Here is a 57,671-nt window from a genome sequence, read left to right as displayed (position 1 = left end):
CGATGAACTAGTCTGGAGATTTTGACAGGATCGACAGGATAAACAGGATTTCAAATCGACCGGTCTTCATCCCTTGTACTAGGCGGAGCTGCGGGTCTTGGCGGTGCATCGGATAAGCCGGATTGCAACTCGACCGGTCTTCATCCCGTCAATCCTGTTGATCCTGCCAAAATCGGCCTTCGTGAACACGAGGCTCGCCCGGGCAGAAATGCGGCCACGGCCTTTCGCTCATTTCTCACCCGTTCCTTGATGCGATGGCGTTTAGCATTTCTGGAAACGAAGCAAGCCGTCCCGTTTGGGACGGCTTGCTTCGTTTCCAGGGAGATGAAACCCTGGAGCAGAAAACACGTGTAGTTTAGCGCTTCGAGAACTGGGTGCCGCGGCGGGCGCCACGCAGGCCGTACTTCTTACGTTCCTTCATGCGGGCGTCGCGGGTGAGGTAGCCCGAGTCGCGGAGCTTCTTGACCATCCCGCCGGCGATGTCGGCCGGGGACGGAGCCGCTGGGGCCGCGCCCGGGATCAGGGGAGTGGCGGCATCGGCGGCGGCCGCCGCGACGGGAGCCGGTGCCTTCGGCGCGATCGCCTTGGCCTTGGCCTGCTCCTTCTTCTGGTCACGCAGCGTCTTGATGACGGTGACGGTGGCGCTCTTGAACGTTTCGCGTTGCTCGTCGGCCGGGCTGAACATGGTCTTCATCGCGCGAGCCAGGCCCTGCATCACCGCCCCGGCCTGGCCGGTGATGCCGCCGCCCTTCGCCGTGACGAACACGTCCACGCGGGTGAGTTGGTCGGTGATCTTGAGCGGCCCGAGGACGGCGGCGCGGTCCTTGTCCTCGTGGAAGTACTCGTCGAACGGCTTGCCGTTGATGAGCACTTGGCCCTTACCCTCGGTCACGCGAACCCGGGCCACGGCGGTCTTGCGCCGGCCGGTGGCGATGTAGTAGGTGCGGTGCGTTTTGTTGGCGGGCTTCGCCGGCTTCTTCTCGGCCATGAGTGGTGCTTGGTGTTTGGTGTTGAGTGTTCAGCGCCCGGGGGTTCGTGCGGTTGGTGCGTCGGGGTCCGGGGGACCGAGCGCGAAACACCAAGCACGAAACGCCGACTTACTTCAGCTTGAGTTCTTGCGGGTTCTGCGCCTGGTGCAGGTGGTTGTTGCCCTTGAAAATCTTGAGCTTCGAGAGCTGCTTGTAGCCGAGCGGGCCGCGGGGCATCATCCGCTTGACGGCGCGGAAGATGATCTCTTCCGGCTTCTTCTCGAGCATCTCCTTGGCGGAGGTGATCTTCTGGCCGCCGGCGTAGTGGGAGTAGTCCTGGTACTCTTTCTGGTTCCACTTGTCGCCGGTGAACTGGACCTTCTCCGCGTTGACGACGATGACGAAATCGCCGGTGTCGCAGTGCGGGGTGAAGGTGACCTTGTTCTTGCCGCGGAGGATGTTCGAGATCGTGACCGCGAGGCGGCCGACCACGAGGTCCGTGGCGTCGATCAGAATCCAGTTCTGCTGGACCGTGGAAGCTTTTGCGAGGGTTGTGGACATTGTGATTTCAATCCGCTGCCGGCGGTCTGTTGCCGGGGTGCCCAAAAACACACTACGCGACGCCGCCGGCGCCGGAAGACTATCATGGTACGCCCCTCGCCGGGGGCGTCAAGGCCGTCACAACGGAAAGGTTCAACGGTCGCGCGCGAATCACTTGGTAGGAAAACGACGTACCGTTCCGTCCCCGCACCACACGCACCACGAGGGTCGATTCATGGCCGCCGAACCCACGCGCCCGCAAGAGTACCCGACGTTCGGGCTGCCGCCCGGCTCCGTCCGCGGGATCATCTCGGTGCTGATCTGCTCGTTCTTCTGGATCGTGCTGCTGTGGCCCGCGACCGCCCCGCTCACCGTGCCGCTGGCGCACTTCTTTTTGCTCACGCTCGTGTTCCTGGCGTTCGCCTCGCCCCCGCCCCACGACCCGGGCGCGTCCGCCCTTTTGCCGTGGGTGCTGCGGGTGCTGTTCGTGGGCGGGAGCGCGGCGGTCGTCGGGCTGGCGCTGTGGAAGGACGCGGCGCTGACGGCGGCCCGCCTGACCCCCGGCCCGGCGCAGGTGGTGCAGTGGCCGCTCCTGCTCGGGTGCCTGGCGGGCGGGTTCGGTGTCGCCCTGGTGCTCCGCACCGTGCTCGGCCGCCACAACCCGCTGTTCCTCACGCTCCGCGCCTGGGTCGGCACGATCGCGATCCTGCTCCTGTTCGCGGAAACGATCCTGCAGTTCCTGGTGCTCCCCGAGATCACCGAAAAGAACCCGGAGGTGCTGAAGATTTGGGAGGGCGTCATCATCGCCGCGGTCGCCGCCTACTTCGGTGCGCGAGCGTAGAAGAAACGCGGAATGCGGAGTGCGGAATGAAAGACGACGAGAGCGACTTCGGAACAGAGGTGGGGTGAGCTTCTGTTTCCCGTTCCGCAATCCGAACGCCGAGTTCCGCATTACCCCGGCGGATTTGCGTCTCACCTGAATCTGTTCTAGGGTTGGGCATAAATCACGCCCGGCCCGGGAGGACGCGCCGGGCGCGTGCCCGCGGTCCGTCCCCGACACGGTGAGCGATGTCTGTACCCTCCTCGGTCGAAGAGCTGCTCCAGTTGATCCGCAAGAGCGGGATGGTGGACGAGACCAAGCTCACCACCTACCTCCAGCGGCGCCAGCTCACCCGCGGGCTGCCCGCCGACCCCCGCGAGTTCGCCGACGAACTGGTCCAGGACGGCATCGTCACCTACTTCCAGTCCGAGCAGTTCATGCTCGGCAAATGGCGCGGGTTCACCGTCGGTAAGTTCAAGCTCCTGGAGCGCGTGGGCGTGGGCGGCATGGGGCAGGTGTTCCTGTGCGAACACATGTTCATGCGCCGCCGGGTGGCGGTCAAGGTGCTGCCGCCGGCGAAGGCCGAGCAGCCGGCCGCCCTCGGGCGGTTCTACCGCGAGGCCCGCGCCGCCGGCAGCCTCGACCACCCGAACATCGTCCGCACCCACGACATCGACCAGGACGGCAACCTCCACTTCATCGTGATGGACTACGTGGACGGGCCGAACCTGCTCGACGTGGTCAAGAAGTTCGGCCCGCTCGACCTGGCCCGCGCCGTCAGCTACGTGCGGCAGGTGGCGAACGGGCTGGAGTACGCGTTCCGCAACAAGCTGATCCACCGCGACATCAAGCCCGGCAACATCCTCGTCGACCGCAAGGGGGTGGCCCGCATCCTCGACATGGGGCTCGCCCGGTTCCTGAACGACCACACCGACCAGCTCACCATCAAGTACGACGACAAGATCGTACTCGGGACCGCCGACTACGTGGCCCCGGAGCAGGTGGCGAACAGCCACTCGGTGGACATCCGGGCCGACATCTACGGGCTGGGGGCGACGCTCTACTTCTTGCTCGCGGGGCACCCGCCGTTCCCGACCGGCACGGTGTCGCAGAAGCTCCTCTGGCACCGGACCAAGGACCCGACCCCGATCCGGCAGATCCGGCCCGAGGTGCCCGAGGGGCTGGCCGTGATCGTCGGCAAGATGATGGCGAAGGACCCGAAGGCGCGGTTCCAGACGCCGGCGCAAGTGGTCGCCGAACTGGACGCGTACCTGCCAGCGTCCGTGCCGCTGCCGTCCCCGGACGAGATGCCGCTGCTGAGCCCGGCTGCGATGGAGGGCGCGAGCCCCGACGACGAGGGCGCCAGCGAGGCGGTAGCGGAAACGCCGCTCAACGCCTCCGCGACCCTCGGCCCGGCTACCCCGGTGAAGGCCGCCGCGGTGCTGTCCGGCAGCACAGTAACGGTCGCGCCGCCGGCGCTGAACCCGTTCGGCACGCCGGCCGCGCCTTGGGGCGGCTCGGTGCGGCCGAAGCCGCCGTCGCGCCCGGCAATGGCCCCGCTCCCGCAACCGCCCCTCCCACGCCCGGGCGACTCCGCCGGCCCCGACGCCATCCCGCCCGCGAAGCGGTCCGGCCCGTTCGCGCCGTCGAACCCGTTCCGCGAGGACGCCGTTTCCGGCCGCGCCGCGCCGCGCCGCGCGGCCCCTTGGGTGCTTCTGGGTGCCGGTGCCGTCGCCGTTGCCGTGCTCGCCGCACTGCTGGCGCTGAAGCTGATGTGATTTCACATTTCTGTTTGGCGGGGCAGGGGGCTTGCCCCGCCAAACAGAACGCTGAGAAAAGCTCAGACCCGTCACAACTCGGCACGTGAGCGCACACAACGCGCGACCCGGGCGTCACGTCGCGAAGGCTTTACGCAGTACCTCAAGGCTCTTCGGCACGCCCGTGCGCGGGTCTTCTTTCCCCTCGAACTCCAGCGAGACGAACCCCGCATACTTGTGCTTGCGGAGCATCCGCGCGATCCGCGCGTTGTCCAGGTCCAGCGAGTACCACAGCCCGCCGCCGAAGTACGTCTTGGCCTGCACCAGCACCGCCTTCGGGGCCAGCTTCTCGAGCTTGTCGTAGGGGTCCTCAAGGAAGTTGCCGGTGTCCATCGTCACCCGCAGCCACGGCGAATCGACGGCGTCCACGATCTTGAGCACCCCCTCCGGCGTGCGCCCCAGCCCCCAGTGGTTCTCGAGCCCCATCACCACGCCGCACTTCTCCGCGCTCTTCAGGCACTCGGTCAGCGCGTCGATCACCCACTTGAACCCCTCGTCGTCGCCGACGTCGGGCAGGTTCGGCTCGATCCCGCGGTTCTTCATGAGCTCGTCGAAGCTCTTGATGGTGCCCCACCGGCCGGTGTTCACGCGCATGGTCGGGATGCCCATCGCGTAGCACATCTCCAAACACTTGATCGTGTGCGCGACGTTCTTCTGCCGCTCCTCCTTGCTCTTGAAAACGAACCCCTGGTGGATCGAGAAGCCGCACAGGCCCATCCCGTTGAGGAACGCCCGGCGCTTGATCTTCTGCATCGCGGCCGCGCTCTCGTCGGTCATCTGGCGGTGCAGCACCTCGACCGCGTCGAACCCCATCTCGCCGGCCAGGTCGATGCACGTCTCGATGTCGCGGAGCTTGTCGTTCTTGAACTGCCAGAACGAGTACGTCGAGACCCCGATCCGGATGGGCCGCGGCTTCGGCCCTTCGGGCTCCCGGGCGGAAACGCTCGTGGCGGCGGCAAGGGCCGCGGGCGCGGCGAGGAACTGGCGACGGTCGGTGAGCATCACTCGCTCCCGTGTTAGTGAGGGTGTGAGTCGCGAACGTGCGGAATTGCGGACCTGCTTTCTGAATTAGCGATTCGGCCGCGCAACGGCGTGGCCCGTGTTGTTCGGCGTGGTTCTGATTCACGGTCCGGTTGCTGGTGCCCGTTTTGGGCTGATGCCTTTGTCGCACAGGCGTTCCTGCCTGTGCAACCTCCGGGTGCCGCACCGACAGAAATGTCTCTGCCACAAAAAATAGACACAACCAGCCGGATCGTGAATCGCGGCCCGCCCGCTCTGCCAACGGCCCGCGCGGTTGTGATGTGTTGCGTGGCTGTTTGTGTGTGGCGCTACCACACGTATCGCTCACTTGCTGCGGCGCTCGCGCAGGTACGCCGCCAGTGCCTCCGTCCACGGGCGCGGCGCGGGGACATCGTGTGCGACCAGCTTCGCGGTGGAAAGCACGCTGTAGGGCGGGCGACGTGCGGCGGCGCCGAACTCCGCGCTCGTGATCGGGGTGAGATCCGGCACCAGACCGGACTGGCGGAAGATCTCGGCCGCGAACTCGTGCCAGGTGCAGTCGCCGCCGTTCACCACGTGGAAGAGCCCGCCCGCCCCGCGCCCGAGAAGTGCCACCGTCGCGTCCGCGACATCTGCGGTGTAACTGGGCGTGCAGCGCTGGTCGGCCACGACACGCAGCGGCTTGCCCTGGCCCGCGACGCGCAGCATCGTCTCGACGAAGTTGCCGCCCTTGCCCCCGCTCCCCCACACGCCGTACAGCCCGCAGGTGCGGATCACGAGGTTGTTCGCCGACGCCGCCAGTGCCGCGTGTTCGCCGCGGAGCTTGCTCTCGCCGTACGCACTCACCGGCCCGGGTTCATCGGTTTCCGTGTAGGGAGCGGAGCGTACCGCGTCGGCTCCGAACACGTAGTCGGTGCTGAAGTGGACGAGTTTGGCCCAAATGCCCGCGCACGCGGCCGCGAGCGCCTCGACGCCCGCATCATTGACCGCGCGGGCGGCTTCGGGGGCGCTTTCGGCCTTGTCCACCAGGTTGTACGCCGCACAGTTCACGAACACGTCCGGCCGGACCGACTCGACCGCCGCCCGGATGCCCTCGGGGCGCTCCAGATCGAGTTCCGCACGCGACAGCGGAACGACCTCACCGAACACCGCGAGCCGCGGGCACAGGTCGCGCCCGAGTTGCCCCGCGGCGCCGAGGACGGCGATTTTCATGAGAATAATCCCGGCTGGGAAGGAGGAGATAAACGATTCGATCCGCGGGCGGCCGCAGGGAAACGGCAGGGCGTAAGGCCGTTGCTTGCCTTACGCCCTGCCGTTTCCCTGCGGCCGCCCGCGGATCAAACGCTTCCGCCGCGTGTTACTTGCCCGGGGGCGTCGGGGTGGTCGGGGTGGTCGGCTTCGCGGTGACGTAGCTCGTGTCCGACGTGGTGATGGTGGTCGTCTGCTGCTGGTCCAGTTCCACCTTGGTGTCGGTGTTGCCGATCACCACCGTCAGCTTGCCGTCGAGCTTGATGTTGATCTCGGCCGACTCGATGCGCTGGGTCTTCGGGTCGTAGATGATGATGCCCTTGCTGCCGGCCGGGACGCTTTCCAGCGTGCTGCCTTCCTTGATGCGGAAGAGGAGCCCGTCCGGGCTGTCCTTCGGGGCGGTGTACTTGATCACGGTCTCGAGCTCGAGCTTGTCCTTCTCCTTCTCGACGGCCGCGTACTTCAACTTGTAGGTGAGGTCGTAGGTGCCAATCGGCCCGAGGTTCAGGGTCGTCTTCTTCTCCCAGGTGTCGCCGACCTTTTTCGCGCCGTCCGGGAACAGCTTGGCGGTCGGGTCCACCATTTCCTTGAGCGCGTCCTCGGTGAGCACCTTCTTGAGCAGCGCGTCCATCTGCTGGCTGCCGGAGCCGAGCTTCTTGATGAACTCTTCCTTGCCCTCGACCTTCTCGACCTTGTAGTTGTTGCCGAGCGTCGCGGTGAACTCGCTGTCCTTCAGGCCCTTGAAGAACTCGACCAGGCCCGGGTTGCTGGAGCTGCTGGCGTTCTCTTCCTTGGAAGAGTAACTGATCGGGTTGCCCGAGATGTCGATGTTCATCTTCAGGCCTTCGATCTTCTGCTTCACGGTCCAGCGGGTGAACTGGTCCTTACCCTCGGTCGCCTTCTCTTCTTTGACCGGGGTCCACTGGTACCAGAACGTGCTGTTCTGCTTCTGGGTCAGGTCCTGGTTCTGCACCTTGATGACCTGGGTGACCTTCGTTTCGACCTGTTGGTAGTACGGTGTGAGCTTGCCGTCCTTCCCCTTGAAGCCGATCTCGAACTTGCGCTCCTGCGCGCCGGCGAAGCTGACCGCCGCCACGCCCAGCAGGACGGCGACGACGAAACGGGTGCGGGCCACGATAGGTATCTCCTGTGAACCTGCAGAAGCTGCCAAAAGTCCTGGCGGGGCCGGGACGGGGTTGACGTTCCGGACTGTTCTACCCGCACCGAACCGGGAAACAAGACTTTTAGGCAAAACCGGACGGCCCGGCCCCGGTGTTACGTGAGGGCGGGCGTTTCGGTTCGAAGTACGGGCGCGAACGACCGGGCCGCGATTACGTGACGCGGCCCGGTCGTTCGCCGTGCGATCGGGGGCGAAGGGTTCGCCGCGCTCGCCTTGACTCGGACCCGCCCCCTGTCGAGAATGCCGGTATCAGTTATTTCGTCGCGCCCGCCCGCATCCGGCCCGACCGCGGGCCGTCTCCGAGAATTCACCTCATGCCAACGCCTAACTTCCGGTTTCGCCCTATGGCGCCGTTCGTACTGGTCGCGTGCCTCGCGGCCGGCGTCCTCGGGTGCGGGGGCGACGGGATCAGCGTGTCCACTGCCCCGAAAGCTAACGGCGGTGGTGGTGGCGGCGGCGCGGTGAGCGAGTACCGCATCCTCGGGGCCATGTACCCCGCCGACTCGCCCGAGTGGTTCTTCAAGCTCCCCGGGCCGGCGGACGACCTCGCCAAGTACGAGGCCGACTTCGACAAGCTCCTCGCCAGCGTGTCTCTGGCCCCGGGCGGGCAGCCCAAGTTCGATGCCCCCGAGGGCTGGAAGGTCGGCCCCGGGCGCGCCGGGATCGTGATCGCCACGATCCGCACCCCGGACGGCAAGTACGAGGTCACCATCACCTCCTCGACCGGCGGGGTGGAGCCGAACCTCAAACGGTGGGCGGTGGACCAACTCGGCCAGAAGAGCTTCGGCCCCGAAGACGTGGCGAAGGTCACCAAGCCGGTCGAGGCGAAGGGCGTGAAGGGGCTGAAGGCCGACCTCCGCGGCCCGAACAACCCCGCCCCGAAGGGCGGCCCCATGATGATGGGCGGCGGCAAGTAGCTTACACCTTTCCCGGGCCACGCGGTCGGGACCGCGAGGAGCACGCACCATGAGCACGACCCTGCCGCACACGCCCGGCGAACACGGCGAGCCCCCGGCCCCCGCGCCCCGCGGGGCGCGCCGGCCCGACCGCTACAGCATTGGTTACTACGCGCTCAAAGGGCTGAAGGCGCTCAGCTCGCTCCAGCTCACGGTCGGGCTGCTGGCCGTCGGCGTGCTCCTCGTGTTCTTCGGGACGCTGGCCCAGATCGACTTCGGCATCTGGACCGTCGTCGACAAGTACTTCTGGTCGTGGACGGTGGACGTTCCGTTCGAGCTGTTCCGCAAGTTCCTCAACGTGTTCTGGGAGGAGGCGTTCCCGAAGACCGGGGCCGAGTGGAAGGGCTCGTTCCCGTTCCCGGCCGGGAAGGCCGTCGGGCTGGCGATGCTCGTCAACCTGCTCGCGGCACACGCCACCCGGTTCCGCCTCACCTGGAAGCGCACCGGCGTGTTCCTGATCCACGGCGGGCTGATCCTGCTGTTCGTCGGCGAGTTCGTGACCCGCGAGTTCGCCGTCGAGCAGCAGATGCGGATCGAGGAGGGCTCGTCCACCGACTTCGCCATCGACACGCGGAACGTCGAACTCGCCTTCGTGGACCCAACGAACCCGGCGTTCGACCGCGTCGCGGCCGTCTCGCAGCAGCGGCTCAAGGCGGCCGCGTCCGGCACGCGGATCAGCCACCCGGACCTTCCCGCCGATGTCGAAGTGCTGCAGTTCATGAAGAACTCGGACCTGCTCGACACCCCCAAGGTCGCGCCCGGTGAGCTGACGGACTCCGTCTTCCTCGACGCCCCGGAGGGCCGCGCACACGAGGCCGGGCCGGCGGCGTACGTCCGCCTGCACATGAAAGCGGGGGCCGAGGCGAAGGGCAAGGGGCCGCTCCCGGCCCTCGGGACGTTCGCGGTGGCCCCGCAGGTGAAGGAACAGCGGTTCGGGGTCGGCACCGCGACCGGGCGGGTCGCCCTCGCGGATGACGGTTTGGTGGTTGTGGACGAGTCGCACCCGGGGTTCGACCGGACCATGAAGGTGTCCCTCGACCGGCTCGCGGACGCCGCGCCCGGTTCGCGGATCAGCCACCCGGACGTGGCGGTCACGGTCGAGGTGCTCAAGTTCATGCCGCGGGCCGAACGGGTGGACGTCGCGCGGGTGACGAAGGCCCAAACCGGCGGGTTGGCCGGTGACCTGGTCGTGATCCCGGCGAGCGAGGAGTCGGGCGTCGCGATGAAGCAGCGCGGCGACGCGACCGCCGCCTACGTGCGGCTCTACAAGAAGGGCACCGACGAGGTGATCGGCACCTACGCGGTCGCACTGTTCACGGCCCTTCAGAACCAGTCGGTCACCATCGACGGCACGCCGTACCAGCTCTCGCTGCGCAACGCCCACTACCCGAAGCCGTACAGCGTCAAGCTCCTCAAGTTCAGCTTCGACCGGTACGAGGGCACCGACAAGCCGAAGAACTTCTCCAGCGACGTGGAGGTGAACGAGCCCGGCAGCTCGAAACCGGTCCGGAAGACGCGGATCGCGATGAACGAGCCGCTCCGCCACGCCGGCGAGACCTTCTACCAGGCCGACTGGGACAAGGACACCGAGAAGGCGACGGTGCTCCAGGTGGTCAAGAACCCGGGACACATTGACGTGTTCGGGCTGTTCCACGCGTCCATCGACTACCTCGCGTGCGCGGTGGTCGGGTTCGGGCTGGTGCTGCACTTCGGCATCTTCCTGACACAGTTCCTCGCGCGGAGCCGGACCCGTCCGGCTGCCGCCGCCGCGCCGGTGGTCGCGCCGGGCGGGCGCACGGTGTCGGGCGTGCTCCACTGGATCGTTCTCGGGATCGCCGTGCTGGCCGTGCTGGCGGCCGTGGGGCGGATGACGCCGCGGTCGCTCCGGGAGCCGTACAACCTCGACGCGTTCGCCCGCATCCCGGTGCTGGAGGGCGGGCGGGTGAAGCCGCTCGAGTCGGTGGCCCGGGTGTACCTGCGGACGGTCTCGCACCGCGAGGTGTTCGTCGACGACAGCGACCGGGAGCAGCCCGCGATCAAGTGGTACGCGGACGTGATCGCGGCGGGCTCGTTCGACGACGAGTCGCCCGCGTGGCACCACAAGGTGTTCCGGGTCGAGAACGACCAGGTGCGGCAGGACCTGAACCTGCCCAAGCGGGAGGGACTGCGGTACTCGCTCGCCGAGATCCGGCCCGGCCTCCCGAGCCTCGAAGAGAAGGCGGCCGCGGCCCGGCGGGCCAACAAGGCGGGCGCCGGCGACCTCGTTGGCGCCAAGTTCATCGAACTGGACGAACACCTGACGCTGGTGCGCGGCCTGAACCGGCTGAAGGCCCTGGACACGCACGGCAAGGACACGCTGCACCACCTGGCCCCGGCCGAGGGCCGGGCCTGGGGGGCGCTGGGCGGGCTGCGCGACGAGGCCGAACTGAACGGGCTGATCGCGGCCCAGGCGGCGCTCAACAAGAACCCCGACCGGCTGTACCAGTTGTCGCGCGAGGAGGCGCGGCAGGTGGTGCTGGCGTTCGCCGGGGTGGACCTGAACCGCGCGGCCGACGAGAAGCGCCAGATGGACGCGCTCATTTTCGTCGTGAAGGCGCTCCAGCAGCCCGCGACCGCGATCCCGCCCGAGGCGCGGCCGCGGTGGAACGCCGCGACCCTCGCCGCGCTGCCCGCGGCCGAGGCGAGCCGCATCCGCGACGGCATTGAAGCGGAGTACCGGGCGCGGCTGGCGACCGCGCCGGCGGCGCAGGGCTGGGAGCGGATGATTTCGACCTACCGCGCGAAGGACCCGACCGCGTTCAACGCGGCCGTCGCCGACTACCGCGCGACGCAACTGGGCGGGGTGTCCCCCGCGGACGCGCGGCGCACCGGGGCGGAGGTGGCGTACAACCGGTTCGCCCCGTTCCTCCAGTGCTCGGCCATGTACATCCTGGCGTTCGTGCTGGCGGCGGTCGGGTTCGTGATGTACGCCGCCGAGCGGCCCCGGTGGGCGGTCGCCCTGCGGAAGGCCGACACGGCGCTGCTGCTCGTGGCCCTCCTGGTCCACACCGCCGCGCTGCTGGCCCGCATGTACATCATGGAGCGGCCCGGGGTGTTCGTGACCAACCTGTACTCGTCGGCCGTGTTCATCGGCTGGGGGTGCGTGGCGCTGTGCCTGGTGCTGGAACGCATCTTCCCGATCGGGGTGGGCAACACGGTCGCGGCGGTGCTGGGGCTGTCCACGTGCATCGTGGCCCACAACCTCGGCACGCAAGACACGCTCGAAATGATGCAGGCGGTGCTGGACACGAACTTCTGGCTGGCGACCCACGTCACCACGGTGACGCTCGGGTACACCGCCACGTTCGTGGCCGGGTTCCTCGGCGCCGTCTACGTGGTGATGATGCTGGCGACGGTGGTCCGCGATTCGTACCGGAGCACCGGCGAGCCGAGCGTCGGGTCGCTGCTCGCGTTCGGCACCGCCGTGCTGGGGCTGGTGGCGGTGCCGGTGTTCTTCATGTGGTTCGCGAAAACGGCCCTGGAGAAGTTCGAGGTGCTCCCCGCGGTGCTGCTGGACTTCGGGTTCTGGGTCGCGGCCGCCGTGGTCGGCGTCTACGGCGCCTTGTTACTGGCCCTGCGGGTGATGGCCGTCGGCGTGGACGCGCACGGCCGGCCGCTCCAGGGGCGTGTGCCGGAACCGGCGCAACCGGTCGTCGCCCTCGCGCTGACGCCCGAGAGCGGGAAGATCATGGGCCAGATGATCTACGGCGTGGTCGCGTTCGCGACGCTGCTCAGCTTCATCGGGACGGTGCTGGGCGGCATCTGGGCGGACCAGTCGTGGGGCCGGTTCTGGGGCTGGGACCCGAAGGAGAACGGCGCGGTCCTCATCGTGCTGTGGAACGCCCTGATCCTGCACGCCCGCTGGTGCGGGCTGGTGAAGGACCGTGGCGTGGCGGTGCTGTCGGTGTTCGGGAACGTGATCACCGCGTGGAGCTGGTTCGGGACCAACCAGCTCGGCATTGGGCTGCACGCCTACGGGTTCGACAGCCGGCTTGCGGACGGGTGCTTCAACTTCTGGCTCTTGCAGTTCGTGATTCTGGCCGTGGGTGGAGCAATCCCGCGGCACTTCTGGGAGAGCGGGTTCCGCCGGGCCGCTCCGGCGCCCGAAGCGCCGGTCCCGGTGACGCCGGTCGCTCCGCCGCCGGTGGAGCCGCTCGCCGCCCCGGCGCTGGCCGTGAGTACGGTTCCGGTCAACGGCTCGCCAAACGGGAACGGTCACTCGCCTCGTGACAAGAAGAAGTCCGGCAAGCGGCGTTGAGCCGCCCGCCCACCGGTCCCGCACCGAGTTTCGGTGCGGGACCGGCGGGAGCGGGTTACGTGTTTTTCACCTCTTTTGGTTTTGCGGCCCGCGGGCGGCTGAGGAGCCACGCGGTCGGGGCGATCACCAGCGCGGTGCCCGCCGCCGCGATCTCGTTCACCCCGCGGCCGAAGGCCCACGCGCACAGCCCCATCACGAACACGATCTGCGTCAGCCCTACCACCGACACCTTCGCGGGCGCGCCGCGGCCGAACGCGAGCGTGAGGAACACCTGTCCCGCGGTGGCTGCGACTCCCATCCCGATGAGGCGAGCCATTACGCCGAACTCCAGTACCCGCGTCACGGGCTGCTGGCGCGGTGTGAGGAAGAACGCGCCGGCACAAAACACCGTCGCGACGACGGAAAAGTGAACGACCACGGACCGCGGGTCGATGTCGCGGAGCCGGTTCAGCCCGAGCATCGCGACCGCGGTAAACACCGCCGCCGCCAGCGCCGCGAACACCGCCAGCCTCCCGGCCTCAAGGTGCGGCTGCTCGACCAGGACCACGCCCGTAATGCCGACCGCGATCGCGATCATCACCCGCCCGCCCGGCGCCTCGCCGTACAGCGGCCAGGAAATGAGCGCCACCCACAACGGGAACGTGTTGGTGAGCGTGACCACGTCGTTCGCTGGCAGGTTCCCGAAGGCGTAGAACGTGCCGACCATGCTGCAACTGCCCGCGACGCTCCGCACCCACAGCCGCCCCGGCCGGAACCACACCAGCTTGGCCCCGGCGTGTTTCGCGAGCGCCGCCGCGAACAGCGCGACCAGGGCGGCGCGGAACACGGCCATCGTTTGCCAGTCGCACAGCGGGGCGCCGCCCGGGCGGGTGCGGGTCAGGTCTTCGGCGAGCACCGCCATCACCGAGAACGCGAACGCGCCGCACAGCATCCACAGGTACGGCCGGGGGTCGGACTGACTCATTCAGCAACCTTAGAGCGCCGGGCCGCACCGGGTAGGCAACGCGGGCGGCACCGGAGTACAATCGAGGACGCCCGCCCCGCGCCCGCGGGCCGATCCGCCGTGCAACAGCTTCGCGGGGCACACCTTGGGAGGGACCGATGTACCCATCGGGCCGCTGGGACGGGTTCTGGGTTCAGAGGCACATGGGCCGCCAGGCGATGACACCGTTCACGCTGCACTTTACCGACGGTACGGTGACCGGCGAGGGGCGCGACGTGGTGGGGCCGTTCACGTTCGCCGGCACCTGCGATGAAACGACCGGCGCCGTGCGGCTTGTGAAGCAGTACGTCACGACCGACGGGCGCCGGCGGCATCAAGTGCTCTACGTCGGCCGCCCCGACGGCGAGGGGAGCATTTCGGGGACGTGGTCCCTCGGTCCCCACGACGCCGGGCCGTTCCTGTTACGTCCGCGGGTGCAAAAACCGACCGGCGACGAACCCATTCACGAGATCGGCTGATGTCCGTGCCGACCGACCCGCGTGCGGCGCTGGCCCGCCTCGTGGTGCAGTTGCGCGGGGCCGCGCCCGCCGCCCGCGCGCCGCTCGTGCGCCGGATGCTTCCCCTACTCGCCCAGCCCGGCATCCCGCTGGCCGTGCGGTACGCCGCGGCGGCGCGCGCGATCGACGCGCTGCCGGACCACCCCGGCGCGGTCCGGAACGTGGTCCGGGCCCTGACCGGTCGCGTCCCGCCGGCGCGGGCGCTGCGCCGGCTCCGGCACCTCCAGCACCTCACGGAGCGCTCCGGCGCCCTCGATGCGCTGGTGGAGCGGCGCGAGCGCAAGGTGAAGCTTACGTGCCCGCGGTGCAACACCAAGCTCCCCCGCGCAGAGATGGCGAAGCACCTCTGGCACGAGCACCGCCTCGAACTGGTCGAAGGGAAGGTGTACTCGAACGCGCAAATAGCAGAGGTGCTCCGGGCCGAACACACGGCCACCGGCGACCCGGCGCTCATCGACCGGGCCGCGTTCCGCACCGGCGCGCGCCAGGCGGGCGTGTGGGCGGCCGGCACGGCCACGCCGGAAGAAACCGTGCCGCTGTGCTCGGCCGCTCGTGAGCGCGGGGTGAGTCTGTGCCCGGGGTGCTTCAGCGACATCCCGCCTCAAGTGCCCGACCTGCCGCCGGAACTCACCCTCGCGAACGGGCGGCTCGCCGGCGACGGCTTCGTCGCCACCGCCCCGGTCCTATCCCCCCCCCGGGTGCGGGCGACGCTGCTGGGCGCGGGTGTGATGCTGGCCGGCGCGCTGGTGATACCGGTCGCGCGGGCTCTCGTGCTGTCCGCCCTCGCCTATCTGCTCGGCCGAGCCCTCTTCCGGTCCAAAGGCGCGCCGGACGATCTGGCTCTCAACGCCGCCTGGCGGACGCTGGCGCGGAAGCTCACGGACCGGCGCGACGCCGCCCGCTTCCTCACGCGACTCTGCGTCACCAGCGTGGGCCGCGGCGACCCGTTCGATCGTGCGAACCCGCTAAACGCGCTGGTGGCCCGGGCGAACGCGAACCGGGGCGAGGGGCAGTTGCTCGCAACCGCGCTCGCGCTACGTGTGGGCGACAGCGCCCGCTTCGGACGTGACTATCCGGCCGGATTGGCGGATCTGATCGCGCCGGTGTTCCGGGGCGAGCGGTCCGCCGATTTCGCCGAGCACGTTCTGGCGGTGTACTTCCGCACCCCGCGCCACACGGGCGAACTCGCCCGCCTGCGGGCGCTGCTCCTGGCGTCCGCGTTCGAAGCCGAATGTACCCCGCGCGAGGTGCTCGCCCTTTGCGATGCCGCCCCCCACTTCGCGCGGGCCGCGCGGCTCTCGGCGAATCACGTCGCCATCCTCTACGGCGTCTGGGCCAACCGGACGGCGCGCCCGTGGGAAGCGGTGGGGAAAGCGCGAACGGTGTTCGAGCTGGCGGCCGACGCGCCGAGCACCGCGACCCGGCTACTGGCGGCGGACCCGGGGCTCGTTTTGTTGTGCCACCCGCGGGGGGCCGAAGACGAACTGGGGCCGGTGCGCGTGCTGGCCGGGGGGGTATCGATCGGCCGGGGCGAGAGCCCGCTCACCGTCGCCGACCCTGACGCCGACGTGCGGCTGGTGTCGCGGCGCCGAGAACTCGTGTTCGGGGAGCGCACGTTGCGCGTTCGCTCACCCCTGCCCGAAGGTCTGGTGCGCGAACTGAAGGGGTGGTTACTGTTCCGCGCCGAGGTGCTGGCGGAGTTCCCGGCCGCGTTCCTGAGCGGCACGATGCCAATCCCGACGCGCTTGCTGAAGCCGTTCGTCGCGCGGTGTGCCGCGTGCGGGGCCGAGTGCCTGCCCGCGGTCGGTGCGGTCGCCCGTCCGTTCGCCACGTGACGCCGCGACTACGCCGCCGGCCGATTGCGCCGGTGGTGCGGGCTCGCGCGGCACGCGTTCCCGCGGCCCGCTCCGGGATCGGAAATCGTTCGCGCGTGGGTACGGTCTTGTGGTCAAACTGGATGCGTCGGGCTTCACTCTGAGAGGACGCACCATGAAGCGCTTCGGACTCGCGGCCGTTCTGGTCGCGGCGCTCGGCCACTTGGCCGGCGCACAACCCGCGCCTACCCCGGCGCCGACCGTCGTTCAGCCGCCACCCGTTTATCCACCGAGTACGCCCCCGCCGCCGGCGCCGCCGGTCGGCGTCAACCCGACGCTGGAGGCCCCTCCGGTTGGGGCGCCGGCGCCGAACGTGTTCGTGCCGCCGGGGACGCCCCCGGGACCGGCGGTCCCGTTCGCCAAGAGCGGCGGGCTGGTGGTCGGGGTGTACGGGTACTACCCCTATGACACGGGCGTGTGGCTGCGAGGCGGGACCGACGGGCTCACCCGCCAGAGCGGCGCGTTCACGATGGTGTACCCCGAATCGACGGGCGAGGTGGTCGGTCCGGTGTCACGCGGCCACTTCCACGGTAAGCTGCGGTGCGGCCCGTTCGGTCGCTGAGTGCAGTGAGATCACGGTTGTGTCCCGGCGGCGCACGGTTAACCGACCGTGCGCCGCCGGGACACAACCGTTACGGTCGTTGTTTGCCTAATTAGCCTCGGTCACTTCTCACGTCAGGGAACACGGAACAAACAGCCCCCACGACTCGCCGGGGCTTTTGCCGCGCCGGTCCCAACACGGAACACAGAACCGAAATTTAAAACAACAGAATGTTGTGTGAGTGCGATTGCAACGGGGTCGTGAGCCGGGTATAAGACGGTGAGTTACGCCGCAACTCGGTCCACGTCCTGACACACGAAACACCGGCTCGGCCATCAAGGATGGTGCCATGAGGTGCGTGTTATTCCCGCTCGCGGGTTCCTCATCCGACGATACGGTCGGTGTTCGGATAGCTCGCAGAAACAGACCCGAGAGAGACGCCCGAGCGCGAGGAATTTCCGTCGGGGCATTTCGGGCGAACAGTGCGCCATACCTGTGCCAATTTCCGAACTCGCGTGTGCCGAAATGAGGTCGTCCTTAACGGTGCAAGGCACGCCGCTTTCCCATCCCACAACGACACGAGCAGCGAACTGGTTCCGTGTAAAGCAGCTCACGGACGACCGCGCGGCCAGAAAGGAAACACACGAGCAAATAACGACCGCTTGAGCTGAGAAAACGTTTCGCCCGCGGGAATTTGGCACGAAAAGTGTTTTTAGACTAGTCGAGGTTGGTAACGTCGCTGTGGTTCTGAAGATAGCATCGACTGTCGTCGTGTTACACTTCAGCCCCGACAGCTCCGCGGACGAGTTATGTGTTGGTGGTATCGATTGCTCGGTATCCCAATCACGGAAACTTCATCACCAAGTGCCAGTGTTCTTGAACGGACGGAACACTTGCGACAAACTGTGAACCGCTCGGTACCCACTAAACCGTTCGCCCTCTCCCCGGACCGATGAGGTCGGCATGATCGAGCTCAGCTATCCGATGGTCGCTCTGATCACGTGCTTCGTACTTGTGGTGCTCGTACTGTGTCTGGGCGGCAAGAGTTTGGACGAAGCTTGGCGCCGCTGACATTCAGGTTGTGCAAGCGCACGCTGCCTGTGGCCCCGGGTGTACCCGGGGCTACGTCATTTAAGCCGGTGTTTTAGGACCAAGTCGGCGTTTTCAAACTCAACAAGGACATCCAGCAGTACATCCGCTTTGCGGCCGCCCTTCACCCGACCGATCAGAACTGCCTCCTCACCGCCCGCGAACTTCTCGACTTCTGCTGCGACCGCCAGCACCGTTCGGCGGGTTGCTGTCGTTGCTCACGAGCGGGCAACCGGACCAGTCGCTCCTGCGTTAACCCTGAACGCGCTATCGTTCGGAAGGCGAAGTCGTAGGGATACGAAGTGGAGAATGCCACGCGACTTGCGTGCCTAGAACACGAACTTGACGAGCATCACGATCAGGACGCCGGCTGCTCCTATGCAACAGAGTGCCGCGACCAACAGCGGAGCTTTCCGCTCGTCCGATCCAGGGGCGGCACGCCGGATCGGCCCGAACGAGGCGAACGCCACTAACAGGAGCGCCCCGAAGAGCGCGACGAATTCCCAAGGGCGCATTGTGTCGGGCGCTCCTGATCCCGTGGGCGAGCAGAAACGAATCCGGCACCACGAAAGGTATTCGGGGGCAGGGTTACTGCTAGGTGTTCATTTGTTTAATAAGTGTGTCCCGAGGCTGGAGAGTCGGATTTGGCACCCAAGCGACTGGGAGCGTTACCGGCGAGGGCGGCGCTACGGATGTGCGCCGCCCCCGCCGTATGGTGGCTCTGCGGGCGGTGCGGCGATCCCGTTTGTGGCGTATTGACGGGGCCTGGGTCGGCATTGAGAATGTGGCAACCTCCCCCACAAGCCCCTTTGCAAATGCCAGGTGCCACATGGCCACGCTTCGGTATGTGCTGTTAGCCGTTTTCCTGATTACCGCGGGACTTACGTCGTCGTCCGCGCAGACGCCGCCACCAGCAAAGGACCAGAAAGTCCAGGCCGGAGACGATAAGAAAGCGCCCAAGGATGAAAAGGCGGTACCCAAGGACGAAAAGAAGGGTCCGCCGACCGTGGTTACCGACGGCGCGGTCATCATCGCCGGGCAGAAGGTCGAATACAAGGCGACCACCGGTGCACTGTCGGTGACAGACAAAACGGGTAAGGCGAAGGCGAACATCTTTTTCATGGCGTACGTTCGCAAGTCCGGAGAGGCCGCGGCGACGCGCCCGCTCACGTTCTGCTTCAACGGCGGGCCGGGGTCGGCGTCGTCTTACGTACACCTCGGCTTCTTCGGCCCCCGCCGCGTGCTCATCAACAACGACGGGCTGACCGCGCCCAGCCCGGTCGAACTGGTCGACAACGATTGCTCGATGCTGGACGTGACCGACCTGGTGTTCATCGACCCGGTCAGCACCGGTCTGAGCCGGGCCGAGACCTCGGCCGACGCCAAGCTGTTCCACGGGCTGGAGGAGGACACCCAGTCGGTCGGGGACTTCATCCGGGACTACGTGGCCAAGTTCGACCGGAAGGAGTCGCCGGTGTACGTGGCGGGCGAGAGCTACGGCACCACCCGGGCGGCGTCGCTGGCCGCCTACCTCCAGAACAAGGGCGGGGTGAAGCTGACCGGAATCGTTCTCATTTCGACCGTACTCGATTTCCAGACGATCCGGTTCGGAACCGGTAACGACCTGCCATATGCCCTGTTCCTGCCCACGTACACGGCCACCGCGTTCCACCACGGGAAGTTGGACAAGAAGTGGGCGACCGACCTGCCGACGGCGCTCAAAGAGGCGCAGAAGTACGCCGCCGGCCCTTATCTGGAAGCGCTGCACAAGGGCAACCTGCTGAGCGATTACGAGCGGCAGGCGGCGGCCAAGCAGGTGGCCATGCTGACCGGCCTGTCGGAGGAGTTCGTGCTGCGGTCCGACCTGCGGATAGAGGCGACCCGGTTCCGCGGCGAACTGCTGCGGGACCAGCAAACCCTGGTCGGGCGGTACGACTCCCGTGTGTCGGCGAAAACTGGTGGCCGAGGGGCCGCCGCGCCTGCGCCGGGGACCGCGAGTGGTGGTTCTCCGCCCGCGAGCGGCCCCGGCGGCGGACCGGGCGGTCCGCGCGGCGAACGTGTGGGCGGCGGCGACCCGTCGGCGGCCCTGCTCTCCCCGCTGTTCACCAACGCGATGCGGCAGTACCTGCCGGACGGGCTCGGGTACAAGACTGATACGGCCTATGTGTTGAGTGCTCCGGTGCAACCGTGGAACTACGGGCCGGCGGGCACGAACCAGTATTCCAACGTCGCACCCCGGCTGCGGGCGGCGATGGAGAAGGACAAGGGATTGCGGGTGTTCGTGGCCAACGGGTACTGTGACCTGGCCACCCCGTTCGCGGCCACCGAGTACACCTTCTCCCACCTCGGGCCGCGCGCCTTGCTGGACCGGGTGACCATGGCTTACTACGACGCCGGGCACATGATGTACACGCACGAGCCGTCCCGCAAGAAGTTGCGGGAAGACTTACGGAAGTTCGTCACCGTTCCCGCCGCGGAGCCCGCACCGAAGCCCTAAAGGTGTGTCGAGGCGGTCGCCTTATCCTTTTCTGGAAGCCGGTGGCACCCCTTATTCCGCACGACCCACGCGATTGACATTGGCGCGCGTGGGCACTTGTGGATCAATACAGGAGGAACACGGCGTGTAAGGCGGGGACATGGACGCACTGCAATTTCTCTCGGCGAAGGACGCGAAACGACACCCGGTGTACGCGCTCGTCGGTGACGAGGACTTTCTCAAGCGCCACGCCCGCGAGCGCATCATCTCGATCGCCATCGGTGACGAAGACCCCTCGTTCGCGGTCAGTGCGTCCGGCGGGGATCGGCTCGACTTCTCCACCGCCCGTAACGAACTGGAAACGCTTCCGTTTCTGGCCCCGTGTCGCGTGCTGATCGTGGACGCGGCCGACAAGTTCGTCACCGAGAACCGTCAGGCGCTCGAAGCCTACGCCGCGAAGCCCAGTGCCGTCGGAGTGCTGGTGCTCGACGTGAAGACGTTTCCCGAAAACACGAAGCTCGCCAAAGCGCTGCCCGACGGGGCCAAGATCGTCTGCAAGGCGCCGCCGGAGTACAAGATCGGCGCTTGGTGTGTGGAGTGGGCCAAAACCGCGCACAAGAAGAAGCTCGCGACCGAGGCCGCCGAATTGCTCGTCGAGCGGGTCGGCACTTCAATGGGTTTGCTCGATCAAGAACTCGGCAAACTCGCGAACGCGGTCGGCGCGAAGCCTGTCATCTCGGCCGACGACGTGGACACGCTGGTCGGGCGAAGCAAGGCCGCGGACGTGTTCCGCATCATGGACGCGATCGGGGATGGCAAGCCGGCGCAGGCGCTCAGCATCCTTCAAGAGCTGTTCGCGGAGGGCGAAGACCCGATGGCCGTGATCGGCCCGCTCACCGCGCAACTGCGGAAGCTCGCGACCGTCGGGCGGCTGATGGTCGTGGAAAAACTCCCGATGGGGTCGGCGATGGACGCCGCCAACGTGCCCAAGTGGGAGAAGGCACGGGTGAACTGTGAGAAGCAACTGAAGCACCTCGGCGGCCCTCGGTTGCTCAAACTCCCGGACTGGCTGGTGGAGATCAACTACGGGCTCAAGGGCGGGAACCCGTTACCCGAACGGGTGCAAGTGGAACGACTCATCGTGATGCTCGCCCGCCCGCGCGAAGACGTGAAGAAATAAGCCGTATTCACCGCAGATGGCGAGGGAGGGCACAGAGAAGTCCCATCCTCTGCGCCCTCCCTCGCCATCTGCGGTGAATACGGCTTTTAGAACATACGACCGCCGAGAGGCACTTCGCGGTCCGGTGCGAGGAGTACGACGTTCCCGCTCTCGTCGGGCGCGCCCAGAACCAGCACCTCCGAGTTGAACCCGTTCACCTTTCGCACGCCCAGGTTCACAGCCGCGACCACCAGCCGCCCGACCAGCGTATCGGGCGTGTAGAGCGCGACCAGTTGCGCGCTGGACGGCTTGATCCCGAGCGGGCCGAAATCGATCCACAGCTTGAAAGCGGGCTTGCGGGCGCCCGCGTTGGGCTCTGCGCGGACGATCCGCCCCACCCGCACATCGACCAGTCCGAACGCTTCGAGCGGTTCCATCGGCCTTTAGTAATTCGGGACCACTTGCCCGTGTCCGCGGGTGCCGAGCAACTCGAACGTGTACCGGTCGATGTTGACCGACAGCGCCTGTACGCGCCCGTCTCCGAAACCGAATTGTACGACTCCGGTGTGTCGGCTCCCGAACTTCAGGCCCGCGTCTCGCGGGTTGGTCGTCAGCCCGTTGCTGACCCCGCGTCCGGAGCAGGTGGGGTACTCGCCGTCGTAGATGGAGCAGTCCAACCCGCCGTACCCGTGCCGGTCGATGTGAACCTGTTTTTCGCCCACGAAAATGACGTGGCTCAGCCCGTCGGTGAAATCCGCGACCCGTTGTGGCGTTCCCAACTGGAACGGTCCGGTCATGTTCGGTCAGGTCTCTTCGGCCGCGTCGTGGCCGCTCTTGTCCACGACCACCGCGTAGTCGCCCAGCGCGCCGGGGTAGTGCCGCTGCAACGGGTCACTCGGCGATTCGTTGCCCGCGACGCTCACGGTCGGGGAACTCGACGCGGACCGGCGCGAGGGGCAGAAATACGTGCGCACCGCCGTTTCGCGGGCCACAGGCGCTTGCTGGGCGTACTTCCGCGACAGATCCCAGGTGCGGTACAGGTTGTCCTGTTCGAGGTGCGGTAGGATCAGCACGGCCCACGTCACCCCGCCGCGCTCCAGCGTGCTTACCGGAAAGTGCCCGGCAGCGCTTTCGTACAGGTGCATCGCCAACCCGATTTGCTTGAGGTTGTTGGCGCACGACGTGCGCGCCGCGGCCTCGCGCACCTTCTGGACGGCGGGCAACAGCAGCCCCATCAGGACCGAGATGATCGCAATGACCACGAGCAACTCGATCAGGGTGAATGCGGTTCGTCTCGACATCGAAGCACCTCCTGTTCGGCGAACGGTTACGGCAGCGGCTGGCGGGCGGTGAGCGACACGCGGAACGAGACATCGTCTCGCGATCCAACGGGCGCGCCGGTCAGGTGTACGCGAACAAGCTCCGCCCGCCGGGTGGGCGGAGCGAACACGAACACCACCTCGGACGTGTGACCGGGCAGCACACGCTCGGTCGGCTTGCCGCGGTCCGGTTCCCAGCCCGCGTCGAAGGCGGCGGGGGCGAGCGGTCGGTCGGTCGAGTCCAGGACGCGCACGCCACTCGCCCCCCGCCCGGCCGCCCACCCCGTGAGCGGCAGCGCCTGGTCGGTGCCGGTGTTGCGTACCCGCAGCGCGATGCGCAGGTACGGTTCCCGTGTGGCCCGCTTCGCCCCGTTCGGACCGGTCAACTCGATCGGCCCGACGGACGCGTCGCGGACGACCACGCGCGCGTCTCCGAACTGCCAGGACACCTTGCTCGCGTCGAGCCACCGGCCCGGGGCGATCGGCTCTGCTTCGCCGGTCGCGTGGCTCACCGCGACCGGCCCGGTCGGCGGTTTTGGGCCGTCCTCGTCGGGGCCGCTCGCGAGCCCCACCCAGGACGGAAGGAGCAGCAAAATTGCGGCGACGGCGGCGTGCATCAGCACCGCGGCGCTCGCTGCCAGCCGGGCCTTACCATTGGCACCGAAACTCATCAGGCCGGCCAGCAACCCGAGAGCGGCGATCCCGGTGCCGATCGCGCGCCCGAACGGCAACTGGGTGGCTAACATCGCGGGGCCGACGAGGATTATCGCCCCGAGGGCGACCACCAGTGCCGTGTCAGCGGGGGGCCGCGCGGGAACTGGGGCGACTACCGCCGGGCGCGGTACGGGTGCCGTGTACGGTTCGGACGGGATCACCGGTGACGGCTCGGTCACGTCCGGCAGCGCGGCGGTCGAGCGGGTTTCCTCAACGGCCGGGGGCAGCGGTTTTGCTGGCGCGGCGCCGGGCTCGGCTTTTGCCCAGCCCGGCAGGTGTTCCTCGGGCGCCAGCGTGAAGTTGCTGCGGCATTTCGGACAGGTGGCGCTGGCACCGGCGGCCCCGGCGGGGGCGCGCACGCCACCGGCGCGGCAGTACGGACAGATCGCGATGAACGTCGGCACGCCAGAACCCAACCAAGACGGGGAGACAGAAGTGAGAAGCGACGTAGCAAGCTTGTAACAGTTCGTCTGGGTCGTTCCAAACGAATTTTGCGTGAATTTGCGGGCCGCTACAGCGGTCCGGGATTTGCACTCGTATGGCGGTTGGTTCGTTCGCCGCACTCACCCGAGACCCGTCCCATGCAACGCCGCGAGTTCATTCACGCCGCCGCGACCGCCGGGGTCGTTTCCCCGCTCCTCACCGGGCGCGGAACCGGTGCAGAGCCCGACAAGGGGCCGGCGCTGCTCCGCTTCGACACCGCCAACGAAGTCGTGCGCGGCGACATGCGCTACCGGAAGCTTGGGAACACTGGAGTCGAGGTGTCGTGTATCGGGGTCGGCGGGCACCACATCGGCCGCCCGGCGGACGAGGCCGAGGGGATCAAGATCATTCGCACCGCGCTCGACGCGGGCATGAACTTCCTCGACAACTGCTGGGACTATCACGACGGCCTCAGCGAACTCCGTATGGGCAAAGCGCTTCAGGACGGCTACCGCAAGAAGGCGTTCCTGATGACCAAAATCGACGGCCGGACGAAGGCGGCCGCCGCGAAGCAGATCGACCAGTGCCTCTTACGGCTCCGCACCGACGTCATCGACCTCGTGCAGCACCACGAGATGATCCGGATGGAGGACGCGGACCGCGTGTTCGGCGAGGGCGGGGCGCAAGAGGCCGTCGAGGCGGCCCGGAAGGCGGGCAAGATCCGGTTCGTCGGGTTCACCGGGCACAAGGACCCGCTCGCGCACTTGCGGACGCTCGAGGTGGCGAAAGAGAACGGGTTCCGGTTCGACGCGGTGCAGATGCCGCTCAACGTGCTCGACGCGCACTTCCGCAGCTTCGCCCGTGACGTGCTACCGGGGCTGGTGAAGGAGCAGATCGGCGTGCTGGGCATGAAGTCGATGGGCGACGGGCTGGTCCTCCAGAGCAAGGCGGCGACCGCGGTGGAGTGCCTCAACTACGCGCTCACGCTCCCGACCTCCGTGGTCATCACCGGCATGGAAACGATGGACCGGTTGAAGCAGGCTCTCGACGTGGTCAAGAGCTTCAAACCGCTCACTGAAGATCAGGTGGCCGCCCTGTTGGGGCGCACAAAAGAGGCCGCGGCGAAGGGCCGCTACGAGCGGTTTAAAACCACACCCGACTTCGACGGGACCGCGAAGCACCCCGAGTGGATGGGGTGATTCCCTTGATCCGCACCATCGGGTATGATGAGCCGCGCCGGTGGAAGGGGTGCCGGTGCGGCCTGTTGCACGAGCCATCATGTCCGACGAGAAGGCATTGCTTGATGCGATCTGGGAGCACCCGCACGACGATACCGTGCGGCTCGCTTATGCCGACTGGCTCGATGAGCACGAGCAACCCGCTCGTGCCGAATTCATCCGGGTGCAGATCGGGGCGGCGCGACTGAACCGTTGGGACGAGCCCTACCCGGCCCTCGTGAAGCGTGAAGACGAGTTGCTGGTCAAACACGAGGCGGAATGGCGGGCGAAGGTGCCGAAGAAGTGGGTCAAGTCTCAGTTTCATCGCGGGTTCCTGCAGCTCAATGTATCGGGCTTGAGCTTCGAGACGCTTACGAAACTGACGGTCCGGCAACTCAAACTGGCGCCGCTGGCCCGGTACCATTACAACCTGCGGGCCCGAGACTACAACGCTTTTCTGGAATGGCCCGGGGCAGTGTTTCAGGACCTGTTCGCTCCGCGCCCGCCGTTGCCGGACGGGTGGCTCGATCGGCTGCTCGTGTGCGACCGGTTGCGGAACGCGTCGGAAGTCGCGTTCATCTGCGATCCGCGTGCGGTGCTCACCGCGGACGAGGTGCGGGGCGTGCTCGACACATGGGCGAACCGGCATTTGGTCGCGTTTCGGTTCGCGTCCGAGGCGAGAACTGGAGCCGCAGAAGATGCTGACACGGCCGCTTATGAGGTGATGGCCGGGCACCGGGCGCTGGCGAACGTGCGGAGACTCGACCTCCACAGCACCCGCCCCGGCCCGGTGGGGCTGCACGCGCTGGGGCACTCGCCGCACCTGGATAACCTCCGTGAGCTGGAACTGTCGGGTGCGCACGTCGGTGATGCCGAGCTAACGGAACTGTGCCGCTCACCGCTGCTGCCATCTCTCCGCGAACTGTGGCTGACGGGTTGCGAGGTGGGCGACGAGGGTGCCGTGGCGCTGGCGAACAGCCCGGCCGCGAGTGGTCTTCGGGTACTGAGTGTGTTCAGGAACAACATCGGTCCGGACGGGCTCCGGGCGCTCGCCCGGTCGCCTCACCTGACCGGGCTCCGGCGCCTCGAACTCGCTCAGAACCCAGGCGGCCGGTACGCCGAGGTGAACGCGGAACTGCAGGCCCGGTTCGGGCACATGTCGCGGTTCCGCGTTTGACGCACGCTCACTTCGCAGCACGGTACGTGAGGCCGAGCCCGCTCACGTTGGCGCTCTTCCGGCCGACGATGCCCGTCACCGGGGCGCCGTTGCCGCTGATGTCCGTGGGCCAACCGCCCGCGCCTCCCAATCGCTCGCTGGTGTACGAGTCGCTCTTGTCGAGCCACTCGCCGTTTGCCTTCATGAAGGTGACGGTAATGGCGTCGATGGCGATCGCGGCCCGGACGTTCACCGCTCCGACCACGTACCCGGGTTTGGCCACTAACCGCGTTCCCGACTGGGTCGGGGTGCCGTGAACCTGCCCGAGCGCGTACGCGTTGTTGACCCAGTAAATCGGCCGGATCGCACCGATGATGTCGTTGTTGACAAATTTGCTGTACCACACGTCGAACCCGACGAGCCACCCGCCGGCCGGGGCTTCGTCGCGGAACGTCGGGTCGGCCGGGTGCCCCACGATCTTCTCGGCCGGCGGCGTCGGGCGGAACGGGGTGACGGCCGGGTTGGGCAGCGACGCGGCCGGCGGGGGCGGAGGCGGGGGCAGGTCGCTCGGGCGGCCGAGTGCGGGGCCGCCGAAGGGCGGCGCGGGGGCGCCGAAGGGCGGTGGCGGGGTCATTGGGAGCGTCATCGGTTGTGCGGGCGCCGGGCTCCCATTTCCGGGGCCGGGTGTGGCGCCGCTGGTCAACCGGAACGACTCAACGAACGTTTTCACCCGCGTGTTCGATAGCCGGGCGTCGGCTCCGGCCGCCAGGACGGTGTAGAACCGCCCCTGGGTTGCGAGCACCCGGCCCGAGTAGAACCAGCGCCCGCCGTTGGTTTCGATCTCGAACTCGCGCCACCCGTCGCCGTTGTTGCTCTGGCCCTGTGATCGGGTGCCGCTGGCGCCGACGGTGCCCGCCAGGCCCGAGACGGCGCCGTCCAGGTCCACCCCGCCGGGCGGGACGGCGGCCGACGCGACGGCGTAGCTCTCGTTCCGCCTCCCGGCCTCGTAAACCGTCATTCGCAGCCCGTTCTCGTCGCGCTCGGAGCGGCTCGGCGAGCCGGGCATGAGGACCGTGTACCCGCCTTCCGGTGGGGTGAACGGTCGAAAGGACTGTTGCCCGCAGCCCGCGACCGGAATCAGCAGGACGAGCGCGAGTGTCGGCGCGAATCGGCGCATGGCGGACCTCAAAGCGAGCGACTTTGGCTCCGCGGGCGAACACTCGCGCGGTCAAAGCACCGAACCAGTATTCCGCGCGCCAGCGACGGATGCAAGACTGTCGTTGTCTGTAACGCTGGCGGATCGCGCCATTGCGAACGTGGCGCGTGAAGAAAGGGCTGCTCGATGCGATTTGGGGCACCCCCACGACGAGACCCGTGACCGCGGCGCCACCACGCTGGCCCGATCACGGTACTCGAACAACGTTACGATACGCCGGCTCGATCTGAACCGGTTCGGCACGGGCGCGGTTGCCGCGCTGACCGAGCGGTTCGGGACCGAGCGGGTGCGGGGCTAACGGACTTTACTTCACCGTGGCGCTAACGGTGCTGGTGATGAAGTCGCGGTTGAGCTGCGCGATGTGCGTCACCGAGATCTCCTTCGGGCAGGCGGCCTCGCACTCGTTGATGTTGGTGCAGTGCCCGAACCCCTCGCGGTCGTGCTGGGCCACCATCCCCCGCACCCGCTCCTTCCGCTCCGGCTGGCCCTGGGGCAGTTGTGCCAGGTGGCTCACCTTCGCCGAGAGGAAGAGCATCGCGCTGGCGTTGGGGCACGCCGCCACGCACGCCCCGCACCCGATGCACTCCGCCGCGTCCATCGCGCGGTCCTGGTCCACCTTCGCGATCGGCAGGCAGTTCCCGTCCGGGGCGCCGCCGGTGTTGACGCTCACGAACCCGCCGCTCTGGATGATCCGGTCGAACGCGGACCGGTCGCACACCAGGTCCTTCACCACCGGGAACGGGCCGGCGCGCCACGGCTCGAGGTAGATCTCGGCCCCGTCGGCGAAGCTCCGCATGTGCAACTGGCAGGTCGTGGTGGCCCGCTCCGGGCCGTGCGCCAGCCCGTTGATCATCATCGCGCAGCTGCCGCAGATGCCCTCGCGGCAGTCGTGGTCGAACGCGACCGGCTCCTCGCCCTTGCGGATGAGCTGCTCGTTGAGCGTGTCCAGCATTTCGAGGAACGACATGTCCGGGCTGATGCCGTCGAGCGGGTACTTGACCATCTGCCCGTTCGCGGTGCGCGACTTCTGGCGCCAGACGTGGAGCGTGAGCTTCATTTGCGGTGGTCCCGGGAAGGTTGTGCGCCCCATTTTACGCGGTTCGGGGCGCCGCGTCTCGCGTACCGGGTAACCGCAGCCGGGCCGCGGCGCTAACTCGGGCGCCCGGTTCGGCCCTCAAGCGATGACGTGGAACACCAGCAGCAGCTTGCGGCCGAAGATGATCCCCCCGACGGCGAGCGCCGTCAGCGTGGCGACCAGGACCGCCCCGGCGGCGGTCTCGAGGCACGGGCACACGCGGTCGCGGACCTCCTGCTCCAGGCCTTGGAACAGCAGCTCGATCGAGCTGTTGATGAGTTCCGCGGTGGTGACGAGCCCGATGCACCCGATGATCAGGCACCACTCCCAGTGGTCGCACTCGAGTACCGCCGCGGCGGTCAGCGCGACCACCGCACAGAAGAAGTGAACGGAAAAGCTGGACTGCCCGCGGGCCCCGCACTTGACCCCGCGGACCGCCTCGCGGAACTTGTCACGCCACTGCCGCGGCTTCTTCGCCGCGGGCGGCTCCTCCTCGACCGCGTACCACCGGTCCGCGCGCATAACCCCTCCGGTTCGGCTTCGGGTCCCGTGTACCAGCTTCCGGCCCGGCGCCGGGCGGCACAATGTGGGTGCGTGCCAATTGGGCCGGGCGCGCGGCCCGCGGGCCGCGCATCCGTTACCGCCGGTTGCTGAACTGCTGGCCGTTGACCGGGGTGCCTGCGAACCGCCCGCCGAGCGCCGCGGCCAGGTTCGGCACGATCAGGAACTGGAACCCGAAGTTGTTCACGAACGCGTTGTAGGTGAACCCGATGGTGGTCGTCAGGTCGCTGCCGGTGCGGGTCATCGTGAGCGAGTTCGAGAGCGACTGCTGGAGCCCGAAGTCGTAGCTGGCCCCGACGTTCACGTAGTACCGCGAACTCAACTGGTACCCCATCGAGAGCGTGACCGCCTTGCTGTTGATCGGGTCCGTCTGCCGGTACCCGAGGTACACGTTGGTGCGGTCGGTGCGGTCCAGGTACGCCCCCACGTTCCAGTACCGGCTGCCGCCCTCGTACGGCTCGAACCACCCGTTCGACACGATCGACGTGCGGTCCCCGACGTTCCACACGGTGCCGTACTCCAGGAACGCGAACGGGTTCCCGAAGTTGTCCCGGTTGGCGTCCGGGAAGTACGACGCGGACACGTCGAGCGTCAGGAAGTCGACCGTGTGCTCCATCCCCGGGTACCCGCGCTTCGTCTGGAGCCGCTGCCGCAGGTCCATTTGCAGCACGTTGATGTCGTCCCGGGTGTCCACGCGGTTGTCCACCAGCCGCCGGATCGCGTACAACTGCGGATCGAACACGGGCGAGGTCTGGAGCAGGAGCCCGTTCGGTCCCGGAAGGAACATGGTCTGGAACGGGCGGAGGTTGCGGTACGACTGGTCCACCGCGTCGTCGTTGAGGCGGTCCAGTTGCGGGAACCGGTTGTACGGCTCGTTCGACCGCGCGTAGCGGTAGTTGAACCCGAAGATCGCCTTGTGGTACAGGCCCCGCAGGTTCAGCAGCTCGCTGCTCACGTCGCCGTAGAGGCGCGAGAACGGGACGCTGGCCCGGGCCCCGCCGCCGCCGTACACGCGCCCGATCTCGTTCCCCGTCAGGTCGCTGGTGTACTCGGTGAGGTCGAGCATCGCGTACGGGTCCAGCTTTACCGGCCCGAGCGACAGCGGGGCGCTCAGCTCTTGCGACAGGTCGAACCGGCCCGTGTCCACGCGCCGGTCGGTGGTCAGCACCGGGTACGGCGATTGCTCCGCGGTTCGCAGTTGCGCGTACCCGGCGTTGGCCCGCGCGCTGTACACGAACAGGTCGTCGAGGAACGTTTGCCCGAGCAGGTGCCCGTCCACGCGGGGCAGCCAGTTGGTCGAGGTGATCCAGTCGCGCCCCATCCGCTCCTGGACCAGCCCGCTCACACCGTAGTTGCGGTTCTGCCAGGTGAGGTACCCGAACGTCTCCTGGTTCGGGCCGCGGTCGTGCTCCTGTTTGTAGAACTGTTCGAGGAAGTTCTTGTCGCTCAGGTACGCGAACTGCCCCTGGAAGTAGAGCCGGTCGGTCACCTCCTGCTGGTGCCGCCACAGCGCCCGGCCGCGGAACCCGCGCGGGTCCGGTTCGAGCCCGCGGTACCCGCCGAGCAGGTCGAACCCGTCGTCGTCGATCCCGTACAGCTTGATCATGCCGTTGCCGACCGGGGGCTCGCCGAGTTCCGAGGTCGGGATCCGGTAGATGTAGTCGGTGCCGAAGGCCGGGCCGCGCTTGCTCAGGTAGTCGAGGTTGAGCCGCCACGTGTGGTTCGCCGGCGCGCGCAGCGCGAGCAACTCGTACACGTCGAAGCTGGAGTAGAACGACGACCCGTACTGCCGGTTCTGACTGAAACTGAAACCGGTGAGCGGGCCGAGCGGGTCGCTCGCGTCGAACCGGGTGCGCGGCAGGTAGAACACGGGCACCCCGGCGAGCCGCGTCACCACGTTCTTACCGGTGACCATTTGCTCGGTGGTCGTAACGGGCTCGCCGGTGCTCAGGTCGCGGAACGGGATGCCGAAGATGTTCTGGCGCACGAGCTTGCGCTCGCTGAGCGTGAACTCTTGTGAGTCCAGCCGCAAGCCCGGATCGCTGGGCAGTTTGCTCGCGTTCACCGACCCGCCGAGCACCTGCCAGTTCTCCAGGTCCAGCCGCCGCACCTCCTGGCCCCGCAGGTGGAACGCGTCCGGGATGTTCGGAACGGTCATTTCGAGGTCCGCCCGCAGGGCGACGGCCCGGTTCTCGGACGCGTCGTAGTACACCTGTTCGGCCCGGAGCGTCTGCGTGATCGGTTTGTCCCCGCCGCGGACCATGCGGATGATGACGTTCCCGGACAGGTAGAACTCGATCTTATCCTTCTCGCTGGTGGTGAACCCGTTGACGGCGTCGCCCTTCTTGTCCCGCTTCAGCCAGATCACCGCCTCGTCGGTGGCGAACTCGGTCTTCTGCTTGCCGTCGGCGCTCGACAGGTTGACGATCACCCCGCCGGTGATGAGCACCCGTTCGGTGCCGTCCGGCAGGTCGGCTTTTTCCTCGGTGAGCGGGGTGCCGTACCGGCGGATGTAATCGACGACGACGTTCTTGCTCTTGGGCGTCGGGATGACGGCCCCGTTGGGGAGCGTGAAGTCGGGTTCATACGGGATGCCGCCGGGCTCGCGGGCGGGCGCTTGGTAGACCGTTTGTGGGCGCACCGGTTGCGGCGCGCTCATGAGGTTGTCAGTCGGGAGTGAGAACCCGCTGTGCGGTTCATCCGGGAACCGCGCGGTGGGGCGTGCCCCCGGCAGCGGTTGTGCCGCAAGCGGCACGCCGCCCGCGAGCACCGCCGCGACGGTCAGCCCGGCCCACGTTATCGACCGCCCGCTCCCCACGCGGCGCCCCCACTTTCCGACCACAATGTTTCTGCTGAAGGTCGCGGACTATAAGCGCCCCGCCGGGCGAATCAAGGCGGAGTGTCGGAAGCCGTCGTGGGGCCGCGCGCTTTCGGTACTTGAGCAATTTGCGGAGCTTCGGGCCGGTTCCGGCGCGCCGGTCGGGTTGCGCCGGGGCCGCCGTGCGGTACACTTTGAGGAACGCCCCGCCCGGTTCCGACACCCTCGCCGGTCCGCACCCATGTTGCTCGTTGCACAAGGCCCCACCCCGGGCGACGCCTGGCGCCGCGAGCTGCCGCACGACGTGCCCGTCGTTCTCGGGCGGGACGCGGCCGGTTGGTCCGTGCCGTGGGAGCCGTTCCTCGCCCGGCGGCACGCCGAGCTGACCGCCCGCGGCGGGAAGCTGAAGGTGCGCAAGCTCGCGGAGGCGGCCAACCCGATCTTCCACGCCGGGCGCCCGGCCGACGCGTTCGAGGTGCCGGCGGGCGGGTCGTTCGTCATCGGCCGCACCTCGTTCACCCTCGCCGCCGGCGAGGACGCCACCCCGCCCGAGCCCGATCGCCCGCTGCTCGACATGCGGACGATCGGGCACCACGAGCTGGACCGGCTCGCGTTCCGGGACGCCCCGCACCGGCTCGACGTGCTCAGCCGGCTCCCCGACATAATCGCCAGCGCCTCCGACGACGCGGACCTGTTCCACAAGCTCGGCGACATGCTGCTGGCGGGCGTCCGCCGCGCGGACGCGGTCGCGGTGGTGGCGCTGGCGCCGGGGGCCGACCGGCCCGCCGTGCTCCACCGGGACCGCCGGCTGTCCGGCGCGGGCGACTTCGAGCCGAGCCGCCGGCTCGTCGCCGCCGCGGTCGCGGAGCAGAAACAGACCGTGCTCCACGTGTGGGGGGCGGAACCGGGCGCCGCGCCCGCCCACTCGTTCACGCTGCAAGAGCGGTTCGACTGGGCGTTCTGCACGCCCGTCGCGTGCGACGCGTGCCCGGGGTGGGCGCTGTACGTCGCCGGGCGGTTCAACGGGGCCGCGGCGGCGACGCTGCTGGCGCCGTGGGAGTCGAACGAGCTGCGCGACGACGTGAAGTTCGCGGAGCTGGTGGCCGACATCCTGGGTTCGCTCCGCCAGGTGCAGGTGCTGCGCGAGCGGCAGGGGGTGTTCCGCCGGTTCTTCTCGCCCGGGGTGCTGGGCGTGCTGTCGGGGGGCGACCCGGCCCGCGCGCTGGAGCCGCGCGAGGCCGACGTGACCGTGCTGTTCTGCGACCTGCGCGGCTTCTCGCGGCGGGCGGAGGAGGCCGACAACCTGCTCGACCTGTTGAACCGGGTGAGCGCCGCACTGGGGCTGATGACCCGGAACATCCTGAACCACCGCGGCGCCGTCGCGGACTTCCTGGGCGACGCGGCCCTCGGGTTCTGGGGCTGGCCGCTGGAACAGCCGTTGAAAGTCGAGGACGCGTGCCGGGCGGCGCTCGGCATCCGGGCCGCGTTCGAGACGGTGGCGCGCGACCCGGCGCACCCGCTGCACGGGTTCCGGGTCGGGATCGGGCTCGCGAGCGGGCGGGCCGTGGCGGGCGGGATCGGCACCCCGGAGCAGGCGAAGGTGACCGTGTTCGGGCCGGTGGTGAACCTCGCGTCGCGGCTCCAGGACATGACCAAGCTGCTGCGGGTGCCGATCCTGATCGACGAGCCGACGGCGGAGGTGGTCCGCGAGCGGCTCCCCCGCGACGCCGGCCGCACGCGGCAACTGGTGAAGGTGCGCCCGCCCGGCATGGAGACGCCGCTGGTGGTGTCCGAACTGCTGCCGCCGGTCCCGCCCGACGGGCAACCCGAGGGCGGGCTCTCCGACGAGGACCTCGCGGCCTACGGCGAAGCCCTGAACGCGTTTCTGGCGGGCGACTGGGCGGCCGCGTACAAGCGGCTCCACCGGGTCCCGCCGGACGACCGCGGGAAGGACGTGCTGACCGAGTTCATTCTGAAGAACAACCGCACCCCGCCGCCCGGCTGGGACGGCGTCGTCCCGCTCGCGGCGCGGGGCTGACGCCGGCCTCCGCGATTCTTGGGGGGCGTTGTCCTTTTGTCCGTTCGAAACTGCTCAAGACGCGGAGTCGGAAGTTGTTGAAGTTCAACATTCTTTATGCACGGTCCGGGTGGTAGTGACTGTTCCTCTTGTGGCACAGACATTCCTGTCTGTGCGGCGCGAGAAGACCGCACAGACAGGAATGTCTGTGCCACAAAGACAGAACCAAAACAGGCACCGGTAACCGGATCGGGCATTTAGTGCGCCAGAGGATGGTCCGGAGCCCATGCTTGAACCCCTCGGCGTTGGTGCGGCGACTGCGTAAGTGGTTGACGATCATGCCCATCCCGTTGGTCAATGACGTGCAGAACGTCTCCGAGTGGGGTTGACGGTGCGGCCCCGCGCAAGTAGTCTTTCGCAACCTCTCCCCTGCCTCAATCGAGTTAATTCTATTTTTCGAAGTGTCGTTTTGCGAAAGTGCGATGCGATCGGGATTTAGACGATTCCTGGAACCTGAGCGTTCCATTTCCCGCCTCTGTTTGCAATCGACTACGCGTCGCCGAGCGGGAACATGATAAAAGTGTGCTCCCCACCGAATCCGAGTGTCGAATACGGAAGGTAAAGAAAACGGGTGTCGCCCCAGACGATTGTTTGAAGCGACTCGCCGCACCAGCCGTCCCATCTGAAGAATTTTGACCGTGTTCGCGCCCGGCGAAGTTGCGAACTTAATTGGGTCGCACGGAGAAAACAATTGATTCCTATCGCTCATCTATTCTTGCTCGCAACAGTTAGTTTAAACGATACCCCGAAGCCCTCCGATGTAAATCGGATGGTTGCTCGCAAGTTAGAAATGCGAGACAGTTACCAAATTCGCTACCGGTTTGAATCTTTCCGGCCCGGTGCTCCGGAGGGTAGTCGAAGGTGGGCGTACACGGCTGCCATTTGGAGAAGTGCAGACAAACTGCGGGTGGATGTGTACGACCGTGAATCTGATCGCGTCGGGGCCGATGCGACGCAACGCGGTCGTCATGTGACCTGTCAGAACTGCGAGCGGCAGAACTACACGCTCGTCACGACGATCCTTCCCGCGCCACCGGGCCGGACCCACCTCGTCGAATTCCGAAATTCGAGCGGCCAGCCAACGGACTACTTCGTTACCGACATCGACTGGCGGTTCTTGGGCCTCTGCAACGGTCCGCTTTCGACTTACAACCGCGTCCCCTTTGCGCAGTCCTACCGCGAGCGGATGGCGAACCCGTTGTTGAAGACTTCCGAACAGGACCGTGGTGGTGAAGCGTGTTTAGTCACCGAGATCGAGAGAGAAAAAGGGTGCAGCGCCATTTGGTTCGGTTCAAAGTCGCGGTGCAACCCGGTCTGGTTCGAATCGCACAACGGAACCGGGGACAAGGCCGTTCAACTCATGACCGAGGTTCGCTGGCTTGAAGGTGCCGGAAAGCACTTGTACCCTGAACGGGTCAAACATGTTGCGCGGCATGCTGGGGTTCTCCAGTATGAGGAGACCATTACCCTCCAGCATGCGGATTTTGACACTCCGGTCGCGCCTTCCGTCTTTACTCTCGCCGGCCTCGGGTTGAACGAGGGGCAGCCGATCGCGTATCCGAACACCGACCCGGCGGACTGGCCAGTATGGCGGGATGGCCGCGCCGACCCGTCCTTGAGCCGGCGGACGCTCGCCGAGGAGCAGGCCGCGCAGGCTCGACCGATTGATGCCGCCCCTCAGCCCTCACCCCCCGTCGCCGCTTATCCGACTCCTCATAACACATCGCTGGTTGTGGGTGTTGTGGCCGGCGTGATTGCGGCCGTATCGATCGTCAGCGCGCTGATTTACCGGCGGTGGAGGGCGTGACCGTGGGGCCGCTTCGCCGAAACGGATACGGCTTGTTCGAACTGCTCGTGGCGGTCAGCATCTGCGGATTGCTCGTCGCGCTGCTGTTGCCGGCAGCGCAGAAAGTTCGGACCGCCGCGGCACGCCTCTCGTGTCAGTCCAGCATGCGTCAGGTGGTAATCGCTACGCACAATTACGAAGCGACCACGGGGACGTTGCCACCTGCGTTTCAGAAGCGGGCGGTGGGGGTATCGGAGCCGCACCTGCAGTGGCCCCTGCTCATCGCCCCGTACCTCGAATTGGAGGCGAACCGGCGCCAGGCGCAAGAGGATTTTGGGCGATCCGAAGACCCGTTCCTGCCATCCCCGCACCGGGGTTTGCACCAGCCACTGAAGCCGTTTATCTGTCCGGCTGACACGCGCGTCGCGGTTCCCTGGGAAGTGACTTTCCGGTACAGCCTGGCGCGCCCGCGCCCCGTCCAAATGACCCAGCGGATCGCGCTCAATTCGTACCTCGGGAACGCGGGTAAATTGTCAAAGCAGCGTGACGGGGTGATTGTGGCCGAGGGCGGTGTGACCTGGGTTGGCATCACGGATGGGACGTCCAATACGCTGGCGTTCGGGGAGCGCCCCCCGCCGACGAGCCTCCTGCACGGGTGGCTGTACGTCGGCTGGGGTGTTGGCGGCTTCGGAACACTGGACTCGGTGATCGGAGTGGCGGACCTCAACCCGTTCAAGCGAGGGGCACCGGAGGTGAGATGCGGTCCCGGCCCGTTCCCGTACCGTCAACCTGAGCTGAACACCCAGCCGGACTGCGCGCTGTTCCAGTTCTGGTCCCTGCACACGGGCGGCGCCAACTTCGCGTTCGCGGACGGCAGCGTGCGGTTCCTTACGTACTCGGCAAATGAGGTACTGCCCGCTCTGGCGACCCGCGCCGGGGGCGAGGTGGCTTCGCTCGATTGACGCGATCGACAACGGGCGAATGCGGCGCGCCGAAGTTGATAGTGGGTCCCGAAAACTGGACCCGAAGTGAGCCGCCCGCTTCACCGGGGCGACTTGCGCCCGTACTTGCGGGCCTGCGCCTCGTCGTCTCGGCGGAGGTCGCGGCGCACCTTCAGCACGAACAACCCCAGAGCGACCGCGATGAACAGGATCACGCCGACGAACCCGAGCGCAACGGGGTCGCCGTCGGCCAACTGCTACAAGAACTTCGAGATCGCCCCGCCCCGGTTCCCGCGCATGCGCACACCTTGGTGGGCAAGAGTGGACGAAGTGGGCGCGGCCCGCACGCGCCAGGGCCAGTAGACCAGCACGCGGCGGACAAGTCAACGGCCGAACCCGCAGACGCAGGCCGGCGGTCAACCGGGCGCGTCGCCGCCCGTGTGGGCTTTACACGAGCGCCGGGGTGACGAACGGCTCGATCTCTTCCAGCGCGAGCGGACGGGCGAACTCCATCCCGACGAAGTAATCCCCGCCCGCCAACTGATTCACGTGAGCCACTTGGGCCCGGACCGTCAGGACGCGCCAGGAGGATGTCACCTCGACCGTCAGCGTGACCCCGAGCAGCGGGCTCGTCTCGACCAGCATGCTCAGCCCCGTGGCGGAGATGTCCCACAAAACACCCTCACCGCCGGACTCAGTGTAGCAGGAAGTTGTTGAGGCGGGAGCGAAGCGAACTGCCGCTCGGCGGTCAGAGTTCTGAACAGACATGCAGTGCGCCTCCACGGAGTTACTGGTGTGGGAAACATAGAACACGACTCGTTCCGGTGCAGAACTAAAATGATCTGTGGGTGAAGTTTCGCCGATCGGAGAGGTAATCGGGGCGCACGCTTGTTCAATCGGTGCTGTAACCAACGAGCCTACTGCCTACTCGCGGCGAACCCGCCGGCTCGGGACGTTACCGCGGTTCAGCTCGTAGTGGGATCGCGCGGGGTGAGCGCGAAAGGGTGTTCACTGCCGACGACCGCGCGTTGACTCTCCCCTCCACACCAGGAGGGGACCGATTGCGACATCCGCCCTTGGCGCACAGCTCAAGTTTATCGTATCGGCATAAGGATTTCTCCGGAGAACCCGAGGCGCATGCTGATGGGCTGCCGGCAGTGCGAACTGATCAGGTTTAACCGTAACCGTTCACGGGTAGTTGGTCCGCGGTAACCGTTCACAGCTGACATCTGTTAAATCGGATCCGCTGAATAATACCCCCTCCCGAATATGAGCCGGTTTTCTGACTCGACAGTGAACTCATGAGCACAAGCAGTAGGCGAAGAGGCCCGTTGTGTGAGCCTGCGATGTCTGCTGCGATCACGGTTTTGTACACCATCGATGTGAAAAGTGCTGCAAATCTGAAGGGATTGCGTACCGCTGTTCAGGTGAGCATTTGCTTTCGGGGTATGAACGGCTACGTCCATTTCATTCTTGTCGCGAAGTGGCTAGCTGTATTGAATTGCCGCTGTAAGCCCCGGTCATGTTGAAAACCAGAGTTCGACATATGGCATAATTTGCTGTTTCCACGTTGGTTAAGGCGATTCCGCTGTGCGGAATCGCTGAGGTTTTCAGCGTGAAGGAGTTGAACCACGAAAATAAAAGTTCCCGTGTTGTGAATCTGCTCTGAACCGAATCGCGAAGGCATGCGGTCGGCTGGGATGTGGCCACGAAATTGCTTGTGTGAACCAAGCCGTTCGAGACCACTGAATTCCGCTCGGCGACTGGCGCACCTGCGCCGGTGTAACACCGTCATCGCCCGTGGAGCATCTTGATGAAGTCCAAGCTGATTGCCGCGTTCTCCTTCCTGGCCCTGGCGCTGGCTGCCTCCCCCGCACCTGCCGCCGAAGAGAAGACGATCGCCGAAGTTGTCGCCGGCTCAAAGGACCACACCATCCTGCTGGCACTGGTAAAGGAGGCCGGTTTGGCGGAAACCCTTAGTGGGAAGGGTGAGTGGACCGTGTTCGCCCCGACGGATGAGGCGTTCAAGAAGATCGATAAGGAAACGCTGGCGAAGGTGAAGGGCGACAAGGAACTGCTCAAGAAGATCCTGTTGACCCATGCGGTCAAGGGGACGTGGGGCTCTGGAGAGGTCGTGAAGCTCGACGGGAAGGAAGTGGAAACCCTCTCGGGTACGAAGTTCAAGGTCACTGTCAAGGACAAGACCGTGATGGTCGGCGACGCGAAGGTGACCGCGGCCGACCTGAAGGCGAGCAACGGCGTCGTTCACGTCATCGACACCGTGCTGATGCCGAAGTAGTTCAATCGAGTAAAGAGACGATTAGGCGACCGGCAGCTTTCTGTCGGTCGCAACTCGTTGCTAGTGAGCGTTCACAGTTGATGTGTGTGTATGTCAACAGCCGGCGAGAGCGGGGCTCATCACCGGTGGCGGTTGCGGGTGGGCCGGGATCAGGGTTGGTGGGGTTCCACCGGTGTGGTGCGCGGTGATCGCGTCGGTCAGGAGCGCGAGCACGTTGCGGCCCTGCCGGCGGCACGACGCGAGGACGGTGAGGATCCGCTCCACGAACCGGCTCCCGCGTTCGCTGTCGGTGCCGAAGCTGGTCTTCCGCTAGCACACGGCGCGCCGCACCTCGCGCTCGGCCGCGTTGTTGGTCGGTTCCACGCCCACCACCCGCGCGAACGTCCGCAACGACGCCTCGACCGCCCACAACTCGCGGCACACGGCGGCCGTCTTGGGTCCGCACGCACCGGGCGCCCCGCTCCAGGTGCGCGCGGACCCGGGGCCGCAACCCGCGGATGTACACGACTCGGAATGTGGACCGCGCGAGGGCGCCGTCCCGGACCCGGTACCAATGCTCGAACCGGGCGTCGGAACACCCCAGCAGGTCCGCTCCGATCCCCGCGCCCCGGTTCGCCCGGTCGATCATGGCCTGGAAGTCCCGCCGCCGGTGCGCCCAACACACCTGCCGCGCGTGTTTCGGGAGGTGCGTGCACACCGGGGGCCTCCTCGGCGATCGGCACCAGGGCCTCGGCGGTCCGGTTCTGGAACTTGCACACTACGACCGGGCTCAGCGGCAACCCGAACAGGTCGGCGAACAGTTGGCTCACCCCGCGCTTGCCCAGGCGGCACGAGCCGGTGAGCATGGCGGCCACCGCCTGCGCCCGGGGCCGCATCCGGTCGTCGCCTCGGGCGGCACCGGAGCCACCGTGGTCGTGCCGCTGTGGGGGCACCGGAGCCGGTGGCACCGGTACTCGGTCACATGGGGCTCGACGACCGGGATCTCGTGCGCCTGATGAACGGCCGGGTTCGTGTCGTCCCCGGTCAGCGAGCGCGCACACCCCCGGCACGTGGACGGCTTGGGGGTCCGGATCTCATCGGGCGGCAGCAGGGTGCGTTCCGCTTTGGGGTGCCCCGGCTGGCCCCGCGACGCGTGCCCGAGGCCCCGTTGGGCGGGGCCGGCTTCACGTGCGGGGCGTCGGACGACGGAGGGTTCGACGCGTTCGCGGAGTTCGGGTTGAGACGGGCGGTCAACTCGGCGACCTGGCCCGTGAGCCCGCGGACCTGGGCCGTGAGTTGGGCAACTGTGGCCTCCAGTGCCCGGATATACGCCACCACGTGAGGTGGCAGGTCGTCGGGGAGGTCCGGCGGTCGAGGAACAGGTGCCATGACGTTAGCTCGATCACAGGACACACTCGCCAGCGGCAACCGCCCACGGAAAGGGCTCAAAAGGCACGGGAAAACTCCGGGCAAAGCCCACGTGAACGCTTACGGTTTAACCGATCGACGGTGTGCGACGAACCGAACTCGGAGAGCCCGCAGAACCTGAACTGATGCCGGCACATCGGGTGCTACCCGTCACGTTCTCCCCTCGCACCACTTCCGTGTCATCAGCCGGATCGGATGCCATCGGACATAGGAACCGTTGCCGCGAGTCGGTTAAACTTGTCTGTGTTGGAACGATCGCTCAGGAAGCGACACGCATCCACCCGCATCCTGGGCGCCAGCGGCCTTTGGTTCGCAAACACTGTAACCCCCGTTACAGTGCCGACTGGTCCGACTCGACTGGACGCCGACGGGCCTTTCGCTACCCGCGGGCTACCTATTCGCTGGGTGATTGCTACCCACGAATCGCGCGCTCGGAGCCACAATTGCGAACCCGCACTGAAACCAGCACCTGGGCGCAAAGCGTTATTGATTAATGAATTGCGAACGACGGGGCGGTGCGAATGGTTGCGATCAGAGGTTGCCGGACATGGTGTTTGACGCTCTGCCGGTAGCGGCAGAATTCCGGAAGCGGCGCAAACCAGCAATTAAGGTACAAAAGTGCCTGATGTATCGATGATTCAATCAAACTTATCGGGACGGTCAATTGGCCCGATAGCCGCTGGATTCCTCTGATGGCACAGCGTGACGTGAGTGCCGTCCGCAGCCACGGAATCCGGTTGCGTGCGTTACTTCTGCGAGTGGGTGTGTTGTGCAGCGGCGCGGAGCGCGGTCGCGGCGTCGGCGGCGCTCATACGCGGGTTAGGGTGGGGTTCCAGCGCCGCCCGTGCGGAGCGCTCAGCCGCGCGAAGGGCGTGCCCCAGTGCCGGGTTGGTAACCGGCACCGGTAGAACCGCTTCCGACGTGCGTTCGTGCGCTTCGCGGATGCGCTCGATCGCCTCGGCCCTGAGCGCCGCCCCCCGCTTTGCGTCGGCCTCGGCCGCCCTCTGACCGGCTTCGAGGAGCTTCTGCGCGGCCGCACGTACCGGCTCGGCCGCGCGCGCAAGTGGTGCCCGGGTTGGGTCCTGCGGGTCACGAAACGTGACGGCCCGTTCGAGCGCGTCGGCCAGGGTCGCGGCCCGGCCGGCGAGTTCGCCCGCCCGTGCCATCTGCTGGAGGACGGCGGCACCGGAGGCGCCCGCGAGCTTCGCGATGTCGTCGAGCCGGGCGCCCTGGCGCGCGGCCAGTTCAACGGCACGGGCGCCCCACGGCTTCCCCGTACCGGCCTTCGCCAGTTCGTTCGCGAATCGCAGGGCGGTTTCGGCTCGCTCCCTGGCTTCCGGAGCCGCGCCGGTGCGGAGGGCGTCTGCGGCGGACCGGGCGGCTCGGGCCGCGGGCTCGGCGTCCGGCCCGAACGCGGCGAAATCGGCGGCGAGCGCGCGCTGCCGGACTTCGAGCGCCGCGAACGTGTTGGCCGCGGCGGGGCGGAGCCGGTCGGCCAGCGCCCGGGGCACGTCCGTGAGCCGCTCGTGCTGGGTGCGCTGGTACTGGACGAGTTCGCGGCACCGGTCGACGAACGGCCGCGATGGCAAGTACGCGTCCGCTTCGACTACCGCCGGCGGCTCTGGCTGGGGGGCGGTCGCGAGTTCGGCGACGTCGGCCATTTTCGCCGCCAGTTCGTCCAGCGCCTCCGCGAGCGCCCGCTGGTCCGACGCCAGCCGGTCCGGTTCGCGCCGGGCACTGAGCCGGGCGTACTGGTCCAGCACCCGCTTCCGGGCCGCCTGCCCGGCCGGTCCGAACCGCGTGTGTGCCAGTTCCTCGCACTCGCGCGCCAGTTGCCGCAGCGCCTCGTCGGACGCCGGGGCGCTGAACGGGGCCTTCGCGTCGGCCAGTTCCTTGGCCCGCACCGCCGCCGCGCGGCGGCACCCCGCGAGCCGCCGCACGCGGGTCAGGTCGGGCTCCGAGCCGTTCAGCCGCGCGCCGAGCTTTTCGAGTGCCTCGGCGGCGGCGCGGATGCGGAGGCGGGCCGCATCGGGTTTTGAGCCGTCACGGAGCGCGACTTCGGCGGCCTGAAGTGCCAGACGGGCATCATTCAGTAGCACGGACGCCTCCGGCGCTCCGGTCGGCAATAGCCGAAGCGCTTCTTGAACGACGGGGACAGCGGGTTCGAGTTGCTTCGCGGTGAGGTCCGGCCCATGAGCGTCGAGTACGACCGCCAACGCGCCGAGTTTACGGCGCAGCTCTTCGCACCGCACGTCCGGGGGCGTTGCCCCTTCAAGCTCGAGCTTGAGCCGCTCGCACTCGCGCCGGGCCAGCAGTTGCGACGCTTGCACGTCGAACGGCGCGGCGCCCCGCAGGTCCGCGCCGGCCCGCGCGAGCGCCGCTGTAACCCGGCCCTGCCGGGCGCCCATGCCGGGCAGGTCGAGCGCCTCGACTTGCTCGGACAGCCGGCGCTGCCGGTCCGCCAGTTCGGCCAGCTTCTTCGCCGCCAGCGGGGGAACCGTGCCCTGGCCCTCGAACCCGCGCAGCGCCTGATCGACCGCGTTCGTCAGCGCCTCCTGCTCCGTACGCAGCTTGTCGAAATCGCCCCGCGACTTGTAGAGCCGCTCGCCGGCCGGGGGCGTGAGGTCCGCGATCCGCTCCAGCGCCTCGACCGCCAGCCGCATCGCGGTGTCCGCACTGCGGCCGTCGGACGACAGGGCCTGGGTCGCCCGCCCGCAGTGCCGCGCGGCGCTGTCGCGGATCGACCGGATCGAGGGTTCGGGGGGCAGGTGCAACCGGCCGACCGTGTCCCCGAGCGCGTGTTGCTCGGCGCGAAGCGCGGTGCGCGTCGCGGCCGGCAGTTGGTCGAACCCGACCATCCGCGTCGCGGCGCGGAGCCGGTTCAGGAGGTCGCCTTGCCACAGGACGAGTTGTTTGGCGCCTTTCTTCGGGTCGGTGCCGGCCTCGGCCCAAATCTCGAATTCGCGCGCCAGCCGTTCGAGCGCCTGCGTCTGCTTCTCCAGTTCTGTGAGGGCTTCGACGGTGCGGCCGGCGGCGGCCAGTTCGGTCACCTTGCGGAACTCGTTCGCCCGGGGCGGCCCGACGCCGACGAGTCGGGCCGCCGTTTCCGTGGCGACCAGCAGGCGTTCGGCGCGCCGGGCCTGCTCGTCCTGGTCGGCGGCGAATCGAGCGATCAGTGTGGTGCGGGCGTCGGCAACCGTCCGCTGGCTCGCCGCGTCGAGTTCGCTTGCCGCGTTGGCCAGTTCGGCGAGGTCGCGAGCGAACCGGCCGGCCTCCTCGCTGCGCCCTCCTTCGAGCGCCCGCCGCAAGGGCTCGCTGTCCGCGATCAGTGTGTTCAGCCGGGCAACGAGTTCGCGCTGGCGCGCCCCGAACTCGTTCGCGCTCAATTTGGCGCCGGCGAGCGCGGCCTGGTCGGCGGCGAGCGCACCGAGCCGGGCGCGGTCGAGTCGGGCGCGGGCCAGCGCGTCGTTCTGGGCGAGAAGTGCGTCCAGTTTTGTGTGAGCGGCGGACAAGTCGGCCGCCGCGGTCGCGAGCCCGTCGGCGCGCCCGCCGCCTTCCGCGTCGGCGCGGCCCAGCGCCTCCTTGGCGCCTCGAAGCTCGTGTGTCGTGAGGTCGTGCGCCGCGGTCGCGAGCGGGCGGAACTCGGGCGCCAGCGCGGCGTCGCGTGCGAGGGCGGCCAGCGCGGCCGCGGCGAACCGCACCCGCTCGCGGGCGACGTTCAACCGGACCGCCTGGTCCACGCTCAGCGGACCGGCCGCCGAGACCTCGGCGCGAACGGCGGCCACCGCGTCGACCGCTTCGCGCACGGGGCCGCGGGCCGCTTCCGCCGCCGCCCGGAACGTGTCCCGCTGGTTCCGCGCGTCCTGCTCTTCGAGCGGTGGCGCGGACGCGTTGAGCGTCAGTTCGCTCCACCCGGTCGCGGGGTACAGCGTTTCCTGGGGAAACAGCTTCGGGTCTTCGGACGCGCGGTTGTCGGTCACGCGGACCCGGAAGCGGATCGTACCGCCGGGCGGCGCGACCGCCGACGGATCGAAGTCGAGGCGCCCGCTCGCGCGCGCGGTGCCCGTGCCGGTGAGGGGAATGGGGAGCACTTCCGTGTGCGAATCGGGCGATGCCAGTGTGTACTCGAGCCGGGCACCGGACACGCAAAAATCGTCGCACGCGGCGACGACGATCGGCACGCGCCACCCGGGGCGCACCGCGCGCGGCCGCGGGTCGATTCCGGCCAGCGTCTCGAACCACGGCGCCTTGTCTGGGGGCACGATCACGTTCGCGGCCAGAACGGTGCGGAGCTTCTTACCGTCCACCTCGCGCAACAGAATGAGCCTCAGTTCGCCGCTCGTGCGAAGCACCAGCGACGCCGTCCCGGAGAGCCGATCGGGAGCGAGGGCCACGGGAACCGGGTCCGTTTTGGTGCCCCCGTGCGCGTGCCACTCGAACAGCGCGCTCGCGGCCGGCTGGGTGAACGTCAAGCGAGCGGTGAGCCGGGACGCGTCCAGTGCCTCGAAATCGGCGAGCGCCGGAAGTACGCGTGCGGGGACCCCGACGTACCCCGGCGGCGCGACCTCGATGCGCGTGTCCGGGGCCAGGTCGACCGGGTCGAGAGCGGTCACCTTGAACCACTCGCTGGCCGCACCGTCGATCAGGACGCGGTACTCGAAGTCGCGGGCCACGCGCGCCCGGGTGACGTGGAACGCGCCGGCGTCATCCGCCGCCATGGTGACCGACTCTTCGGGCGACTCGGGCGCGTCCCGGAACACGGCCGTAGCCCGATGCGGCCGCGCGCCGCGCCGGGACTCCGTGCGCTCGGCGAACGCGGTCAGCGTGACCGCCGCGCCGCGCCGCACCACCGGCTCGCCCGACGTGACCACCACGCGCAGCGCCGCCGCGGGCGGCCGCACCCACGGCAGTGCGACCCGGCGCAGCCGTTCCGCGCTGTTCGGCAGCAGCCCGGTGAGCATCAGGAACGCGAGCAGCGCGAGCAGCGCCCAGCACACCGCCAGCAGCGTGGGGTGCGCCGGAACGGCCCGCTCGAAATCGACGGCCCTCGCGCGCCGGAGCGTGTCTTCCAGGAGCGCCGCGCGGACCGCCTCGGACGTACCGTTCGCGGGGGCGATGACCGCCTTGAGCCGGTCCGCCAGTTCGGGGAGGCCCCGGGACAGTTCGGCCGCCACTTCCGAAAGGGGGATCTCCGCCTGCCACGGCTTGAGGATGAGCTGCCAGACGAGTACGCCCAGCGCGGTGACCCACAACGCAACCAGCAGCCCGCGGGCGGTCTCGGGCAGGCCGACGAGGGCGTCGAGTACGAGTACGAGTACGGCGCTGCCGACGGTCGCGAACAGACACCGGCTGACCCCGCGGGCCACCCGCAGTGCCCGCACACGCGGAACCAGAGCGGCGAGGCGCTGCTCGAGGGCGGGCGGGACGGTGGCGGCCATCGACGCTCCGAAGAACCGGCACAGACCGTGCCCGGACACGCGCGAAGTGCGTAACTTAGACTATACCCGCGGTCGTCCGACCGCGGCAAGCGCCACCTGGAGCCGTCGAACCATCATGGTCTCGCCCGAACGACTGGAGTCGATGCAAAAGGGGTGGGTGCGGACGCTCGAGCGGTACCGCGTGGCCCCCGCGGACGCGTACCCGGCGTTCGACGTGCTGGCGGCGGCGTACAGCGGCCCCGAACGGTTCTACCACAACCTCGAACACCTGACCGAAATGTTCCGGGTGATCGAGCGGCTCTCTTCAACCATTGAAGACCCGAACGCGATGCAACTGGCGGTGTGGTTCCACGACGCCGTGTACGACTCACGTGCGAAGGACAACGAGCAGCGGAGCGGGGAACTGGCCGTCGATTTGCTCGGCCCCATCGGGGTGCCGGCGTCCACAATCGAGCGCGTCGTGCGCATGATCTGGGCCACGGCGCACGCCGCGGAGCCGCCGGGCGACCGCGACACCCGGGCGCTGCTCGACGCCGACCTCGCCATCCTGGGAGCGTCGGAAGCGCGCTACGCCCGGTACGCCGCGGCCATTCGCAACGAGTACGCCTGGGTGCCAGATGCCGAATACCGTGCCGGCCGCGTGAGCGTGCTGAACGGGTTCCTTGCGCGACCGCGAATTTACTACTCGGAGATTCTGTTCGCAGAGGGTGAGGAGCGGGCGCGGACGAACTTGCGTGCCGAGATGGATCGTTTGTCGGGGAAAACCCTCTAATGCGTGACGCCCGCTTCCACCACTTTCCGGAAGCGAGAGGGAGGAAACAACTTATGGATTTGAACCAGTTTACAGAGAAGGCTCAGCAGGCACTCGCCGGCGCCCAGAAGCTCGCGGCCCGGCTTAACCATCAACAAATTGACACCGAACACGCGCTGCTGTCGCTGCTCGATCAGGAGAAGGGGCTCGCTCCCGCGATCCTGACGAAGGCGGGCGTGTCCGTCGATGCGGTCACCGTCAAACTTCAGCGCGAGCTGGACCGTTTACCCAAGGTGACCGGCACGAACGCCGAACCGCGCCTGACGCAACGGCTCGTGAAGCTCATCGACGCCGCCGAGGCGGAAGCCAAGAAGCTCAAGGACGAGTACGTCTCGGTCGAGCACCTGTTGCTCGCCGCGACCGACGACACCGGCACCGCCGGCAAGACGCTCCGCGAGTTCGGGCTGACCCGCGACCGGCTGCTCTCCGCGCTGAAGGAGGTGCGCGGCAGCCAGCGCGTGACCTCGCAGAACCCCGAAGAGACGTACCAGTCGCTGGAGAAGTACGGCCGCGACCTGACGCAGTACGCACGCAACGGCAAGCTCGACCCCGTAATCGGCCGTGACGAGGAGATCCGCCGCGTCATGCAGGTGCTGTCGCGGCGCACGAAGAACAACCCCGTCCTCATCGGCGAGCCCGGGGTCGGCAAGACCGCCGTCGTGGAGGGGCTGGCGCAACGGATCGTGCGCGGCGACGTGCCGGAAGGGCTGAAGGACAAGCTCATCGTGGCGCTCGACATGGGCGCGCTGATCGCCGGGGCGAAGTACCGCGGCGAGTTCGAGGAGCGGCTCAAGGCCGTTCTGAAGGAAGTGACCTCGTCGGACGGGCGGATCATCCTGTTCATCGACGAGATGCACACCATCGTCGGCGCCGGCAAGGCCGAGGGGGCGATGGACGCCGGCAACCTGCTCAAACCGCTGCTGGCCCGCGGCGAGTTGCACTGCATCGGCGCGACGACGCTCGACGAGTACCGGCAGCACGTCGAGAAGGACGCGGCGCTGGAGCGGCGGTTTCAACCGGTGCAGGTGGGCGAGCCGTCGGTGGAGGACACCATCAGCATCCTCCGCGGGCTCAAGGAGCGGTACGAGGTTCACCACGGGGTGCGCATCAAGGACGGGGCGCTGGTGTCGGCGGCGGTCCTCTCGAGCCGCTACATCGCGGACCGGTTCCTGCCCGATAAGGCCATCGACCTCGTGGACGAGGCCGCGGCGAAGCTGCGCACCGAGATCGACTCGATGCCGACGGAGTTGGACGAGATCAGCCGCCGTGTGATGCAACTGGAGATCGAGCGCGAGGCGCTCAAGAAGGAGTCCGACCGCGCTTCGAAGGACCGGCTCGAAAAGCTCGAGCACGAACTCGGCAACCTGAAGGCCGATGCCGACGCGCTGAAAGCACGCTGGCAGGCCGAGAAGCAGGCCGTTCAACAGGTGCAGGCGGTGCGCGAGCAGATCGAGCAGGTGAAAGCCGAGATCGAAAAGGCGGAGCGGGCTTACGACCTCAATAAGGCGGCGGAACTGAAGTACGGGAAACTGCCAGCGCTGGAGAAGCAACTCGCCGCGGCCGAAGCGGCGTTCGCGCGGGACCGGGACAACAAGCTCATCAAGGAGGAGGTCGGCGAGGAGGAGGTCGCCGCCGTGGTGAGTCGGTGGACCGGCGTGCCGGTGTCGAAGTTGCTGGAGGGCGAGAAGGAGAAGCTCCTGCACCTAGAAGCCGAGTTGCACAAGCGCGTCATCGGCCAGGACGAGGCCGTCACGGCGGTCGGCGAGGCGGTCGTTCGCGCCCGTAGCGGGTTGAAGGATCCGAACCGGCCGATCGGCAGCTTCATCTTCCTTGGCCCCACCGGCGTGGGGAAGACCGAACTGGCCCGGGCGCTGGCGGAGTTCCTGTTCGACGACGAAAAGGCGATGATCCGCATCGATATGTCGGAGTACCAGGAGAAGCACACGGTGTCGCGGCTGGTCGGCGCGCCCCCGGGCTACGTCGGGTACGACGAGGGCGGGCAGCTCACGGAGGCGGTCCGCCGGCGGCCCTATAGCGTGGTGCTGTTCGACGAGATCGAGAAGGCGCACCCGGACGTGTTCAACACGCTGCTCCAGGTGCTCGACGACGGCCGGCTCACGGACGGTCAAGGCCGCACGGTGGACTTCAAGAACACCATCGTCATCATGACCTCGAACGTCGGCAGTCAGCGCATCCTGCAGTACAAGGGCACGCACATCGGCGAGGTGTACGACCGGATGCGGGCGGCGGTGATGGAGGAGCTGCGTAAGGGGTTCCGGCCCGAGTTTTTGAACCGGATCGACGAGATCATCGTGTTCCACGCGCTGACCGAGGCGGACCTGACGAAGATCATTGAGGTCCAGTTGGGGAACTTGCGGAAGCGGCTCGCGGAGCGGAAGATCGGGCTGGCGCTCACCGAGGGGGCGAAGGCCCACATGGTGCGCGTCGGGTACGACCCGGCCTACGGGGCGCGGCCGCTGAAGCGCACGATCCAGAAGGAGGTTGAAACGCCGCTCGCCCGGCTGCTCCTCAAGGGCGAGGTGGCCGACGGCGGCTCGGTGGCGGTCGATTACGACGCGGCGCACGACGCTTTGAGCTTCACCGCGACGCCGGGCGAACCGGTGGCATAAAGGACGAGCCGAGCAATCCGGGCCGGCAGCGATGCACGCTGTCGGCCCGGATTGCTCCGGGGGTTCACAGTTCGTTGGTAGGTGCGGTATGATGCGGTTCATGGAGGGACGACGATGGATGAACTGACACTTGAAAGCCTTGCTAGGCGCGTTGAGGCATTGGAACGGCAGCTTGCCATTCTCGCCGCTCAAAAGCAACCGCGGGTCAAGGACTGGCGGCGCGTGGTCGGGTTATCTGAGGAGAACGAGTTCACGCGGCTCATGCAGGCCGAGATCGAGGCGAATAGCGAAGCGGAACGGAGGGCCGCGCAAGAAGGTGCCCCCGAATGATCCTGCTCGACACTGATCACGTGACGGTTCTTCGGATGCCGCCCGGAAGTCGCCGCGAGCTTCTGGTCGCGCGGTTGGCGGGGGCGAGTGAAGAGATCGGTGTAGCGGTTGTGACCGTCGAAGAGCAGATGCGCGGGTGGCTGGCTGCCGTTGCCAAGGAGCGGCAGGTGCGCCGCCAAGTCGGTCCCTACCGCGAGCTGGCCGCACTATTCGATTTCTTTGCCGAGTTCACGATTGCGCCGTTTAGTGACGCCGCTGCCACAGTGTTCGAACAGCTCGGGAACATCCGCATTGGCACGATGGACAAAAAGATCGCGGCTATCGCGCGAGCGAACAACGCGCTCTTGCTGACCGCCAACCGACGAGACTTCGAGCAGATTCCGGGTCTTCAGTTCGCGAACTGGATGGACCCGCCGGTAGGCTGAATGCTTGAAACACCCTATACGCGGGACGCAATAGCACCGCGGCGCGAGGGAAGGACGCGGTCCGCCCTAGCGGTGTACGTCATGGGGGCCATCGGACGGAGAAGGCGCGGGGGTTACATCAGGGGTGGCTTGCCCAGACTACGGCGGATGGTCGAGAGCTGGCCGCAGTGCATGGCGAAGTGCATGGCCCCGAACAGCACGGCTTCGCCGTAGTTCGTTGCGAACGGCCCCGGGTTGGCCGGCGGGTTGGCGAGCGACTCCGGCGGTAGCGTGCCGAGCGCGCCGAGCAGTTGGTCCACGCACGCGTCGAGCAGGCGGAGCAGTTCAGCCTTATCGTCCAGTTCGGACTGGTCGTCCGCCGGCTTACGGGTCACGCTGTACTTCCCGATGAACGCTTCCGTCAAAAGCGGCAGCTCTATAGCGCCGAGGCGTTCGGCGGTGCGGCGGGCGGTGACCGCGAGGTGCCCGACGATCCACGCCGCGGAGTTCGCCCCCGCCACCGGCTGGCACGTGAACTCCGTGGCCGTGAGGTCGCCGGCCATCATGTGAACCATTTGCCGGCCCATCCGGTAGCCGCCGGCGAGTAGGTCGTTCGGAGACATCGGCGGACTCCGCGGGTGCTGCGTTGAGCGTGTGTCGGATAGCATAGCGTTCCGCCGGCAGGAGGGCGGCGCCAATGTCCGCGCGCCCCTGCCGGCGGTATAACCCCTCGTGGGCATGGAGCGCGACGATGACGCACGCCATTCGCGACCTTCCCCGGCTGCCGCGGCGCAACGCGGCCGGCCACAAGGGAACGTACGGTAAGGTTCTGGTGGTCGCCGGGAGCCGCGGCATGAGCGGCGCCGCGGTGCTGTGCGGCCGGGCCGCGCTCCGCGGGGGCGCCGGGCTCGTCCAGGTCGCGTGCCCGCAGAACGTTCAGGACGTGGTGGCCGGCGCGTACCCCGCGTACACCACCTACGGCATCCGCCAGCACGCGGACGGCACCTTCGGCGACGGCGCCGCAGAGGAAGTCGTTGAACTGGCTTCGGGGGCCGACGCGGTGGTGATCGGACCGGGGCTGGGGCGCGCGGAGCCGACCGTGCGGCTCGTGCTCCGGTTGCTCGCGGACCTGACCGCCCCCGTGGTGCTGGACGCCGACGGGCTGTTCGCGGTGTCACCGTTCGGCGAAGAGTTCGTACGCCGCACCGCACCACTGGTCCTGACCCCGCATCCCGGCGAGTTCGCGCGGCTCACCGGCAAAGCCGTTCCCGCGACGGACGCGGAGCGCGAGGAGCAGGCGATCGCGTCCGCGAACACCTTCGGCGGGGTGATGCTGCTGAAGGGGGCGGGGACCGTTGTGACCGACGGCACCCGCGTGTACCGGAACGCAACGGGCAACCCGGGGATGGGCACCGGCGGCACCGGCGACGTGCTTGCGGGGGTGATCGCGGCTCTCATCGGCCAGGGACTCAAGGCATTCGACGCGGCGGTGCTGGGCGCGTGGGTGCACGGGCGGGCCGGCGACCTCGGGGCCGCCGCCCTGGGCCAGACGGCACTGACCGCGCCCGACCTGCTCGACCATCTCCCGGCGGCGTTCAAAGAGTTGGAATCCCACTGGTAGGAGCGGATATGCGGTTAGTGTGCCCACAGTGCATGAGCAACGTGACCGTTCCCGACGACGCGGCCGGGAAGGAGGCGACCTGCCCGAACTGCGGGAAGTCGTTCCCGACCCCGTCGCGGTACACGGCGGCCGTGTCGGAGCCCCGTGCGGCGGCCGTTCCGACGGTGCCCCCCGGGCTGGCGCCGCCCATACCGGTGCTGCCGGTGATACCGCCGGTGCCGCCCGCGCCACCGGGGCTGGTTCCGCCGCCCACCGGCGGGTTCCTTCCGGGGCCGGACAGTACCGACGCGCCTGCCGGGTACACCAAGTCCCGCGGGATCACGATTTCGCCCACGGTCGTCGCGTGGCTCCCGGCGGCGCTGCTGACGGCGGTGCTGCTGCTCACGTTCCTCCCGTGGGTGGGCAGCTACGCGGGCGGCGGAGCGGTGTACTCGCAGCGCCCCTGGTGGGCGCTGCTCAGCGGCACGCCGAGCCGTGATTTCCGGCTGGAAGAGCGCTCCGGTATACCGAGCAACTGGCTGAACAAGACCAGCCGCGACTGGCTGTTGTTCCCGTTCTTCCTGTGCCTCTTGGTCGGGACCGGGGTGGCATGGGCCGAGCGCGTGATCAAGGTGTTGGGGCCGGGCGCGCCGCCCCCACTCGTCAAGCTGTGGCCGTGGCGCAACTCGATCGTGGCCGGCTGCGCGGCCGTTGCCCTGCTCTTCCTGCTCTGGCAGCTCGCCCACGGGTTCGGGATGGAGCGGGCGATCCAGCAGCAGATCGCCGAGGAGTTCGCCGAGAAACGGGCGGCCGCGGCCAACAGCCCCGCCGATCTCGCAAAGGTCGAGTACCAGGAGAAGCAAAAGTTCCGGGCGTTCGATGTCGAGTGGACGACATGGCTGTACCTCGCGCTGCTGTGCAACGTGCTGGCGGTCGGCGCGGTTGTGACCCGGGTCGCGCTGGACAGCCGCGGCAACAAGCCGCCGCCCAAGCTGTTGCTGCACTACTGATCGGATCAAGTCAAAAGTCGAAAGGCAAAATCAGCAGCTTACGACCGCTCGTTTTTGCCTTTCGACTTACTTCTCCTTCCAGCTCGCGGCCTCTTCGCCGTCGAGCCGCAGCGTCAAGCACTTCGCGCTGCCGCCGGCTTTGAGGAACTCGTCCAGTTCCACCTCGATCGACCGATAACCGGCGCGAGCCAGCTCTTCCGCCAGTCGCGGGCACCGGCTGTTGTGAACCACCGTTTTGCCCACCACCACCGCGTTGCACCCGAACCGGTGCGCCTCCTCCTCCACGACCGGAATGAGCTTCGGGACGTGCGTGCTCAGCACCCGCTGGCCGTAGGTGTCGAACGCATTCGGGAAGTAGAGCGCTTCGCCCGGGGCGAGCGGGCAGAAGCAGGTGTCGAGGTGATAGAACCGCGGGTTCACCAGCTCCAGCGGCAACACGCGAACGCCGAACTCCTTCCCGACCCACTGGTGCGCGCTGGCGTCCGATCGGGTCCGGTAACCGGCGAACAGGGTGTCGCCGCAGAAGAGCGCGTCGCCCGCCCCCTCGTGGTATGAGTTCTCGGGCAGGTGCTTTACCTCGAAGCCGTGCTCGCCGAGCCACGCGTCGAAGTGCGGCGACTCCTTCGCGCGGACCTCGTGCCGGAACCGGCTGCTCAGGAACGTGTTCCGAAACATCAGCCCGGCGTTCGCGGTGAACACGAGGTCCGGCAGCCCCGGTTGCGGGGTCATGGTTTCGACCTGCACGCCGAGCCCCTTCAGCGTGTCGTGGAGGGCGCGCCACTGACGGAACGCGAGTTCGCGGACGGCGCCGAGCGACCGGTTCATCCACGGGTTGATTTCGTACTCGATGCCGTAGTGGTCCGGCGGGCACATCAGGATGCGCGGCTGCGACATGGCTTCGCTTCCGTGGTTGCGTGAATGCGGCGTCTGTGCTCCATTTTACGGGCGCGGGGTGTCGGGGCGGGCCGGGCGCGACGCGCCTGGAATCGCTTGCGTCCGTTGCGTGCCTTGATGCCCGCGCGCCGCTCCCGTGATTGCGGAACGGCCGCGCCTGTGGTTCAGTGAGCGCCTTCCCACGAACCGAGGCGGACCGATGCAGGTGCTCAAACTCGCAACCGAACAGCCCGAGGCCGGGACCGACGTGACCCGGCTCTGGCTCGCACCCGGGCTCGCCCGGATCGCGGCCGTGTTCGGCAACGGCGTTCCGTTCAACGGGTCCGTGCTGTGCTGGGACACGAGCGCCGGCCGCGCCCTCTGGCGCGCCCCGCTTCAGGACGACGACGACACCTACCCTGACCCCGATTTCGACCGCGACGTGACCCGGTGCGCGTACACCGTTGCCCCCGAGCGGGACGACGCCGATGATGCGTCCGAGGGCGGGGTGGCGGTTTGTGACCTCGCGACCGGCGTCGCAGTGCGGCTCGGAAGCGACCACACGGCCCTGCCGGCGCTCACCTCGGACGGGCAATCCACGCTGGCCGTCGAGTTCGACATACGGAACCGGCGCGGGGTGCGTCGCTGGGAGGTGCCGGTGCCGCTCGCCCCCACCGATACACCGCTTGCACCCGTTCCCCGATGGCGCATCGATTTGCCCGTTCCGACCGGTCTCGCGCGGCACACGGATGAGACTCCGCAATCGCTCGCCGTGTCGCCAGACGGTGCCCGAATCGCGCTCGGCCGTACCGGCGGATCTGTGACCGTGTGGGGGCGATCGAACCGGCGCGAGGTGCTGTCGGTTCCGACCCTGAAGGGGATGAAGTATGTGCGGTTCGGTGTTCACCGGTTAGTGTTCTCCGACGACGGGGACCGGCTCGCCGCGGTCCGTGGGCGGTGGGCCGACAAGCGATACGGGTTCCAGGTCCACGTCTGGGCACTGTCCGATGGCACGCAACTGCGCGGGCCGAAGGAGAAGGCGAACGTGAACGGGGTCGCGTTCAGCCCGGACGGGCGCACCCTGCTCACGGCCCGCGAGGACGGCACCGTCGGCGAGTGGGACACCGCGACCTGGAAGCTGCGGCGCGAGATGGCGTGGAAGATCGGCAAGTTGTTCAGCGTCGCGTTCGCCCCCGACGGGCTGACCTGCGCGGCCGGCGGCGAGAAGGGGCGGGTGGTGGTGTGGGACGTGGACGTGTAGCCGCATGGTAAGCTGACCTCACAGGGGGACCGATGCGCGAGTTGCGACTCAAGGTGCCGAAGCGCGCAGACCTCAGTACGGTGCGCCGGCTCCAGTTCGTTGCCGGCGGCGCCGACCTCGTCATTTGGGTCGGTGAAGGCGGCACTGGAGGCGGCACGATGACGCTCCACGTTCACACCCTCTCAACCGGAACGACACGCGAACTCAACAACGACATACTCTGGGAGTCGATGGAGCCGGTCGTGTCTCCGGACGGCCGGTTCCTGGCCGCCGAGAACGTGTACCACAGCTCTCACATTTACGTCGAAGATCTCACGCGCCGGTCCGAAGACGGTTTCTACTTACCTGCTGTACCAGGGCCGGAGTTTGGGTTGAGCGAGATCGTGTTCACCCCGGACGGGTCCGAGTTGCTGGCGGTGCGGCACCTCTCCCAGCAGGGGCGAGTGACGCACACACGCGACCTGGCACGGTTCCCGCTGGGGCCGTACCGGGAACCGCCGCTCGGTTACGAGCAGAAGATCAACCCGCTGATCGAACTCCCATTTCAGATGCCGATCTATGACGTGGGGTGGCGCGACGAGATTCCCCTGCCGCCGGGGCGGTACGTCCATTCCGCCGCGATCTCGGCCGACGGACGGTTGTTCGCGGCCGGCGATGCCGGAGGGGGTGTTCTGGTGGTCGAACTCGCGCGCGCGGAAGTGCTCGCCTCGTTCCGCCGTACCTGGCCCGCACTTGCGGAGGAATCCGAACGAGTTGTCCGCCGGGTCGCGTTCGTCCCGGGCGGAGAGCGGGTGGTGTCGCGCGCCAGCGGGCGCCTGTTCGCGGACCCGCTCGGCGCCGCAAAGCCCTGGAAGACGGGTTCGGAACTGGCTCACGTGAACGACTTTGCTGTTCATCCGTCGGGGCGGCTCATCTGCGCGGTGTGTGCCGACGGGCGGGCGCGGTACCTCGACCCGGCGACCGGAACTGTGACCCAGACGTTCAAGTGGGCGAAAGGGGCACAGCAACTGTGCTCGGTCTGCTTCGCCCCGGACGGCCTGACCTGCGCGGCCGGCGGCACCGCCGGTCGGATCGTGCTCTGGGACGTGGACGCGTGAGGGTGTGGCGTGCGCGAGTACAAGCTGAAGAAGTGCAAGCGGGTTCACAGCGTCCACTTTACCCCCGACGGCGTGCGGCTCCTGGCGCTCGGGGGCGCCGAGGCGCGGATGGTGGACGCCGCCGTGTGGCTGAACCTCGCGACCGGGGACAGCGAGGGCCGCGTCGAGCGGTTCGTGACCTGCGCCGCCGTCGATCCGGGCCTGACCCGGTATGTGGTCGGCGGGCCGGACCATTTCGCACGTGGCGTCGCCGCGGTCGAGTGGACCGCGCTCGACCGGGCGGTCGAGTGGCGCCGGTTCGTGTGGCCCAAACGCACCCTGCCGCCGACGTACAAGAACGTGTCCGGGCTGGCGTTCGACCCGACGGGCTCGTGGCTGGCGATCGGGCACAGCCGGGTGATCGGTCCGCGGGGCGCGAACCGGTCCCGGCCGTTGCTCACGATCGTGGACCGCGACACCGGCGAAGCCGAGGCGGAACTGCCCACCGTCCGGGAGGCGTGCGTGCTGAGTTTCAGCGCCGACGGCGCGCGGCTGGCGGTCACCGGCGGGTTGGACGGCGACACCGCCGTAACGGTGTTCGACGTGGCGGCGCGAAAGGAGCTGTTCACGTTCGAGCCGAAGGGGACCGTAACGCGGTGCGCCGTGTTCCTCCCCGATGGCCGCTTGGCGGTCGCGAACGGACGATTCGTGTACGTGCTCCCGGCCGACCGCGCGACGCCGCAACTCACACTCGACGGTCACCCGAAGCAGGTGAACGCCGTGGCTGTTACCCAGGACGGCCGGCGGGTGCTGACGGCGTCGCACGACGGGCTCATTCGCACCTGGGACACCGAGCGCGGGGAACCCGGCGCGAGCTTCGACTGGCACATCGGCCCGGTGACGGCGCTGGCGTTCGCGCCCGACGGCCTGACGTGCGCCGCCGCCGCACTGAACGGTAAAGTGGTGGTCTGGGACATGGATGCGTGACCGGAATCGCGTGGCGCCCGGGCGGCGCGTGCCGCGGCGCCAACGGCCGGTTCGTGGCGGCAGAGTAAAGTCGGACCGGTCAGGAAAACGGCATTTCATCGTTCGACCTCGGCACCGATCGGGAACCGAACCTTGTTCGTCCGCCGCCGCTTCTCAACGCCATCGCTACAGACTGTAACCCCCGTTACACCTGATACACGTATCCGGTGGCAGTGTCGCTTTTGTTGACGAGCCGCGACCGCCGGGGAGCGGTGCCACGTATCCCGCTCCCCGGCGGTCGCGGCTCGTCAGAAAGCGACACCTACGGCGGGTCATGTACGAGACGCTTGCCCTCAATCGCAGCGCACAAGGCTGCTGTTCAGCCTGATCATCTCAACCCCGGTGACCGATCGATTCGGAACGTTCCGGACAATCGGTCGCAATTTCGTGTCAGCGGGGCGGGGAAACTGTGGTAGCTCGGCGGTAGTCCGTGGGTAGCGGAGCGACTTCTGGTGAGGTAGTCGGTAGCCGGTTGCCACTTGTTCGGACCTTATCGCGTTCCCGACACATCGCCTCACGGCGTCACTGAGTTCGCGCCGCCTGCCGCTCTTACGCCCTTCGTAAAGCCTTTAAATCTCAGCCTCACGGCGGTCCGACACATCTCAAGTTAACTTGCTACGACGCGAACCGCACACGACAAAGAATCGCGCCGCGACGTTAGGTAACGTGGATCGAACATCGGTCCGCGCGCCAAAAGCTTCCGCCCGGGGTGTTCGTTGGGGCCGAGCGCTTCGCGGTG

At 67.7% G+C, this 57,671-nt stretch carries 42 protein-coding genes and 4 pseudogenes; 25 read left to right on the top strand and 21 right to left on the bottom strand.

Annotation, left to right across the window (positions count from 1 at the left end):
• Positions 1-355: 355 nt before the first annotated feature.
• From rpsI (GobsT_RS40065) to rplM, 3 genes and pseudogenes are all read right to left on the bottom strand, one after another.
• Positions 356-463: pseudogene (gene rpsI / locus GobsT_RS40065) on the bottom strand (30S ribosomal protein S9); the annotation flags it as partial.
• A 177-nt stretch (positions 464-640) separates the two neighbouring features.
• Positions 641-988, bottom strand: a pseudogene (gene rpsI / locus GobsT_RS40060) (30S ribosomal protein S9); the annotation flags it as partial.
• A gap of 109 nt (positions 989-1,097) precedes the next feature.
• Positions 1,098-1,529, bottom strand: coding sequence for a 50S ribosomal protein L13 (gene rplM / locus GobsT_RS29875; protein WP_010051462.1), 432 nt, complete (start codon positions 1,527-1,529; stop codon positions 1,098-1,100).
• Positions 1,530-1,743: 214 nt separating this feature from the next.
• On the opposite strand from rplM, the gene GobsT_RS29870 reads away from it, so the two are divergent.
• Together GobsT_RS29870 and GobsT_RS29865 are read left to right on the top strand one after the other, a co-directional pair.
• Positions 1,744-2,349: a hypothetical protein gene (locus tag GobsT_RS29870; protein WP_010051465.1), complete on the top strand. Its 606-nt coding sequence runs from the start codon at positions 1,744-1,746 to the stop codon at positions 2,347-2,349.
• A 227-nt stretch (positions 2,350-2,576) separates the two neighbouring features.
• Positions 2,577-4,106, top strand: coding sequence for a serine/threonine protein kinase (locus GobsT_RS29865; protein ID WP_010051466.1), 1,530 nt, complete (start codon positions 2,577-2,579; stop codon positions 4,104-4,106).
• A gap of 114 nt (positions 4,107-4,220) precedes the next feature.
• Here the strand turns inward: GobsT_RS29865 and GobsT_RS29860 are convergent, their stop codons facing one another.
• From GobsT_RS29860 to GobsT_RS29850, 3 genes are all read right to left on the bottom strand, one after another.
• A complete protein-coding gene (locus GobsT_RS29860) occupies positions 4,221-5,147 on the bottom strand; it encodes a sugar phosphate isomerase/epimerase family protein (protein ID WP_010052795.1) in 927 nt (308 codons plus the stop codon).
• Between the two features lie 342 nt (positions 5,148-5,489).
• Positions 5,490-6,356, bottom strand: a complete 867-nt coding sequence (gene rfbD, locus GobsT_RS29855) for a dTDP-4-dehydrorhamnose reductase (protein ID WP_010052797.1) — start codon at positions 6,354-6,356, stop codon at positions 5,490-5,492.
• A gap of 145 nt (positions 6,357-6,501) precedes the next feature.
• Positions 6,502-7,527, bottom strand: a complete 1,026-nt coding sequence (locus GobsT_RS29850; RefSeq protein ID WP_010053494.1) for a DUF6263 family protein — start codon at positions 7,525-7,527, stop codon at positions 6,502-6,504.
• Positions 7,528-7,886: 359 nt separating this feature from the next.
• Between GobsT_RS29850 and GobsT_RS29845 the strand changes: the two genes are divergently transcribed.
• Positions 7,887-8,489 carry a hypothetical protein gene (locus GobsT_RS29845; RefSeq protein ID WP_168217266.1) on the top strand — a complete coding sequence of 201 codons (603 nt, stop codon included), beginning with the start codon at positions 7,887-7,889 and terminating at the stop codon, positions 8,487-8,489.
• 49 nt (positions 8,490-8,538) lie between these two features.
• On the top strand, positions 8,539-12,825 hold the full coding sequence (locus GobsT_RS29840) for a cytochrome c biogenesis protein (protein WP_010048230.1): 4,287 nt from the start codon (positions 8,539-8,541) through the stop codon (positions 12,823-12,825).
• A 55-nt stretch (positions 12,826-12,880) separates the two neighbouring features.
• Here the strand turns inward: GobsT_RS29840 and GobsT_RS29835 are convergent, their stop codons facing one another.
• Positions 12,881-13,789, bottom strand: coding sequence for a DMT family transporter (locus tag GobsT_RS29835; protein WP_010048231.1), 909 nt, complete (start codon positions 13,787-13,789; stop codon positions 12,881-12,883).
• Positions 13,790-13,926: 137 nt separating this feature from the next.
• Here GobsT_RS29835 and GobsT_RS29830 point away from each other — a divergent pair, with 137 nt between their 5' ends.
• From GobsT_RS29830 to GobsT_RS29820, 3 genes are all read left to right on the top strand, one after another.
• A complete protein-coding gene (locus GobsT_RS29830) occupies positions 13,927-14,286 on the top strand; it encodes a hypothetical protein (protein ID WP_010048232.1) in 360 nt (119 codons plus the stop codon).
• The gene (locus GobsT_RS29825; RefSeq protein ID WP_010048234.1) at positions 14,286-16,160 is read left to right on the top strand and encodes a hypothetical protein; all 1,875 of its coding nucleotides are present in this window, start codon (positions 14,286-14,288) and stop codon (positions 16,158-16,160) included. Before GobsT_RS29830 ends, GobsT_RS29825 begins: the two co-directional genes overlap by 1 nt.
• A 154-nt stretch (positions 16,161-16,314) precedes the next feature.
• On the top strand, positions 16,315-16,761 hold the full coding sequence (locus GobsT_RS29820; protein WP_109570777.1) for a hypothetical protein: 447 nt from the start codon (positions 16,315-16,317) through the stop codon (positions 16,759-16,761).
• A gap of 1,397 nt (positions 16,762-18,158) precedes the next feature.
• On the opposite strand, the gene GobsT_RS29815 is transcribed toward GobsT_RS29820, so the two are convergent.
• Complete coding sequence (locus GobsT_RS29815) at positions 18,159-18,344, bottom strand: hypothetical protein (RefSeq protein WP_010050766.1); 186 nt, start codon at positions 18,342-18,344, stop codon at positions 18,159-18,161.
• A 314-nt stretch (positions 18,345-18,658) separates the two neighbouring features.
• Between GobsT_RS29815 and GobsT_RS29810 the strand changes: the two genes are divergently transcribed.
• Both GobsT_RS29810 and holA read left to right on the top strand, forming a co-directional pair.
• Positions 18,659-20,326 carry a S10 family peptidase gene (locus tag GobsT_RS29810; RefSeq protein WP_010050768.1) on the top strand — a complete coding sequence of 556 codons (1,668 nt, stop codon included), beginning with the start codon at positions 18,659-18,661 and terminating at the stop codon, positions 20,324-20,326.
• Positions 20,327-20,465: 139 nt separating this feature from the next.
• Positions 20,466-21,485 (top strand): DNA polymerase III subunit delta, encoded by a 1,020-nt coding sequence (holA, locus tag GobsT_RS29805; protein ID WP_010050771.1) that lies wholly within the window; start codon positions 20,466-20,468, stop codon positions 21,483-21,485.
• Positions 21,486-21,571: 86 nt separating this feature from the next.
• Here holA and GobsT_RS29800 read toward each other — a convergent pair whose 3' ends face one another.
• From GobsT_RS29800 to GobsT_RS29785, 3 genes and pseudogenes are all read right to left on the bottom strand, one after another.
• Positions 21,572-21,901 carry a tRNA-binding protein gene (locus tag GobsT_RS29800; RefSeq protein WP_010047000.1) on the bottom strand — a complete coding sequence of 110 codons (330 nt, stop codon included), beginning with the start codon at positions 21,899-21,901 and terminating at the stop codon, positions 21,572-21,574.
• 6 nt (positions 21,902-21,907) lie between these two features.
• Positions 21,908-22,765 (bottom strand): annotated as a pseudogene (locus GobsT_RS40055) (DUF1559 family PulG-like putative transporter).
• A gap of 26 nt (positions 22,766-22,791) precedes the next feature.
• A complete protein-coding gene (locus GobsT_RS29785; RefSeq protein WP_010047008.1) occupies positions 22,792-23,901 on the bottom strand; it encodes a hypothetical protein in 1,110 nt (369 codons plus the stop codon).
• A 177-nt stretch (positions 23,902-24,078) separates the two neighbouring features.
• Between GobsT_RS29785 and GobsT_RS29780 the strand changes: the two genes are divergently transcribed.
• A complete protein-coding gene (locus tag GobsT_RS29780; RefSeq protein ID WP_010047010.1) occupies positions 24,079-25,119 on the top strand; it encodes an aldo/keto reductase in 1,041 nt (346 codons plus the stop codon).
• 79 nt (positions 25,120-25,198) lie between these two features.
• Positions 25,199-26,314 (top strand): TIGR02996 domain-containing protein, encoded by a 1,116-nt coding sequence (locus GobsT_RS29775; RefSeq protein ID WP_010047012.1) that lies wholly within the window; start codon positions 25,199-25,201, stop codon positions 26,312-26,314.
• Positions 26,315-26,321: 7 nt separating this feature from the next.
• Here GobsT_RS29775 and GobsT_RS29770 read toward each other — a convergent pair whose 3' ends face one another.
• Entirely contained in the window at positions 26,322-27,470 is a 1,149-nt protein-coding gene (locus GobsT_RS29770; RefSeq protein ID WP_010047013.1) for a hypothetical protein, read from the bottom strand.
• Between GobsT_RS29770 and GobsT_RS29765 the strand changes: the two genes are divergently transcribed.
• Positions 27,469-27,807, top strand: coding sequence for a hypothetical protein (locus tag GobsT_RS29765; RefSeq protein WP_148087915.1), 339 nt, complete (start codon positions 27,469-27,471; stop codon positions 27,805-27,807). The two genes, GobsT_RS29770 and GobsT_RS29765, sit on opposite strands and share 2 nt — an antisense overlap.
• A 6-nt stretch (positions 27,808-27,813) precedes the next feature.
• Here the strand turns inward: GobsT_RS29765 and GobsT_RS29760 are convergent, their stop codons facing one another.
• The 3 genes from GobsT_RS29760 to lptD form a co-directional block, all read right to left on the bottom strand.
• Positions 27,814-28,566 carry a succinate dehydrogenase/fumarate reductase iron-sulfur subunit gene (locus GobsT_RS29760; RefSeq protein WP_010047016.1) on the bottom strand — a complete coding sequence of 251 codons (753 nt, stop codon included), beginning with the start codon at positions 28,564-28,566 and terminating at the stop codon, positions 27,814-27,816.
• A gap of 117 nt (positions 28,567-28,683) precedes the next feature.
• Entirely contained in the window at positions 28,684-29,106 is a 423-nt protein-coding gene (locus tag GobsT_RS29755; protein ID WP_010047017.1) for a diacylglycerol kinase, read from the bottom strand.
• Positions 29,107-29,221: 115 nt separating this feature from the next.
• Positions 29,222-31,987 carry an LPS assembly protein LptD gene (lptD, locus tag GobsT_RS29750; protein WP_033199415.1) on the bottom strand — a complete coding sequence of 922 codons (2,766 nt, stop codon included), beginning with the start codon at positions 31,985-31,987 and terminating at the stop codon, positions 29,222-29,224.
• Positions 31,988-32,204: 217 nt separating this feature from the next.
• Between lptD and GobsT_RS29745 the strand changes: the two genes are divergently transcribed.
• The 3 genes from GobsT_RS29745 (at position 32,205) to GobsT_RS29735 (ending at position 36,788) form a co-directional block, all read left to right on the top strand.
• Positions 32,205-34,001: an adenylate/guanylate cyclase domain-containing protein gene (locus GobsT_RS29745; protein ID WP_029601177.1), complete on the top strand. Its 1,797-nt coding sequence runs from the start codon at positions 32,205-32,207 to the stop codon at positions 33,999-34,001.
• A 946-nt stretch (positions 34,002-34,947) separates the two neighbouring features.
• Positions 34,948-35,847, top strand: coding sequence for a hypothetical protein (locus tag GobsT_RS29740; RefSeq protein WP_148087914.1), 900 nt, complete (start codon positions 34,948-34,950; stop codon positions 35,845-35,847).
• A gap of 2 nt (positions 35,848-35,849) precedes the next feature.
• Entirely contained in the window at positions 35,850-36,788 is a 939-nt protein-coding gene (locus GobsT_RS29735; protein ID WP_033198586.1) for a DUF1559 family PulG-like putative transporter, read from the top strand.
• A gap of 80 nt (positions 36,789-36,868) precedes the next feature.
• On the opposite strand, the gene GobsT_RS38270 is transcribed toward GobsT_RS29735, so the two are convergent.
• Positions 36,869-37,021, bottom strand: a complete 153-nt coding sequence (locus GobsT_RS38270) for a hypothetical protein (protein WP_010042172.1) — start codon at positions 37,019-37,021, stop codon at positions 36,869-36,871.
• A gap of 193 nt (positions 37,022-37,214) precedes the next feature.
• The gene (locus GobsT_RS29730; RefSeq protein WP_071529297.1) at positions 37,215-37,535 is read right to left on the bottom strand and encodes a PilZ domain-containing protein; all 321 of its coding nucleotides are present in this window, start codon (positions 37,533-37,535) and stop codon (positions 37,215-37,217) included.
• 1,045 nt (positions 37,536-38,580) lie between these two features.
• Here GobsT_RS29730 and GobsT_RS29725 point away from each other — a divergent pair.
• On the top strand, positions 38,581-39,066 hold the full coding sequence (locus GobsT_RS29725; protein WP_010042168.1) for a fasciclin domain-containing protein: 486 nt from the start codon (positions 38,581-38,583) through the stop codon (positions 39,064-39,066).
• Between the two features lie 93 nt (positions 39,067-39,159).
• Here the strand turns inward: GobsT_RS29725 and GobsT_RS29720 are convergent.
• Together GobsT_RS29720 and GobsT_RS29715 are read right to left on the bottom strand one after the other, a co-directional pair.
• Positions 39,160-40,434: pseudogene (locus GobsT_RS29720) on the bottom strand (IS66 family transposase).
• A 785-nt stretch (positions 40,435-41,219) separates the two neighbouring features.
• Positions 41,220-45,911, bottom strand: coding sequence for a hypothetical protein (locus tag GobsT_RS29715; RefSeq protein WP_109570779.1), 4,692 nt, complete (start codon positions 45,909-45,911; stop codon positions 41,220-41,222).
• A 115-nt stretch (positions 45,912-46,026) separates the two neighbouring features.
• On the opposite strand from GobsT_RS29715, the gene GobsT_RS29710 reads away from it, so the two are divergent.
• From GobsT_RS29710 to GobsT_RS29695, 4 genes are all read left to right on the top strand, one after another.
• Entirely contained in the window at positions 46,027-46,683 is a 657-nt protein-coding gene (locus GobsT_RS29710) for an HD domain-containing protein (protein WP_010042160.1), read from the top strand.
• 53 nt (positions 46,684-46,736) lie between these two features.
• On the top strand, positions 46,737-49,352 hold the full coding sequence (gene clpB / locus GobsT_RS29705; RefSeq protein WP_010042158.1) for an ATP-dependent chaperone ClpB: 2,616 nt from the start codon (positions 46,737-46,739) through the stop codon (positions 49,350-49,352).
• Between the two features lie 114 nt (positions 49,353-49,466).
• Positions 49,467-49,682: a hypothetical protein gene (locus GobsT_RS29700; RefSeq protein ID WP_010042153.1), complete on the top strand. Its 216-nt coding sequence runs from the start codon at positions 49,467-49,469 to the stop codon at positions 49,680-49,682.
• The gene (locus tag GobsT_RS29695; RefSeq protein WP_010042151.1) at positions 49,679-50,107 is read left to right on the top strand and encodes a type II toxin-antitoxin system VapC family toxin; all 429 of its coding nucleotides are present in this window, start codon (positions 49,679-49,681) and stop codon (positions 50,105-50,107) included. Before GobsT_RS29700 ends, GobsT_RS29695 begins: the two co-directional genes overlap by 4 nt.
• A 113-nt stretch (positions 50,108-50,220) precedes the next feature.
• Here GobsT_RS29695 and GobsT_RS29690 read toward each other — a convergent pair whose 3' ends face one another.
• Complete coding sequence (locus tag GobsT_RS29690) at positions 50,221-50,709, bottom strand: DinB family protein (RefSeq protein WP_010042149.1); 489 nt, start codon at positions 50,707-50,709, stop codon at positions 50,221-50,223.
• 128 nt (positions 50,710-50,837) lie between these two features.
• On the opposite strand from GobsT_RS29690, the gene GobsT_RS29685 reads away from it, so the two are divergent.
• Positions 50,838-51,707 carry an NAD(P)H-hydrate dehydratase gene (locus GobsT_RS29685; protein ID WP_010042147.1) on the top strand — a complete coding sequence of 290 codons (870 nt, stop codon included), beginning with the start codon at positions 50,838-50,840 and terminating at the stop codon, positions 51,705-51,707.
• An 8-nt stretch (positions 51,708-51,715) separates the two neighbouring features.
• Positions 51,716-52,696 carry a zinc ribbon domain-containing protein gene (locus tag GobsT_RS29680; RefSeq protein WP_010042145.1) on the top strand — a complete coding sequence of 327 codons (981 nt, stop codon included), beginning with the start codon at positions 51,716-51,718 and terminating at the stop codon, positions 52,694-52,696.
• A 66-nt stretch (positions 52,697-52,762) separates the two neighbouring features.
• On the opposite strand, the gene GobsT_RS29675 is transcribed toward GobsT_RS29680, so the two are convergent.
• Positions 52,763-53,590, bottom strand: a complete 828-nt coding sequence (locus GobsT_RS29675; protein ID WP_010042141.1) for a dimethylarginine dimethylaminohydrolase family protein — start codon at positions 53,588-53,590, stop codon at positions 52,763-52,765.
• Between the two features lie 199 nt (positions 53,591-53,789).
• On the opposite strand from GobsT_RS29675, the gene GobsT_RS29670 reads away from it, so the two are divergent.
• From GobsT_RS29670 to GobsT_RS29660, 3 genes are read left to right on the top strand one after another with little or no spacing between them, the layout of a single operon-like run.
• Complete coding sequence (locus GobsT_RS29670; protein ID WP_010042139.1) at positions 53,790-54,830, top strand: WD40 repeat domain-containing protein; 1,041 nt, start codon at positions 53,790-53,792, stop codon at positions 54,828-54,830.
• A 32-nt stretch (positions 54,831-54,862) separates the two neighbouring features.
• On the top strand, positions 54,863-55,927 hold the full coding sequence (locus GobsT_RS29665; protein ID WP_010042137.1) for a WD40 repeat domain-containing protein: 1,065 nt from the start codon (positions 54,863-54,865) through the stop codon (positions 55,925-55,927).
• Between the two features lie 9 nt (positions 55,928-55,936).
• The gene (locus GobsT_RS29660) at positions 55,937-56,893 is read left to right on the top strand and encodes a WD40 repeat domain-containing protein (protein ID WP_010042135.1); all 957 of its coding nucleotides are present in this window, start codon (positions 55,937-55,939) and stop codon (positions 56,891-56,893) included.
• Positions 56,894-57,671: the final 778 nt, after the last annotated feature.

It is taken from the genome of Gemmata obscuriglobus (assembly GCF_008065095.1).
Taxonomy (GTDB): domain Bacteria; phylum Planctomycetota; class Planctomycetia; order Gemmatales; family Gemmataceae; genus Gemmata; species Gemmata obscuriglobus.
This window is presented reverse-complemented; position numbering and strand designations above follow the sequence as displayed.

Excerpts from the sequence above, each read along its gene's own strand:
- GobsT_RS29845 (WP_168217266.1), top strand. The coding sequence starts at position 7,887 with ATGCCAACGCCTAACTTCCGGTTTCGCCCTATGGCGCCGTTCGTACTG.
- GobsT_RS29760 (WP_010047016.1), bottom strand. The coding sequence starts at position 28,566 with ATGAAGCTCACGCTCCACGTCTGGCGCCAGAAGTCGCGCACCGCGAAC.
- GobsT_RS29690 (WP_010042149.1), bottom strand. The coding sequence starts at position 50,709 with ATGTCTCCGAACGACCTACTCGCCGGCGGCTACCGGATGGGCCGGCAA.
- GobsT_RS29680 (WP_010042145.1), top strand. The coding sequence starts at position 51,716 with ATGCGGTTAGTGTGCCCACAGTGCATGAGCAACGTGACCGTTCCCGAC.
- GobsT_RS29730 (WP_071529297.1), bottom strand. The coding sequence starts at position 37,535 with ATGTCTGTTCAGAACTCTGACCGCCGAGCGGCAGTTCGCTTCGCTCCC.
- GobsT_RS29840 (WP_010048230.1), top strand. The coding sequence starts at position 8,539 with ATGAGCACGACCCTGCCGCACACGCCCGGCGAACACGGCGAGCCCCCG.
- GobsT_RS29755 (WP_010047017.1), bottom strand. The coding sequence starts at position 29,106 with ATGCGCGCGGACCGGTGGTACGCGGTCGAGGAGGAGCCGCCCGCGGCG.
- GobsT_RS29835 (WP_010048231.1), bottom strand. The coding sequence starts at position 13,789 with ATGAGTCAGTCCGACCCCCGGCCGTACCTGTGGATGCTGTGCGGCGCG.
- GobsT_RS29725 (WP_010042168.1), top strand. The coding sequence starts at position 38,581 with ATGAAGTCCAAGCTGATTGCCGCGTTCTCCTTCCTGGCCCTGGCGCTG.
- GobsT_RS29695 (WP_010042151.1), top strand. The coding sequence starts at position 49,679 with ATGATCCTGCTCGACACTGATCACGTGACGGTTCTTCGGATGCCGCCC.
- rplM (WP_010051462.1), bottom strand. The coding sequence starts at position 1,529 with ATGTCCACAACCCTCGCAAAAGCTTCCACGGTCCAGCAGAACTGGATT.
- GobsT_RS29820 (WP_109570777.1), top strand. The coding sequence starts at position 16,315 with ATGAAGCGCTTCGGACTCGCGGCCGTTCTGGTCGCGGCGCTCGGCCAC.
- GobsT_RS29860 (WP_010052795.1), bottom strand. The coding sequence starts at position 5,147 with ATGCTCACCGACCGTCGCCAGTTCCTCGCCGCGCCCGCGGCCCTTGCC.
- GobsT_RS29800 (WP_010047000.1), bottom strand. The coding sequence starts at position 21,901 with ATGGAACCGCTCGAAGCGTTCGGACTGGTCGATGTGCGGGTGGGGCGG.
- GobsT_RS29670 (WP_010042139.1), top strand. The coding sequence starts at position 53,790 with ATGCAGGTGCTCAAACTCGCAACCGAACAGCCCGAGGCCGGGACCGAC.
- GobsT_RS29710 (WP_010042160.1), top strand. The coding sequence starts at position 46,027 with ATGGTCTCGCCCGAACGACTGGAGTCGATGCAAAAGGGGTGGGTGCGG.
- GobsT_RS29830 (WP_010048232.1), top strand. The coding sequence starts at position 13,927 with ATGTACCCATCGGGCCGCTGGGACGGGTTCTGGGTTCAGAGGCACATG.
- holA (WP_010050771.1), top strand. The coding sequence starts at position 20,466 with ATGGACGCACTGCAATTTCTCTCGGCGAAGGACGCGAAACGACACCCG.
- GobsT_RS29770 (WP_010047013.1), bottom strand. The coding sequence starts at position 27,470 with ATGCGCCGATTCGCGCCGACACTCGCGCTCGTCCTGCTGATTCCGGTC.
- GobsT_RS29870 (WP_010051465.1), top strand. The coding sequence starts at position 1,744 with ATGGCCGCCGAACCCACGCGCCCGCAAGAGTACCCGACGTTCGGGCTG.
- GobsT_RS29665 (WP_010042137.1), top strand. The coding sequence starts at position 54,863 with ATGCGCGAGTTGCGACTCAAGGTGCCGAAGCGCGCAGACCTCAGTACG.
- rfbD (WP_010052797.1), bottom strand. The coding sequence starts at position 6,356 with ATGAAAATCGCCGTCCTCGGCGCCGCGGGGCAACTCGGGCGCGACCTG.
- GobsT_RS29780 (WP_010047010.1), top strand. The coding sequence starts at position 24,079 with ATGCAACGCCGCGAGTTCATTCACGCCGCCGCGACCGCCGGGGTCGTT.
- GobsT_RS29745 (WP_029601177.1), top strand. The coding sequence starts at position 32,205 with ATGTTGCTCGTTGCACAAGGCCCCACCCCGGGCGACGCCTGGCGCCGC.
- GobsT_RS29865 (WP_010051466.1), top strand. The coding sequence starts at position 2,577 with ATGTCTGTACCCTCCTCGGTCGAAGAGCTGCTCCAGTTGATCCGCAAG.
- GobsT_RS29675 (WP_010042141.1), bottom strand. The coding sequence starts at position 53,590 with ATGTCGCAGCCGCGCATCCTGATGTGCCCGCCGGACCACTACGGCATC.
- clpB (WP_010042158.1), top strand. The coding sequence starts at position 46,737 with ATGGATTTGAACCAGTTTACAGAGAAGGCTCAGCAGGCACTCGCCGGC.
- GobsT_RS29765 (WP_148087915.1), top strand. The coding sequence starts at position 27,469 with ATGGCGGACCTCAAAGCGAGCGACTTTGGCTCCGCGGGCGAACACTCG.
- GobsT_RS29825 (WP_010048234.1), top strand. The coding sequence starts at position 14,286 with ATGTCCGTGCCGACCGACCCGCGTGCGGCGCTGGCCCGCCTCGTGGTG.
- GobsT_RS29815 (WP_010050766.1), bottom strand. The coding sequence starts at position 18,344 with ATGCGCCCTTGGGAATTCGTCGCGCTCTTCGGGGCGCTCCTGTTAGTG.
- GobsT_RS29700 (WP_010042153.1), top strand. The coding sequence starts at position 49,467 with ATGGATGAACTGACACTTGAAAGCCTTGCTAGGCGCGTTGAGGCATTG.
- GobsT_RS29775 (WP_010047012.1), top strand. The coding sequence starts at position 25,199 with ATGTCCGACGAGAAGGCATTGCTTGATGCGATCTGGGAGCACCCGCAC.
- GobsT_RS29715 (WP_109570779.1), bottom strand. The coding sequence starts at position 45,911 with ATGGCCGCCACCGTCCCGCCCGCCCTCGAGCAGCGCCTCGCCGCTCTG.
- GobsT_RS29810 (WP_010050768.1), top strand. The coding sequence starts at position 18,659 with ATGGCCACGCTTCGGTATGTGCTGTTAGCCGTTTTCCTGATTACCGCG.
- GobsT_RS29685 (WP_010042147.1), top strand. The coding sequence starts at position 50,838 with ATGACGCACGCCATTCGCGACCTTCCCCGGCTGCCGCGGCGCAACGCG.